Genomic DNA, 57,671 nt, shown 5'->3' with positions numbered 1-57,671 from the left:
CTCCAATGTTATTAAGTTAGGAGAGTGATGGGTTGCTCCAGAGGAGCAAAAGCTTTGTAGAAAAACATAAATAAATTGTCTTTTGCGTGCCAGAGGTACGCTACCTAAGGTTCCGTACCTCTGGCACGGAGCTTCATTTTTGCTTTTTTGCTACAAAGCTATTCCCCCCGCTGGGGAGAAACTCATTAACTTAATAGCATTGAGGCTCTCTCCAAAGGAGGACCCTGAGGCACCATGCAGATCAAATTTGCATAGTTTTGTACTTATCAAGCGCCCTCAGGCTCCCTTTACAAGGAGACCCTGAGGGGACGTTAAAGCATAGATTTAGTAGCTACGGTTTAGTATTTCCCCTATTTTTTCAACGATAATAAACCATCAATCAGTTCGCTGTTAAACTCGCCTATAGTGGTTGTATTTAGTAATTTGTGTATCCGGTCCCTGATATCTTTAAACTCGTTGTGCAAAGGGCAAGGGTTCACTTCAGAGCATTGTTTAAGGCCCAAACCACAGCCATAAAATAAACTGTCGCCATCAACCGCTTCTACAATATCACTTAAGGGCCTGCTTAACGATGGCGGCTCAATAAAAAACCCACCATGAGGACCTTTAACTGAACTAATGAGCCCCTTTCTGCTTAAATCCTGCAATATTTTAGCCAGGTATAACTCGGGCGAATCGATACCGGTGGCAATATCCTTAATGCCTACCCTGCCGCCGGCAACTGTTTTATGAGCTATATAAAATACAGCCCTTATCGCATACTCGCATGTTTTTGAAAAAATTGCCATCTGTAAAACAAAGATAACAAATTAATAAAAGATATTTTTGTCTTTTATTAATTAAACCGTAGATTTGTTCCGTTGAACAGCCGGATGTCTTAAACGTGTAATTCATATTAAGATAAAAGGATATTAATATATTATTATGACAAATGATCAAAAAGCACTCATTCTTGCCACAGTCCCAATTTTGAAAGAACATGGCGTATTGTTAACCACCCATTTTTATAGCAGGATGTTTAAACACAATCCCGAACTAAAAAACATGTTTAACATGGCAAACCAGCAAACAGGTAAGCAACAAACCGCCCTGGCCATGGCAGTACTTGCATATGCAGAAAACATTGCCGATCCATCTGTACTATTACCCGTGGTTGACAGGATTGGCCAAAAACATACCAGTTTAGATATTCGCCCCGAGCATTATGCCATAGTTGGTAACCACCTGCTGGCATCCATAGGCGAAGTTTTAGGCGATGCTGCTACACCTCAAATTTTAGACGCCTGGAAAACAGCTTATAACCAACTGGCCGCACTGATGAGTGGCCATGAAGCAACTCTATATATGGACCAGGTTTTAAAACCAAACGGGTGGACAGGCTGGCGCTTATTCAACGTGGGGCAGAAGACAATGGAATCGGCCGAAATATGTTCATTTTATTTATACCCCGCCGATGGTGGAAAAGTGCCTCATCACAAACCGGGGCAGTACATCAGTATCAAACTCTTTCTTCCGCAATTAAACATGGCCCAAATACGCCAATATAGCATCTCCAGCGCACCCAATGATGATTATTACCGCATCTCTGTTAAACGGGAAACAGGCGCAAGCGTTGATATTAACGGCATGATAAGTAACCAGCTGCATGACGCCATTACAGAAGGCAAACAGGTAGAGCTTACTTCGCCGGCAGGCAATTTTACACTGCCCGATAATTTAGATGTACCACTCATGTTTATTAGCGGCGGTGTTGGCATAACTCCTTTTATGAGCATGGTAGATCACTTAGCTCAAAAGGGTACCAAACAACCCATTACCTGGCTTCATGGTTGCCGCAATGAATCTGTACATGCCTTTAAACAAAATATTAATGAGCTGGCAACAAACCATGCCAACTTCAACCAGCATGTTTTTTACGATGTAACATCGCCACAAAACACCGCCGAAAACATATACGACGGGCATTTAAACATAAGCAAGATCGACGATTTGCAACACCATCCCAAAACCCGTTACTATATCTGCGGACCATCATTTTTTATTCAGAAACAATTTAATGACCTGAAAGAATCAGGGATAAATACCGATAATATCTTTTTTGAAGAATTTGGCCCGAATATTTTACAGCTAAATTAATCTTCATTTTATTGCTTGTAAAAACCGCCCCAAATTTAATTTGAGGCGGTTTTTATTTTTGTGGGTTATATGAAACTGTTTTAACTTTATTTATTGATGCCTAAGATAAGTTTGTCATCCTGAACGCAGTGAAGGATCTGTTATTCGCCATACTTCTTCGCCCTGTACAGTCTGCGATTAGATCCTTCACTGCGTCCAGAATGACAAAAAGTTTTTTAATACGTCATTGGGAGGTACCATCTAATATCTATTTTTAAACAATTCACAAGTTTACTATGCCACTAACCCCGTATATCTGTACCACCTGCGGCGTGCAATATGCCCCCACGACAACCCCACCATCGCAATGCAAAATTTGCGAAGATGACCGCCAGTATGTAAACCCTAAAGGCCAAAGCTGGACCACACTCGCCGATTTAAACCATCAGCATAAAAACATCATAGAGCAGGTGGCTCCAAATCTATACGCTATTTATACTGAACCTGCTTTTGGCATCAACCAACGAGCCCATTTGCTGATAACACCCGGCGGCAATATTTTATGGGATTGCATCAGCAATATTGATGAGGAAACCATAGCGGAGGTTAACAAACTGGGCGGCATCAAAGCTATCGCCCTATCGCACCCACATTATTTTTCGACCATAGCGGAGTGGAGCAAGTTTTTTGGCGATGCCGCGATATATGTGAACGCCCTGGATGAAGAATGGCTTGCCCGAAGGGACGCTCCTATCCACCTCTGGCAAGGGGACGAAATTACTTTATGGGATAACATCCAACTTATTTGCTGCGGCGGACATTTCCCCGGCGGAAGCGTTTTGTATAGTCCGCAAAATGATGGTTTATTATTAGTTGGGGATGTGATACAGGTAAGCCCTGATCTAAAAACAGTTTCGTTTATGTACAGCTATCCTAACCTTATTCCATTACCCAAAAAGGATATATTACAGATTCAAAAATCTATAAGCGGTAAAGAATACCAGGCCATGTATGGCGCTTTTGGGCGCTATATTTTAAAAGACGCGATGCGGGCTATGGCGTTTTCTGTAGAGCGGTATCTGAGGATATTTGAGTAGAATAACAGGCCATTAACTCCCGCGGGGTTAGCGCAGCGTAACCCGTGGGATGCATGTTGTAAGCTTTTAGCTTACCTGGTTCAGCTAAAAACTGAAACCATAGGAACCACGAGTTAAAACCTCGCGGTAGCAGAACAAACAACATTTTTACTTAACTCCCTCGCTTAACAACTCCTTCTTCATTTTTAAAATTAGCATTACTATAACTGATAGCGCGATAAGCACAAAGTAACTATAACCCAGATTGTGTTCATCTTTAGCAGGCAGCAGAGAAACAATGCCATAACTAAAAAACGATACAATAACATAATTAATGCCGCCCGAAAGTCCGCTTGCTATGCCTGCATTTTGAGGAAAACGACTTAAGCAATAGGTGAAAAAATTATTGAAGGTAAAGCCCGCGGCTATGTGGATAATAAACGCGAAAAATATCATGGAATATAAATTGGCGATATACCTCATGCTAATTATCATCACAATTACAAATATAACCTGCAGGCTAAGGTTAACTACCATACGGTTAAAAAACGGTTTGTTGATAGTCGCTTTACCAATAAGACCGCCTATTAGCCAGGCTATGCCCAGCACCAGTGAGCTGTAACCGGCAACTACAGGTGTTAAATGCAGGGTATGCTCAATAATAAAAGGCCCCGTCATGTTGTATATCATTACCATACAGTATGCAAGTCCCAACATAATAAGGCCCAGGGTAAAACTGGTGGTTTTTATCATGCTTACATAAATGCCGCCTATCTTTTTAATATGGAATGCCGAGAAATTTTTTAAAGTTTCTCCACTGAAAATCAACTCCAAAACCGCAAGCACAATAGCAAACAGGGCCAGGAAGTAGAAGTTTGATTTCCACCCGTAACCAGTTTGCAGGTATCCACCTAAAAAAGGCGCTACAATTGGCCCGGTAGACCATATGATAGAAAACAGGCTCAGGTAATGCTTCAGCTTTTCGCCCGAAAAAAGATCGATAAAATAAGCGCGTTTAGATACCACTATGCCCCCCACCGTAATGCCATGCAATATCCGCATGAGGTATATCACATAAATATTAGCTGAGTTGGCGATAACAATACTGGCCAAAGCAAAAACAGACAGGCATATCAGGCTGATATTGTACCGGCCAAAGCTATCAAGCACACTGCCGATGAATAGTTGGGTAACGCCATAGCTTATTAAAAATAACGATAGTGTGAGCTGTACCTGTATGCTGCTTACATGCATTTCGGCAGCCATGGTTGGTAACGATGGTATGTAAATATCCGTTGCGAAACCTGAAAGGGGTATTAGTGCAAAAGCCAATAAATTGGCAATGCCCTGGTGCCGCTCCTTAATGGGCTTTGGCACAGAAAGCGTTGAGAACATATCGGTTAAATTTGCTGACCGGACTAAAAACAGCTGTTTTATTGCTCTTTTTCCGGTCAATTATTAAACAAGTCGCAAAGATACCCGGTTTAGGGACGCGATTATAAACTTACCATTATTATGATCTTTTGAAGACAGTTGCAAATTCCCGTGTGAACTATATATATAACGTTGTCATTTCGAAACGAGGTACGAGTGAGAAATCTTATGCGATATGCAAAGTTTACTGTACAAGGTTTGATCTGGATGCTTGGAATAGCAAGTTGCCGAAGATTTCTTACTCGTACCTCGTTTCGAAATGACACCTGGTTTTTAGAATAAAAAAGATATGCGTCTCTAAAAAAATACCGCTATTCCAATTGCCTTATCAGCTCCCCCAAAACCTTAAAGCTCCGTTCCACCACGTCATTAAAAGTTAAACCAAAACTGATGCGGATAAAATTGGTAAACCTTGCATCGGTACTAAAAATTTGCCCTGGAGCAATGCTGATGTTTTGGGCTATGGCAAGCTGGTAAAGCTCAAAAGCATCAATATTTTTATCAAGCTCAACCCATAGGGCATAACCTCCCTGCGGACTGCTTATTTTGGTATTTGCCGGAAAATAGGTAACAATGGCTTGGGTATAACGCAAACTTTGGGTGTACAAAGCCTTACGCAGGTTGCGCATATGCAGGTCATACCTGCCGGTTTCAAAAAAATGGCCAATGGCTGCCTGCGTTGGCGTAGCCGAACTGATGGTATGCATCATTTTGATATTGATAACCTGGTCTTTAAACCTGCCCGGTATGCACCAACCTACCCGGTAACCCGGCGCAATTGATTTAGAAACTGATGAGCATAATAATACCCAACCTTCGGTATCGTAGCTTTTACAGGTGCGCGGCCTGCTTTTACCAAAATATATCTCGCCATAAATATCATCTTCTATCAACGGGATGCGCCTTTTTGTTATCAGTTTAACTAATTGCTGCTTACTGTCATCGGGCATGCAACTACCTACCGGGTTACTAAAATTGGGTACAAACAGGCAGGCTTTAATATCCACTTTATCCATGGCCTCGGCCAGGTAATCAATATCAATTCCGGTATCGGGGTTAACCGGAATCTCCAGCACCTTCAAATCAAGGCTGAGCATGATATTAAAGATCCCAAAAAAGGTCGGGCTTTCAATAGCAACGGTATCGCCCGGTTTGGTAAGAGCCCGTAGGCAAAATATAAGGGCTTCCAGGCAGCCCTGAGTAGTTACCACATCATTGCCGGTAATATTACCGCCCCAGTTAAAAGCGTTTTTAGCAACCTGGTTACGCAAGCCAATATTCCCCTGCAGGTTTTCATAATTGATATTACCCGTAGGACTTTTGCGGATAGATTCCATCATGGATTTATTGAGCTTCGCCATCGGAATGAGGCTAAACGGTGGCGATGAGCGCGATAAACGCACAACACTTTCTTCGCTCATGTTTTGGTAAACCATGGCTATCATCTGGGTAACACTGGCCTGCTCTATCTTTTTTAAGGGGGGCCTAACTTCTGGCGCGTTGGTTGATCTTGCCGGCGAAAACTTTACATAATAGCCGGATTTTGGCCTGGCCTCTATCATACCCATGTTTTCCAGTTCAACATAAGCTTTGTATGATGTGCTGATGCTGATGCCCTGCTCCAGGCTTAATGCCCTTACGGATGGCAGCTTGTCGCCGGTTTTTAGCAGGTTTTGTTTAATCTGTTTTTCAATACGTGCGGCTATCTGCACATATAAAAAATCATCATTAACGGCTGCAGGCAATTTCTCCATTTTAAAAATCTGTTATGGTCAAAATTAATAAAACTGAATCTGTTTTACTATAGCCAGATGCTTTTACTTTGTAATGATCAAAACATATTAAAAAATGGAACTTCAATTAATTGATTATCAGCCATCGTATCAGCCCTACTTTGAAAAATTCAACAAAGCCTGGCTCGAAGAATTTTTTGTAGTAGAACCGCTGGACAAATGGGTTTTAGAAAACCCGGATGAGGCCATGCTAAAACAAGGAGGCAAAATTTATTTTGCAGCGTCGGGCACTACCATTGTAGGTACAGTAGGTCTCCGTTTTATTGAGGATGGTGTTTATGAGCTTACCAAAATGGCTGTTGATAAAACTTATCACGGTGGCGGCGCTGGTCAGTTTTTATGCCAGGCTGGTATTGATAAAGCCCGGGAAATGGGAGTGCAAAAGCTGATACTGTTTTCAAACCGGGTGTTAAAAAACGCCATACACATTTATCACAAACTGGGCTTTACAGAAATACCGGTAACACCCGGCACCTATGGCCGAGCGGACATTATGATGGAGATTAATTTTCAACAATAACAAATCCACCAATAAACTAAAATTCCGTCCCATCAGGGTCTCTCCAACGGAGGACCCTGAGGCACCATGCAGGTCGAATGTACATAAATTATACATACCAAGCGGCCTCAGGGTCCCTTTTCAAGGAGACCCTGAGGGGATATTAAATATGTGTTGAAAAACAGAATATCACTCACCAATAAAATTAAAACACCATGGAAATTACCCCATTAAGCGAACAGGAAATACAGCAACTAAGAACCGAAACCAGGGGAACAGCCCAAAAAATCCATTTTAACAATGCGGGTGCGTCCTTACCTCCTGATGTGGTGGTTGAAACCGTTGTTAATTACCTGCATGAGGAAGCAATTAATGGCGGCTACGAAACCGAATATAAATACGATGACCTATTAAATAATACCTATGAGTTGGTAGCCCGGTTGATTAATGCCGGCAAGGACGAAATCGCCCTTGTTGAAAATGCCAGTACGGCATGGGGAATTGCTTTTAACGGGATAGACTTTAAACCCGGCGATGAGATCATTACCTGCGAAATGGAATATGTAACCAACCTGATCGGTTTTTTAAATGTTCAAAAAACGCGCGGTGTAACTCTTAAAATAATCCCGAATGATGATCGGGGTAATTTTTCTTTACCAGCGTTGGAAGCCGCTATATCGCCCAACACAAAATTGATTGCCATGACGCATATTTCTTCAACCGCGGGCGGAATGATCCCCATTGTGGAGATTGGTAAAGTTGCCCGCAAACACCACATTTTATACCTGGTTGATGCCTGCCAAAGTGCCGGGCAAATACCGGTAGATGTAAAAGAGATTGGCTGCGATATGTTATCGGTAACCGGGCGCAAATACCTGCGGGCGCCACGGGGAACGGGCTTTTTATTTGTGCGCAAAGAGGTGCAGGATAAACTGCAACTCCTGTTTATGGATGGTTTTAGCGCGCCTTCGGTAAGCCTTGATAATTTCAAGCCGAGAAATGATGCACGCCGGTTTGAACTGTATGAAAAAAATCGCGCTATTACCCTGGGCCTTGGTAAGGCCGTTGAATATGCCTTAAATATCGGGGTCGACAGGATCTGGCAGCGGGTACAATACCTGGCTAACTTAATGCGGCAGCAACTGGAAGCTATTGATGGGGTAACCGTTCATGATTTTGGCGAACAGCAATGTGGTATTGTAACCTTTTCTGTAAACGGCATGGATAGCGCCTCAGTAAAAAACAAACTGGCCCAAAACCACATCAACGTATCTGTAGGTAAAGCTATATCAACGCTTATTTATATGGATAAAAACCACCTCACCAGCAATGTACGCGCATCGGTACATTATTATAATACCGAAGCAGAGATAAAGGTGATGTGTAATACACTTAAGGCATTGCATGTCAGCATAGTTTAATATTTATATCACACTACATTAAAGGCATCTTAACATCAGGTTTAAATAACTATTTTTGAAGCCCGATGTTAAGAAGTCTTTTTAGTTTTTGCCGGTTCTTTTTCTTTTGGATGATATTATCCATACTAACCCGCGTAGTATTTGAAATATATTTCCATAACAAGCTAAGCGGCACCGGTTTTTACGAAATCTGGCAAACATTTTTATATGGCATCCGTATGGATGCTTCTGTTGCGGCTTATATCTGTGTAATCCCCCTGCTTGTTTTTAGCGCCAATTGGTTCACAAAATATAACATCAAAACTATATGGTTAAGGTTTTATGTTTACCTGTGTGTGTTTATCATCTCATTCATTACGGTTGTTAACCTCAATATATTCCGCGAGTGGGGTACAAAAGTAAACTTCAGGGCGTTTGACGTTTTTCTAAATGCCCCATCCGAGGCTTTTGCGGCAGCCAGCTCTTCGCCCATTTTCCTGAGTTTTATTGTCATGGTTGTGCTGTTTGTTACCGGCGTTTTGCTATCAAAATATATCATCGACTTTAAATTTACCAAGCCCAAAGCCCTATTCGCAATTAAACCCTTTATCGTAGTATTACTGCTGGGCTTAAACCTGCTGGTTATTCGCGGCGGCTTACAGCTGGCGCCAATAAGCCAGAGCAATGCCTATTTTTCTGCAAGGCCCATCCTTAACCAATGTGCCCTGAATACCGAATGGAACCTGATTCAAAATGTGGTGGAGAACGTGCAGTCGCCGGGTAATCCATACCTGTTTATGCCTGCACAAAAAGCCTCGGCTTTGGTTGATAGTATGTACTCTGTAAAAAAGGACAGCACTATACATATCCTTACCACCAACCGCCCTAACGTGGTGATCTTTCAGTTAGAAAGCTTTACAGCCGATTTGATAGCATCATTGGGCGGAGAAAAGGGGGATACGCCAAATTTTGAAGATTTTATAAAGCAGGGCGTTTTATTTGATAGTATTTATGCCGCCAGCGATAGAACCGATAAAGGGATCATCGCTATTTTAAGCGCATTTCCATCGCAGGCTACAAGAACCATCATTATTGATAACGAGAAACAGGAACGCCTGCCCACCCTAAGCAATATTTTTGCCGATCAGGGCTATAATACCTCCTACTTTTATGGCGGCGAAAGCGAGTTCATGAATTTTAAGGCCTATTTATTAAGCCATAAATTTGCCCACCTGGTTGAAAAGAAAAACTTTGAGGATAAAGAAATGAATTCCAAATGGGGCGCTCATGATGATATTTTATTCAAAAGAAATATCAATTACCTAAATCAACAGCAACAGCCATTTTTTAGCTATGTGCAAACATTAAGTAATCATGAGCCATTTGAGTTGCCGGTGCCGCCTCATTTTCCGGGCGATGACATGAGCAATAAATTCAGGAGCACGGCTTACTACACCGATGCCAGCCTGAAACAGTATATTGACGAAGCTAAAAAACACAGCTGGTACAAAAACACTGTTTTTATTTTGGTGGCAGATCATGGGCACAGGCTGCCCCTAAACATATCCGAACCTTATGAACCCAGGAAATATCATATCCCCCTATTGTTTTTCGGTGATGCCATAAAACCAGAATACAGGGGCATGAAAATTAATAAATTGGGTAACCAAACAGATATAGCCGCCACCCTGCTGGCGCAAATGAACCTGCCAAATCAACAATTTAAATGGTCAAAAAACTTATTGAATCCATATACCCAGGATTTCGCGTTTTTTGATTGGGATAATGGCATGGGCTTTATGCTGCCTAAGCAAGCGGTTACGTTTGATAATGCCGGCAACACGGTAAGCTTTGTTCAAAATAAAAACATGCCACAAAGCTATACAGATAAAACTTTGCTTTATGGAAAAGCTTTTATGCAGCAGGTGTTTACACAATACCTTGCATATTAAGCTAAAAGGCAGGGCTTATTAATAACCTTAATATAAAAGCTCCGGCTTAAATCTCGTTTTATTCACACACCAATCAAGGTCGGTATTTGAGAAATTATTTTTTCTATCCAATGCTGAAGACTATTCATTTTACGCCAAAATACCTTTACATACTTTTAATAAGATGCCTGGGCATTAGGTTGTATTTCCGTATGCCTTATCTGTCCGCCTAAATAACCAGTTCGGGCAATAAGTCCAAAACCTACTACTGAAATAAATAATGCAACCAGTGCAACCGGTCTTATCAGCGATGATTTTTTCAGGGTTATCAAAAGCCCAATCACAGAGATTGCGCCTAATATGATCAATGCGATCAAAGATATAACAGCAGAATCTTCATGCTGGTCAATCATACTTTTTGCTATACCCGGAATGTTTTCCACACCATCTTCTGCTCCTTCACCTGTAGCGTAAGCAATTACTGCACCTATTGCAGAAACAATTAAAACGTTGTATGCAGCGATCAAAACTTGATGGCTTTTAGTCCAAATTCCATGGATTAAAACCAACCCACCTAATATAGAGCCGATAATGGGCAGGTGAGTTATCAGTAAATGGATGTGAGTTTGATTCATGATTGCTCTTTCTTTAAATAAAGGTTGCCAGAAAAACCCTTAATAAAAATGAGCGGTATCATTCGTAAACGTGATCTATATCTGTAACCCCGTATATACGGGCAGTATAAACCTTTGAATTAATTGTTTGATAATTAGTAAATTTAATTAAATATCACACGTAATCATGACCATCGTCATTATTACACCCGTTTAAAAACGCCAATTTTACAACTCAACGCTTTACCATGAAAACAGTTTTGATGCTGACCGATTTTTCTGCAAACGCAAGCCATGCAGCCAAATCCTCTTTAATGCTTGTAGAAAAGCTTCATGCCGATATTTTCCTGTACAACGCCTATGATGATCTGCCGATGATACCTGCTTATACCGGCGGCCCCTGGGTGGTTGATGAGTTTTCTTTTCGTAAAAATGAAAGCATAGTCGGGCTAACTCAGCTATCGATACAAATAAAGCATCTCATTACTAGTTTTTGTACAGATGACTATAAACCCAAAATCGATTATCAATCAGAAGACGGATCGCTCGGCAATAATATACCTTCTATTATCCAGGAGAAAGATGTAGCCCTCATTATAATGGGTACCAGTACCAACAGCACTTTGAACCACTTTTTTTTCGGAAGCGATACCTTAAGCGTTATTGAACATTCATCCTGCCCGGTTTTGGTAATACCGCCAAAATCAGAGATGAAAAAAATCAAAAAAGTTACTTTGGCCACGGCATTTGAACTATCCGATATCAACGCTATTACCTACCTGGTTGGGCTTGGCAAAACCCTTTGTTTTGAATTGGAAATTGTACATGTATCGCTTTTAGAAGAAAGTGAAAATCCAGCTAAAGAAAAAGCAATTTACAGCCATGTTGATGCCATCAAACAAACAAATGTAACTTACCAGCAAATAAGAGGTAAAGATGTAATTAACAGGTTAAACAGATTATGTAAAGACAACGAATCAGATATGCTGGTGCTGGTTCATTACCGGCATGGCTTCTTTTCAAATATCTTCAATAAATCCACAACCGAAAAAGCGCTTGTAAATCATCATATCCCTTTAATGATCATTCCATCTGTTATGGCATGAGCCGGATGAGAAAGATTGTGTCTTAATAATAATCGCCAAATATCTTTCGGTTTGGCAAATCCTGCTTATTCCATATCCAACTAATACAAGTTCATTTCTATTAGCTATAAATTTTATATGTTAGCAAAAAAATTAACATTATACATCATATTTGGTATGATGAATTAATCTGACCACCTCAAAAGTTCATAAAATATTTATCTTTACTGTGTAACTTTTTATTATGGGCTTTAAGTTTCCAGTTGGTGTTTTATATTTTTTGGCTCCCCCGCTGTATATGAAAAAAATTAAGGCATCATGATCCCGGACGATTTATACATCGCAAATGATGCCGAACTTTTATTGCAGCTTAGCAATGGCAGTAAACCTGCTTTTGATATTTTGTATAACAAATACTGGAAACAGGTTTACAATACAGCTTACAAAAGGTTGAATGATGCCGAACGCGCCCAGGATATAGCCCAGGATGTTTTTGTACAACTATGGATACGAGGCACCAAAGCACCCATTGAAAATTTGCCTGCCTATTTATTGGTTGCTGCCCGCAACGGTGTTTTCAAGTTTCTGGAAAAGGAAGCAAAGTATACCGCGCTGCCTGATGGCGCCGAAGAACTAAGAGGATCACCTCATGGCGCCGATGCCAACATGCTTCATAATGAATTTTTAAAAGCCTTTAACGAATTAATAAACACATTGCCCCCGCAGCAGCGCATTATCTTCAATTTACGCTTTAATGAAGGCTTAACCAGCCAGCAAATTGCCGATCAGTTACAAATTTCTCCAAAAACGGTACGCAATCAGATGGGCAAGGTACTTGTAACACTAAGAAAATCGCTTTTCCTGATCCACCTACTGTTTTATTTCTATCAAAATGGCTAATCAGGCTTAATGTAGTCTAAAAGCACGCCACATAAATGCTTTATTTATAATAACAGCGTTTTTTTTATTGCTTAATTCACACCATTTACTTGCATTAAATGTATTTTTATTAAAAAAGATAAAATATTTTTAAATGATGTGGGCTATTTTAAATTTCCCGACTCATGTTTATATAAAGAATGCAGATGGACGAAGCAAATAAGCAATACTTTTTTGAAATTTTAACAAAATACCGCCTTGGTGAAGCAACCAGGGAAGAAATTAAGTTCCTGGAATCATATTATGATCTGTTTGAGGTTAGTGATGACCTTATTACTGATGAAAATGAGTTGGAGTATGTTTTTTTAAAAAGAGCTATTAAAAAAACAATCGATGACCGGATTAAGCAACACGAAAAAAAAACCTTTTCTATTGGGTTAAAGCCTATTTATATAAAATACGCTATAGCGGCTTCTGTTCTTTTCTTTCTCTCTATTACTACTTATATCTTTGTTTCTAACAACCATAAGCCCAACCTTATAAATAACGCCTATAAGGGTATAGTTCCCGGCGGTAATAAGGCCATGCTTACACTTGCCAACGGAACAAAAATTACGCTTGATGATGCCACCAAAGGCGAAATAGCCAAACAAGCCGGCGCAAGTATCACCAAAACAGCTGACGGGCAAATAGTTTACAAGGCCGAAGCCAGCACAAACGATGCCGGTCAAAACACTGTAGCTACTCCCAGGGGAGGCCAGTACAAAATAACCCTGCCCGATGGTACCAACGTATGGCTCAATGCTGCTTCATCATTAACTTATCCAACCACATTTAAAGGAACCGAGCGATTAGTTACCCTTAACGGCGAAGCCTATTTTGAGGTAACAAAAAACAAACAGATGCCTTTTAGGGTAAAGTCGGCCATCCAAACTATTGAGGTATTGGGCACGCACTTCAACATTAATGCTTATGCCGATGAAAATGCCATTAAAACAACCTTATTAGAAGGTTCTGTTAAAGTTAGTTCGGCGTCAAATTCCAGTTTAATTGTTCCCGGCGAACAAGCTATTGTGAGCTGGGCCGGCAACGGCTCCGTTGCCAGGCTCAAGGTTAACCTTGATAAGGAAACCGCGTGGAAAAACGGCATATTCTCTTTTGAAAACGACGATCTGAAAAGCGTAATGCGCCAAATTTGCCGCTGGTATAATATTGATGTTGTTTATGAAGGCAATTTACCCCCCGAAAAATACTTTGGAGAAATATCAAGGAATAGCAGCCTTACCGAAGTCTTCAGAATACTTGAGCTCAACAACTTAAAATTCAACGTTGAAGGCAAAACAGTAAAAGTATCCTACGATAAATAAAAACATTTCCCTAAACCTTACACAATCTTAACGATTAACTAACTGATTTTTAAACTGATAAAACGATTTACATGATTAGATAACTACAATAAGCTCCCCATCATTAAAGACAAAAAAGGCCGGAAGCCTCTCACCGCTTCCGACCAAAAAAAGGTCAGGCAGCATCGATGTTACTCCGCGCTGCATTTTATTAACCCATTCCTATTCAAAAGTATGAAATTAACTTTTCTTTACGATCCCTTATGCACTATAGGGCCGGTAAAGTACAAACTCTTTTTAGTGATGAAACTCACTACTATTTTATTATTGGTTGGCGCTATGCACTTATCTGCAGCAAGTTACTCGCAAAATGTAACTATATCCAGAAAAAATGCAACCCTCGAAACCCTTTTTAAGGATATTAAACAACAAACCGGTTATTTGTTTTTTTATAACGGGCAAGTAAATATCACCGGTAAAACTAAAGATGTTGACCTTAAAGATGTTTCACTTGCTGATGCATTAAACACTTGTTTAACAAACTACAACCTTACCTATACCATTGTTAATAAAACAATTGTAATAAGGAACAAGGTACCCGAGGAGGAGCCGGTAAAGCCTGTAGCAAAAAAAATAGAAGTAAGCGGCGTCGTTCTCGACTCGGCAAATAAAGCACCTTTACCGGGTGTAAGTATCGCTCTCAAAAAAAGCAGGGCGTTCTTGGGTCAAACAAACGGCAACGGCGAATTTAAGGTAACCGCTGATGAAGGCGACATTTTAATACTTAGCTATATTGGCTATAATGCAAAAGAAATTAAAGCGGCCGAAGGAAAACCAATTGTAATAAAACTGGGTCAAAAAGTTAGTTCTATCAATGATGTGGTGGTTACTGGCTATCAAATTATTAAAAAGGACAATTATACGGGTAGCGCGATAGTAGTTAAAGGAGAGGATCTGAAGCGGCTAAACCCTAATAATATTATGGAAAGTTTGGCATCGTTTGATCCTTCTTTCAGGATAGATCAAAATAACATTTTAGGTTCAGACCCTAATGCCCTGCCTAAAATAAACGTAAGGGGTTCTACCACACTTCCTTCATTAAGCAAAAATCTTATTGATCGTAATAATCTTTCCAGTACCTATAACCTGCCTGCGTTTATTTTAGATGGCTTTGAGGTTTCACTTCAAAAAGTTACCGATCTTGATATAAACCGGATAGCGAGTATTACTATTTTAAAGGATGCTGCGGCTACAGCAGTTTACGGTTCAAGAGCAGCAAATGGGGTAATTGTAATTACTACCAAGGCTCCCATCCCGGGCAAACTACAACTATCATACAATTATGAGTTGAATGTTACCGCGCCTGATCTTTCTGATTATCATGTTTTAAATGCAGCGCAGAAACTGCAATATGAAAGTTTGGCTGGTTTATATTCGGCGGCAAACAATACTGCTGAAAGCCAGGATGCCCTTGACCAGCAATATAGCGGCAAACTAAAAAACATAGTAGGTGGTGTAAATACCTATTGGTTATCGCAGCCATTAAGAAATACCTATGGCCAAAAGCATTCGCTTTACGCCGAGGGTGGTGACTCATCTTTCCGTTATGGAATTGATCTGCGTTACCAAACAAATCCCGGCGTAATGAAAGCGTCCGGTCGTAACCGGTACAGTGGCGGTATGAACTTTGTTTATAACCCCACCCGTAATCTGTTGTTTAAAAATGAAGTTACCATTACCCAGGTTGATGGCGAAAATTCAAAATATGGCAGCTTTACCGATTATGTAAAAATGGAGCCCTATTACCCGATAAAAGATGCATCGGGTAATTTAATAAGGGAAATTGCAAACTGGAGAATTGATACCCATATCAATGATCCGATATACGGGCAATACAGAAACGAACCGGTTTACAATCCATTATATGAAGCCAGTTTAGGCAATTTCGATCGTAACTCTTACCTGGAAATCATTGATGCTTTTTCAATGGATTGGAAAATCACATCGGGTTTACGCCTGATTGGTTTAATAAGTGTAAACGATAGTAAAAGCACTGCCGATAGATTTGTTTCCCCCTTCAGCAATTCATTTTTTAACGGCCCTGCAGACCAAATACAAAACAGGGGAAGTTATGCTTACAGTGTTAACAATTCGCTCACCTTTGATGGTAACGTAAGGTTTGTATACAACAAACAACTTGGCGAGCATTCCATCAACGCCGTATTGGGTACCAATATAACGTCATCAAAAAATGATTTTAAAGCATTTGAAGCAAGGGGCTTTTCAAATGATAAATTTACCAACATTGGCTTTGCACGTACCTATACACCCGATGCTGCACCCGGCGGTGAAGTAACACGAAACAGGTTGGTAGGTTCATTATTTAATGCGAGTTACGCCTATAAAAACAAATACCTCATGGATGCTTCCTTCCGTTTGGATGGCTCGTCGGCATTCGGTTCAAACAGCCGTTTCGCACCTTTTTGGGCCGGCGGTATAGGATGGAATATGCACAAAGAGAGCTTTATGGAAAACTTCTCTGCAATTTCAAGATTTAAGCTAACCGCTACAGCAGGTCTTACAGGTTCGGTAGATTTCCCACCCTCGTTGGCAAAAACAACTTATAATTATCAAACATCCAATTGGTATTCAACAGGAGTTGGCGCTATTGTTAATAACTACGGCAACGAAAATTTAAAATGGCAAAAAACCACCAATTATGATATGGGCCTTGAATTAGGCTTGTTTCATGATCGGGTTATGATTACGCCGCGGTATTACTATAAGTTAACCAAGGGTTTGGTTACCGATGTTAATATAGCGCCATCTACCGGTTTTGCTACCTATAAAGAAAACCTTGGCGATATGTCAAACAAAGGCTATGAACTTTACTTAACTGTTAATGCCTATAAATCAAAAGACTGGAACGTTAATTTAACAGGAAATTTTGCACACAATAAAAACACAATAGTTAAAATTTCAAACTCGTTAAAATCATACAACTACAATGTTGATACAGTACAGTCAAATGTAAAAAACAACCTGCAAGGCACACCACTGCTTCGTTTTAAAGAAGGGCAATCACTAAACGCAATCTATGCCGTAAAATCATTAGGTATCGATCCGCAAAGCGGCAAAGAGATCTATGTAAAAAAAGATGGCTCACTTACTTATGTATACGATGTAAATGACACCCAGCCGGTTGGCGATGCCACGCCTAAGGCCGAAGGTTATTTTGGAGGCAATGTTACCTATAAGCAATTTTTGGTAAGTTTTAGCTTTCATTACAAGTTTGGCGGCGATATGTATAACCAAACCCTGATTGACAGGGTTGAAAATGCTGACCCACGCTTTAATGTGGATAGCCGCGCTCTTACTCAACGTTGGCAAAAACCCGGCGATATTGCTTTATATAAGAATATAACCGATCTGGGTACTTCATATGCCACCTCGCGGTTTGTGGAAAAGGATAACCTGATTGAACTGAAATCAATTTACCTATCCTATGATTTGAAAAAGAGTTTTGCTAAAAAATTAGGCCTGCAATCTTTAAGAGCAGCAGTGACAGCTAATGACATATTCAGATCAGCCAGTGTTCAGGTTGAAAGAGGTATTGATTATCCTTATGCCCGTAGTTTAACATGCTCTTTACAAGCCACATTTTAATTAATACCGACATGAAGAAATATATATACATAATTGCAGCATTGATGGCATTTTCATCATGCAAAAAATTTCTGGATGTAAAGCCAGAGTCGCAGATAGATAGGGACCAGTTGTTTACTACCGAACAAGGATTTAAAGAAGCACTGAACGGAGTTTATACCTATTGCTCATCACAATCGCTGTATGGCGGTAACCTTACATTCAGCAACCTGGATATCCTTGCTCAAAACTACCAGTTTAATGATGTCATTAACCAGGATATAGCCAATTTTGATTATTCGCAGATCTGGGTAACCAACAAAAACAACGAAATATGGGCCTCGGGATACCGCGCCATAGCCAATTGTAATTATATACTTGATGCTATTGACGCTAAGAAAAGTCTTTTTACCGATGATAATTACGCCATTATAAAAGGTGAGGCCTTAACTTTAAGGGCATACCTGCATTTTGATATGCTGCGTATGTTTGCCCCCTCTTTTAAAACTGGAGCAGGTGCAAAAGGCATACCTTATGTAACCTCTGTTAGCACCAAAAGCACTGCTTTTTCTACAGTGAGCGTCGCATTGGATAAAATCATTACAGATCTTAACTTGGCTAAAACATTACTTAAAAAAGACCCAATTGTTAACGGGGCATATATAGTGGGTTACCCAAGTGATCTTGTTAGTAACGAAACAACCAATGCCGATCTGTTTTTTCAAAACAGGCGCCAAAGAATGAATTACTATGCAGTTTGCGGAGAACTGGCCCGCGCCTATTTGTATAAGAACGACGTGATAAACAGCCTGGCAAACGCACAGGAAGTAATTGAGTCGCAAAAATTCCCTTTTACAAATCCGGATAACTTTATTGAAAATGACAATACCAAAAAGGACCGTATATTTTATAAGGAGCTGATATTTTGCTGGTATATTGATACCAAGGATATCAATTTACAATTACAAAGGCAGTTCTCAAATACCCCTCCCCAATATAGTGGCACCATTGATCAAATCAATGATATTTATGAAAAAGCACAAGCTGGTTCAGAAGATCTGCGGTTAAAACAATGGTTTGTATCCACGGCATCAACAACAGGAGGAGGAGATCGTGCTGTGTTGCAAAAATACATCAACAATGCATTGCCTTTAAAAAACCTGCATCCACTGGTTGCACCCGCATTGCGCCTCAGCGAAATGTATTATATAGCTGCCGAATCAATTTTTGATACCAATCCAACAAAAGCGCTTGACTACTTCAATACCATCAGGGCTAACCGCGGGATAGGTTCATACATGGTGACCACCGTACCGGATAAAAAGACGTTTATTGATTTATTGGTAAAAGAGGCCCGGAAGGAGTTTTATGGAGAAAGCCAGATGTTTTATATGTACAAACGGTTAAACCATGATGTTACCATTTCCTCAACCTTATCCGAACCGGCATCAAATCAAATATTCGTATTTCCGCTACCGGTTGACGAATTAGCTTATAGAACCAATTAACTGTAACGAAAATGAAAAGAATTATATTTTCCGTTTTTATTGTTTGTACAGCAATATTAGGATGCAAAAAAGACGCCATACTTACCTACAACTCCACAGATAACATTTATCTGAATTATAGTAGGCCCGATAAACCAAACGGCGATGCCATCGTTTTTTCTTTTGCTTTTACGCAGGGTGTTGAAAAAGACACCATTTGGTTGCCTGTAGCAATTTCGGGCAAAAAAGTAAATCACGATAGAAAATTTGCCATGAATGTGGTAGACGGAGGCACAACCGCCGTACGTACACTGCATTTTGAACCGTTGAAACCCTTTTATATTATGCCGGCAGATTCCGGCACCACCAAAGTACCGGTTATTATTAAAAATATTGATACAGGTTTAATCAGCAAATCAGTTGTTTTAACTGTTCGTGTTTCTGGTGGTACAGATTTTGGCAGCGGCCTGCCAGAAAATATCCGCACAAAAAGCATTATCTATTCAAACAGGCTTGAAGAACCGGACTGGTGGAAGTACTGGGGACAATTAGGTCCATACAACAGAACAAAACATCAGCTTTTTCTGATCTCATCAGGGTCCACATCGCTGGTAATACCCAACTCATCACCTAATTGGTATATGGAGATACCGAGAACGCTTTACTACATATCTAATGTGCATGAGTTTGTTACCTATCCGTTTGATTGGGTTAAAAGTCATCCCGAAAAAGGATATGTTTTAGTAAAAAGGACTGATAATAGCGGCGACTATGATTTTTACAATGTAAATGCCCCAACTAAAAAGTTCCTGCTCAAATATTTCCCGGCGGCAGATAAGTATGTTTTTATTGATGAAAACAAAAATCAGATCAACATATAGTCATTCTTAAAAAATAAGATCATGAAATTTAAAATATTCATTTTTATACTTTTTATCCTTGCTTCTTATGGATGTAAGAAGGACCTGGGTAACTACAACTACAACCCGCCATCTGAGCCTGTAGTTGTAAACTTTAAAGATAACACCTTTAATGCGCTGGTTGGTGATTCATTGATTCTGAGACCATATATTCAGATCGCCGGTGCTAACCCACTTAAAGATCTTTCTTATCAGTGGGATATCAGTGTTGAAGAAGACGCCCGCACCGACACATACACCGGCTATCCGCTTAAATTTATTTATAACCTTAGCCCAAAACTGCGTATCGCAAAATTAACCATCACCGATAACAGGAACGGCATAAAGTACTTTTACCCTTTTAAAATACAGGGAGGAACGCAGTTTTCTACGGGAACAACAGTATTAAGTGTTGATAATGGGGTAACTAAACTATCATTTGTTAAACCTGATGATAAAACAGTGCTTAGCAACCTGTACTTTAATTTAATGGGCGAGAATTTACCTGCTAATGCGGTGCAACTATTTGCCAAGCCACTGGCTTACCAGGCCGGTTCGGTAGAAGATTACTGGATTGTTTCACAGGATCCCATTAAAAACAGCGTTATTATCGACGGAAATACCATGCTCAAGAAAAGAGATTTTAAAGACCAGTTCTTTAATGCTCCCGCTAAAATTGTGCCCCAGTATTTTGAAGCTTCACAGGGCATTCCTACAGGTGTAATTAATAACAAATTATACCTCAGCATTACTTCTACGGCTCCTTTCGCTCCCGATTTTGGAAAATTTTCAAATCCTCAATCCGGCAGTTATACCTTATCAAAGTTTATAACCCGTACTTATAGCTACTTTTTTGGGTTCGATCCGCAAAAAAAGGCATTTATAACATTTGATTCGGGCGGTAACTATATGGGTGCCGATTATACGGTTACAGGAAACGCGTTTGATCCAAAAAACATAGGCACAAGCAACCTGGTATTTATGCAAACCGTACCCGGAATTTCTTACGCGTTTTTTAAACCCGAAGGAGGAGGAGATGTATTCGAGCTTTCGTTCAATGTTGATATGATGAATTATAACGCCAGGTCAATAAAACCTATCTACAAGCGGGTATTTAAAGGAGCATCGTTAGTGCAAACAGATACCCAATGGCAGCAATCGGCGGTTGATATTATCTATTTCACATCAAATGATAAAATATATCGCTATAACCCGGTTAATGAGGATTTGAGAACGCTTGATGCCAACTTTGGTGGTAAAAAGGTGAGTATGATTCAATTAAGCGCAGATGGTAATACATTAACGGCAGGTATTGATAGAAGCCTGATTACGCTTGATGTAAGCGTTGGCAAAAATGGGGTGGTAACTAAAACAATCACGGGTATCCCTGGCGCACCAATAGGTGTTGTTATAAGGAAATAAATTACAACCAACAGAAAATCATGAAATTAAGCAAAATTGCAATAATATCCTTAGGGGTAATTGGAACCCTATTCTCTATATCCTGCAGCAAAACCAAAACCGCTGAAGGGCCCAAAGCAGAAGCGGCCGGGGCACCGCCCAAAACATGGCAGGAGCATTGGTTTACTCATGACCTTATAGTATCCCGTGTTTTTTATGATGATAACCTGTCTCTCTATTATGATGAGGATGTGGATAAGTCAGTTATCTGGCCTCAAAAAACAATGTCGGATGTGTGGAGCTATGTTAAAAAAACATACGGAGCCTTCGGTGACTCATCACGGCTGTATGTAATTTTTCACCAGGGCAAATTAGGGGGCGGGCATCCGGCATCTTATTTTGATGAAAGCCATGATTACCGCAATACCATCGACTGTGGATTAGATAACTGGACATACCCAACCGGAGAACAAATTGGCGTGCCGATACATGAAACCGGGCATATTGTATGTGGCGCAAGTCATGGTGTTCAAGGTTCGCCATCAGATGTACTTTGGGGCGATAGTAAGTTCATGGAAATTTATAATTATGATGTGATGATGCACATTGGCAGGGAAGACGAAGCAGCAAGGATTTATGATCAGCTGCAGTCACAAACTGACATTTTCCCGCGTCCTGGATCAAAATGGTTTAAAAACTGGTTTTATCCTATCTATTCCCAATACGGGCATGCTGCGGTATTGAATAAATATTTTGAATTACTGGCTCAAAACTTTCCTAAGGTAAAAAACGCCCATGGCTACCAATACACCAGGGATTTAAACTATGGCGAATTTGTACACTTCTGGAGTGGTGCAGCCGGCGTTAATCTTAAAGACCAGGCCACCCTTGCGTTTGGCTGGCCCGATGACTGGGATAAACAGTTTAAACAAGCACAGATTGATTTTCCGAATGTGAAATACAAATAATTAAATCAGGTTTAGCAATTCATACTCAAACAATTGCTAAACCTACCTTATAAACTAAAATAAAATGAAATCAATAAAAAGCATAATTATAGTATCATGTTTATTCTGCATTGCCTTGTTGAGCGCATGCCATAAAATTACCGATACTACCCCCACAATTAAAGGTGGCGGCGCCCCCCCCTAAAACATGGCAGGAGCATTGGTTTGAGCATAACTCCTTACTAACAAGAGTTTTTTATAATGATGACCTTGCCCTTTACTATGATGATAAGGTAGATACAAAAGTTACCTGGCCCAATAAAGAGTTCACTAATGTTTGGCAATACGTAAAGAAAACCTATGGCGCTTTTGGCGATTCATCAAGATTATATGTGGTTTTGCACCAGGGCCTATATCCGGGCGAAGGGCACCCCGCATCTTATTTTGACGTGAGCCACGACTACCGGAACACACTTGATGTAGGAGCCGCAGACTGGACAAACATTAACGACAACCTGGGCGTACCCATCCATGAAATTGGCCACATTGTATGTGGTGCAAACAATGGAGTACAAGGCTCTCCGTCTGATGCCATTTGGGGCGATAGCAAGTTTATGGAGATCTTTATCTACGATGTACTGATGCATACCGGCCATACAGATGTGGCAGCAAATGTTTACCAGGAAATGAAAAATCAGGACCCTAACCTTCCTTTTCCGGGCAAAATATATCCAAATGTACGTTGGTTTGAAAACTGGTTTTATCCTATCTACAGCAAATACGGGCAGGCCGAAGTGTTAAGCAGGTATTTTGCTTTATTATCAAAAAACTTCCCCCAAACAAAAAACGCACTCGGCCATCAATACACCAGGGATTTAAAATTTGGTGAATTCATCCACTTTTGGAGCGGTGCTGCCGGCGTTAACCTAAAGGCCCAGGCTACCATTGCCTTTGGCTGGTCGATGGAGCGTGAGCAAGAGTTGAAAAATGCCCAGGAAGACTTCCCGAACGTAAAATACAACTACTAAATTTTAACCTTAACAATCAGGAAACCCTCGCCTTTTGATGGCCTGCATAGTTTAAGCAGGCCCCAAAATATTTTCTAAAATTAAAATACAATTAAACCGGGCTAAATCAACAGTCCCCTACTCATTATATTAAACCGACTATCAGATATGAAACTTAAATTATTAGCATTAGCCATACTTGCCCCGGCAATTGCCTTGGCACAAACGCCAAACTTTAGCCTTACGGGCAAAATAGGCACCCTTAATAAACCGGCCAAGGTTTATTTTGATTATATGGATAATGGCGTAAGTCATGAAGATTCGGCAGTGGTTGTTAACGGCACGTTTAAGTTCTCAGGAACCATTTCTGGTAACGTTACTACCCGCATAGCGCTTGATCATACCGGCGAAGGTAAACCGCACGCTATTTATGCACCTAACAGTGATGCCATCTATATTTATTTTGGTAAAGAAAAAGTTCAGATCACTTCCAACGATTCGTTAAACAACGCCAAAATTACCGGCTCCAAAGTATATGATGAGTTCCAGGCCTATAACAAACAAATTGGTGGCACTATCATGGACCTTACGAAAGCCGTGAATTCCGATTTTGCAAAAGGAACCCCAGAACAGCAAAAAGATACCGCTTATATAAAAGCAGTTGATACCCGCTACCGTAAAAACATAGCCGACAGGAGCGAAAAGCAATTCCTGTTTGCAAAAAACAATCCTAACTCTTATTTCGGCCTGATAGCCTTATCAGAAGCCGCCGGTACAAGAGTTGATGCCGCTAAAATTGAACCTGTATTTAACGCCCTTAATGCCCGCCTGCGCAATAGCGATATGGGTAAAGAACTGGCCGAACGCATTGCATCCGGAAGCCTGACAGCAATTGGAACAGCGGCGCCGGCATTTACCCAGAACGATGTAAACGGAAAACCCGTTTCACTGGCCGATTTAAAAGGCAAAATTGTATTGGTTGAGTTTTGGGCAAGCTGGTGCGCGCCTTGCCGCGCCGGTAACCCTAACCTGGTAAAACAATATCAGCTTTACAAAGACAAAGGCTTTGAAATACTTTCTGTATCGCTTGATAATGTTAAAGATAAATGGGTAGCGGCTATAGAAAAAGATGGTTTGCCATGGCTTCATGTATCTGACTTAAAAGGTTGGAATAACGCTGTAGGCAGGCTATACGGCGTAAGGGCTGTACCTCAAAGCTTTTTGATTGGCCGTGATGGAAAGATCATCGGTAATACTTTAAGGGATGAAACCCTTAACAAAAAGCTGGAAGAATTGATGAAAAACTAAAATCGTCTGTAATGAAAAAAATAACCGCACTTTTATTACTGTTCGTTGCCACCCACACGTTCGCCTTTAGTAAGGCGAGCGTGGTTGCTGCGAATAAAATTCCGCTGAAGGTATTGTATGTTGGGTACAACCCAGAAAAACCAATGCCTGCCAATGTGGTGTACTACAGCACAACTTTACCCGCCATTGAAAGGGCCTATAAAACCCGTATGGCTGATTTTAAAGCCTTTTTGGAAGCCCGGTTTACAAAGGTTGATCTGATTGATGTAAGGGATTACAACCCGGCCATGTCTGACAAGGTGGACGTAACCATCATGGATGCGGGACCAGTAAAGTTGCCTGCAGATTTTAGTCGCCCGATGATTTTGATGCATGCTATGGCGCCAAATGTTGGCCTGCCTATCGGATTAAAATTCGATTGGTATTGCCAGTGCCTGGAAGATGACGCCTTGAATATCAATGTGAAGCATGAAATATTTAACTCGCCAAAAAAAGTGAATCTAACCCTGGTTAACAGACCAACGCCGGGTTCATTTTTTAATGGTTTCCAGGGGGCTAAAACACCCAGGCAAATGCCCATGTGGAAGGTGATCAAAGCTGAACCCTCAACAAAAGAACAATACATTATAGGGATGGTAGCGCACGGCGAAGGTTTTAATGACTCGCCAGACGCCGAAGCTATTTCTGGTGGGGTATGCCTTAAAAATGCCGAGGCTGTGGCTTTAGGCAGGCAGGGTAACTACTTCATGTGGGGCTTTTCGGCTTCGCCGGATCATATGACGGATGAAGCGAAGGATGTATTTGTAAACACTGTTTGCTACATCAAAAAATACGACCACATGCTGCCCATCATGAAAAAGGTACAGATATCCACCCGCGATTGGATTGATGAAACCATTTATCGTACAGATAAAGCACTTTACGAAAAAGCCATCGTTTCCAGGCGCGAAGGGAATGCCCGCCTGCTAAAAATGCAACAGGATTTAAAAGACCGCAAAGCCAAAGGTGAAGATATTGGCCACGGCAATGAGATGTTTTTGAAAATGCCTGTTACCAATGAGGTGGAAAGCTTTGAGAGTTATCTGCAATTTTGGGGAGGGAAGGATATGTTTGCCAAATTTGGTACCGACACCAAAGCTCATCACAAGTATTACAGGGATAATTATGAGTATTACTACCCGGTAGATGGGTACTCGCTGCAGGTTGATACCGATGCGCAAAAGCTGGGCATATCAAACCGCAAAGTAGCAATACTGGAAAAATGCATCCAACTGTTGGAGAAAAATGAGAATACCGAAGTGGCGCAAAGGCTATTGGAACGCTACACTACAGAAAAATTTACCACAGCTGCCGAATGGCGCAACTGGCTTATCAAAAATAAGGCTAACTTGTTTTATACAGAGGCAGGCGGCTTTAAGTTTATGGTAAATACCTATCAAAATAAAACAGCGGCCATTAAGCCAGCAGTAGCCAAATCCAATAATGTGGCCAATGCAGAAGTACCAACACTTGCCGATCCTGTTATTGTAACAGCCAAACTGACTAATGAAAACCAGGCCGGTAAAATGAAGGTTGAAATTGATGCGAGTATTTTAAAAGGATGGCATATTTATGCTTACGTACCGGAAGGAAGTCCTTTTATATTAACAGAACCTATATTGGAATTGCCGGGTGATGTAAAAAACACCGCGGAGTGGCAAAGTTCTGCAGGGATCCCTTTTACCGGTGGCGAAGGCATGTTTGTATGGGAAGATAAAGCCAGCTTTAAAACCGAAATAAATACATCAGCCTTTAAAACCGGCGAAGTAATAAAATGCGGGTTGTATTACCAGGTTTGCGATAACAACAAATGTTTTCCGCCCAAAAGAAAAATTGTTGAACTGCCTGTTTTATGATCAATCCCGTTAAATATTCAACCGGCGTAAAAACTAAGCTTCGGGCCTGGTTTTTACTTTTAGGCTTCTTTGCTATTACAGTAAAACCGACAGCAGGGTTTACCGTAATAAAAGATACGATCATGCAAAATTCCAATTTGGTAAAGGGTAAACCACTGCCAGATTTTATTATGCAAACACCCGATGGTACAAGTATCAAACTATCATCATTGAAGGGGCATGTGGTATTGATTGATTTTTGGGCTTCATGGTGTATGCCATGCCGGGCAGCTATCCCCCACCTTAAAGAGCTTTACAAAAAGTATCATGAAAAAGGATTCGAGATTTTGAGTGTTTCTATTGATCAAAACAGTAAAGCCTGGAATAACGCCATGCAAAAGGAAGCCATGCCATGGCCACAGGCAATTGATCAATATGATGCCGGAAAAGATGCGTCGGCAGTAATGACAGCCTTCGGCATAACATCAGTTCCGTTTGCTATTATGGTAGATAAAGAGGGTAAGGTAATGCAGGTTAACCCAGCTGCGGCCGAAATAGATCAGCAGCTTTTGGAGGCATTTAAGCCATAACAAAAAACAATATTGCTGCCGTTTTAGGCAGTTAAAGGCAAGCGGCATTCCCGCTTGCTATAAAGAAGCTTTCATAAGCATTTAGTCAGTTTTAGTTTAGTTAATTGCAAGGCCGGCACGGTGTGCCGGCTTTTGTTTAAGAAAATGAATATTGCAGGGCAACCATGCAATTTTAAGTTATAGATGAATCATAATATGAAAACAATAAAAGTTAGGGTTTTATTAACATGCGCAGGCTTTGCCATAGCCTGTTCAATATCCGGTCAACAGGTACTGGCGCAGGCCATTAAAGCAAAGCCCGCCAAGGGAGCTATAGAAAAGCCCCTTCCACTTGATGCCGAAGTAAGAACCGGGAAACTGCCAAACGGCTTTACCTACTACATCCGCCACAACCAGGAGCCCAGGAACCGGGTGACATTTTACCTGGCCAATAAGATAGGTTCTGTACTGGAAAATGAAGACCAGCGCGGTCTTGCTCACTTTATGGAGCATATGAGCTTTAATGGTACAAAGCATTTTCCAAAAAGCGAACTGGTAAATTATCTGCAAAAATCAGGCGTTCGTTTCGGTGCCGATCTTAACGCTTATACTTCTTTTGATGAAACTGTTTACCAGTTGCCATTACCGTCAGATAATCCCGAAATTTTAAAGAACGGCATCCAGATCATGCGCGACTGGGCACATGAAGCTACCCTGGATACTACAGAGATCAATAAAGAGCGTGGAGTTATTTTAGAAGAGAAACGCCTGGGTAAAGGCTCGCAGGAACGTATGCAACGCCAATACCTGCCGATGATGCTTAACCATTCGCGCTATTCTGTCAGGCTTCCAATCGGTACTGATGATGTGCTGAACAACTTTAAGCCGGAGGCAATTAACAGCTTTTACCATGACTGGTACCGCCCCAACCTGCAGGCTTTAATCGTTGTAGGAGATATCAATGTTGAACAGATGGAAAAAACCATTAAAGCAACATTTGGTGATCTTAAAAACCCTGCCCACGAAAAACCACGCACCCAATACACCGTTCCGCTTACCGGGCAAAACCAGTTCATGTCTATCACAGATAAGGAGATGACCGTGACCGTTGCGCAGGTAATGATGAAACAGCCCGGCTTAGTTTTAAAAACAGCCGGTGATTATCGCCAGAACATAATCCGCGGATTGTTTAACAGAATGATAGGCGCACGCTATGGCGAATTACAGCGCAAGGCCAATCCTCCATTTTTACAGGGAGGTAGCGATTTGAGTGAGTTTTTAGGAGGCCTTGATAATTACAGCATGTTTGTAGTTGCCAAACCGGGCGAACTGGAAAATGGATTTAAAGCCGTATGGCGTGAAACCGAAAGGATAAAGCGCTTTGGCTTTACACAAACCGAGCTTGACCGTGCCAAAACAAGCTATATGAGCGATATGGAATCGGCATTGAAAGAAAAGAACAAAACAAACTCTGATAGCTATGTGAGGGAATACCTTCAGTATTTTTTAAAAGGATCAGCCTCACCGGGAATAAGCTATGAATATCAATTGGTGAAAAATGACCTGCCGGGCATCAGCATTACCGAAGTTAACCTATTGGGCAAAACAGCTATTAAAAGCACCAACAGAGATATTATGCTTTTAGCTCCAGAAAAGGATAAAAGCACTTTACCTGCCCAGGCAACCGTAAACCAATGGATTAAAGCAGTTGAAACCGAAAACCTGGCACCTTATAATGATGAAGTAAGCAAGCAAGCACTTTTAGCAACAGCACCCGCTGGTGGCAAAATTGTAGCCGAAACAAAAGACGCGGCATTAAATACAACCACGCTTACATTAAGCAACGGTGTTAAAGTTTTACTTAAACCAACCGACTTTAAAGATAACGAGATCCTGTTCACCGGATTTACACCGGGGGGCTCTTCTCTTTATACCGATGCCGATTTTCAGTCTGCAGCAAATGCTTCTGGTATTATTTCGTCATTTGGTGTAGGAAACTATAACCCTACCCAGCTTGAAAAATACCTATCAGGCAAACAGATCAGTGTAAGTCCTTTTATAGGCGAGCGCACCCAGGGTGTTAGTGGCAGCGCCACACCAAAGGATTTTGAAACAGCGCTGGAACTTTTATATGCTTATTATACTGAGCCAAGAAAAGATGCCGATCTGTTTAGCAGTATCATCACCCGTTCAAAAGCGGGCTTAGCTAACCGTGCAAATGACCCGAATGCCGTTTTCCAGGATACGGTTAGTGATGTATTGGGTAACCACAGCATTCGCCGCACCGGACCAACCATTGCCAAGATAAACCAGATTAATCTTGATCGCATGTATGCCATATACAAGGAGCGCTTTGCAGATGCATCGGCACTAACGCTTACCTTTGTGGGCAATTTTGATACGGATAAGATAAAACCGTTGCTTGAAAAATATATAGGCTCGCTGCCTGCCAAACACCTTGGCGAAGAAGCTAAAGACCTGGGCATTCATGCTCCCGAAGGGCTGATCACCAAAACAGTTTATAAAGGATCTGAGCCTAAAGCTACTGTTGATTTAGTGTGGACAGGCACCTTTGATTACAATCAGTCGGGAAAAGTAACGATGGATGCTTTAAAGGAAGCTTTGGAGATAAGATTGCTGGAAAGATTAAGAGAAGACGAAAGTGGTGTTTATGCACCTGGTGTTTACATGAACATGGGTAAATATCCTACTTCCCGTTTTTCCATGATCGTGAATTTTGGTTGTGCCCCAAAAAATGTTGACAAACTAATCGCTTCTACATTAGATGAGATCAGCAAACTGAAATCATCGGGCCCACCCCAGGTTAATATTGATAAATGGCGTGCCGAAAGCTTGCGTACGCAGGAAATAGCTGTCAGAACCAACAACTGGTGGCTAAACTATATCAACGGCCAAACATTGGATAAGGAAGATGTTCACCAACACGATAACTTTAACAAAGAGGTAAATAAGGTCAGCATCCAGGATATTAAAGACGCTGCATTGAAATACCTGAACGGTAAAAATTATATCCGCCTGGTTTTACTGCCAGAAGAAACTCCGGCGCCTTAAAACCATCAGCTGCCAAAGCCTTAAAGCCCTTTAAATATTTGCAATAAATATTTAAAGGGCTTTTTTGTTATAAAGGATTACCAAAACGCCCTGCATTAATACAGCAAATCCCCGTGCTATCAACAAAATGTTGCTATAGATAACTATTACTTAACCAATCTTTTATAAATTGGTGTAATATAAACAGCTGCGTATGCTAAACAACTTTCCCTTCTATCTCATTTTAATCATCATTATATTATTACTCATCATGCTGGGCAACAAAATAAAAGTTGCCTATCCTGTTATGCTGGTTTTGGCTGGCTTAGTTATCAGCTTTATTCCAGGCTTGCCAACTTTGCATATCGAGTCTGAACTTATATTTATTATATTTCTTCCGCCCTTATTGTATGATGCAGCATGGCATATTTCATGGAAAGAACTGTGGCGGTGGCGACGGGTTATCGGCAGCTTCGCTTTCCTCGTAGTATTTTTCACAGCACTCGCGGTGGCATTAACGGTTAACTATTTTATTCCCGGTTTTTCCCTGCCATTAGGTTTTTTGCTTGGGGGTATCGTTTCTCCGCCTGATGCGGTGAGCGCGGGGGCTATTTTAAAATTTGTAAAAGTACCCAGGCGTGTATCGTCAATCTTAGAAGGAGAAAGCTTGTTAAATGATGCATCATCTCTTATCATTTTCCGTTTTGCACTCATAGCTGTAGGCACCGGTAGTTTTGTGTGGCATGAAGCTGCAATAACCCTGGTGTGGATGCTAATTGGTGGCATAGGGATAGGCCTTATCATTGGCTATATTTTTATGAAATGCCATAAATATTTGCCAACCGATGCCAATATTGATATTGTGCTAACCCTTGTAACGCCGTACATTATGTATATAGCTGCCGAGGAGGCTCACAGTTCGGGAGTGTTGGCAGTAGTGAGCGGCGGTCTGTTTTTATCCAACCGCCGGCTGCTTTTCCTCAGCAGTACTTCGCGGCTGCATGGGCTCAACGTTTGGGAAAGCATCTGTTTTGTACTCAATGGTTTGGTTTTTATGTTTATCGGGCTCGATCTGCCCCAAATTACGGCCGGGCTTGATGGGGTGAGCATCACTACTGCCATTGGCTATGGCATTTTAGTTACTGTAGTTTTAATAGTGGCAAGGATATTATCTTCCATCGCGGCAGTTTTTATCACCCTGATTGCCCGAAACTTTATTACGGTTGCTGATGCCAATCCTGGCTTTAAACTCCCGTTTCTGATGGGCTGGTCGGGAATGCGCGGGGTGGTTTCCCTGGCCGCCGCTTTATCCATACCGGTATACCTGGCCGATGGATCAGCTTTCCCACAGCGCAACCTCATCCTCTTCATTACTTTTATAGTGATACTGGCAACTTTACTGCTGCAGGGATTAACATTGCCCTATATCATCAGAAAACTGAATTTAGCCGACCCTGATCATGTTGCACCTCACGAAGAAGTCTACAACGATTTAAAAAAGCAACTGGCCCGGCATGCCCTGCAACATTTAACAACCAACTATAGCCAGCAGCTAACCAGCCAACCTGTGCTTCAGCAAATCGCCAGCAAATGGCAGGTAAGTGACCACTCCACTGATGGTGTACTGATGACTGAAGAATCAAGGGCGATATATCTCGACTTGCTGAACCTGCAAAGAAAATGGCTTATCAGTAAAAATAAAGCCGATGGTGATATTGATGAGGAAATTATAAGAAAACACTTGCTATTCCTTGATCTGGAAGAAGAAAAGCTACAATTTATTTAGCCCAACTGCTGCTTTAATGAAAACTTTGAGTTATGCGTCAATGAAAAAACCGTGATAAATGTCAACGTCAAATTGTGTCATATAGCTTCGTTTTAGGTACCCATTAGTACCCACTTTTGTTCAGGCACTTTGATAGATAAGTGCTGAGATTTTGAACAAAAAAAAACAAAGTATATGAAAACTCCATTGAACAGTAAAACAGACCCCATCTATTACCAGGAGGCCGGCACATTGGCCAAATTGATCCGCACAAAACAAATATCTTCGGTAGAAGTTGTGCAGGCCCACCTTGACCGTGTTGCAGAAATTAATCCCAGGATAAACGGTGTTGTTACCCTAATGGGCGAACAAGCACTCAAAGCAGCCGCTATTGCAGACAAAGCAGTAAGCAACGGCGACGAATTAGGCCCGCTTCACGGGGTGCCGTTTTCAATTAAAGACGCTATTGATACAGCCGGTGTACCTACCAGCCGTGGCTCAAAGATCTTTGAAGGTTTTATTCCCGAAAAAGATGCCACGGTGGTTACCCGTATGAAACACGCCGGGGCGATCCCATTAATGAAAACCAATCTCCCTGAATTTTCGGCCCACTGGGAGTCTGATAACCTGGTTACCGGCCGCTCTCTTAACCCATGGAACCCCGATCGTACCCCCGGCGGATCAAGCGGTGGTGAATCTGCCGTAATCGCAGCAGGCCTTTCCCCTATTGGATTGGGCAGCGATGTGGCTATATCTGTTCGCGGCCCGGCAGCTTTTACAGGTATTGCCGCATTAAAAGCAACCCACGGTCGGGTACCTTATACCGGTCACTTCCCAACGGCATTAAGCAGGTTTTGGCATATTGGTGCCATGGCACGTACCGTTAAAGATGTTGCCCTGGGTTATTCAATCATTAACGGAGCGGATGGAATTGACGGGTATAGTATTTTTGCAAAAGATGCCGCACCAGCCAGTTTCAGGATCCCTGGTCAAAAGATCCGTGTGGGATGGGTATCAGATACCGCTTTCGGACCGGTTGATCCCGAGATTACGGCGGCCATTAAAGCAACCGCAAAGCTGCTTAAAGATGCCGGTTGCGATGTAGAGGAAGTACGCCTGCCTTTTATGGAAAACACAGACTGGTTGACGCCCTACTTTAATTTAATTTATGGCGAGCTGGTTCCGTACATGGAACAGTTCACCAAAGGACGTGAATCTGAACTCCATTTTATTGGTAAGGCTACCATGGATTACCCGCTGCTGTCAGCAACCGGGTATGTTAAAGCCGAAGCGAAGATAGAAGAGCTAAAAAGTCATTTTGCAAATTACTTTGTGCAGTATGATGTGTTACTATGTCCTGTTAACCCGATGACTGCTACCCCGCATGGCTTGCAGGAGTATGTTGTAGATGGAAAAACTGTTTCTGCATATCATGTGATGGCCGCAACAGCTCCTTTCAATGCCACCGGGCTGCCTGCACTTTCGGTACCAGTAACCTTAAGTTCAGAAAAATTGCCAATCAACATTCAGCTTGTTGCCAGGTGGTTTGATGAAGCAACAATTCTTGACCTTGGCGAGAAGATACAGACAGGTAGCGATGCCTATGGCACACACCCCATTGCTTAATATAAAAGATTGATTTGTATCAAAGAACTTTTTGGATCTCTCCAAAAAGTTCTTTTTACTTATGTCTGGTAAACTCTTTCCTTATCCTGCTTAACGTTTCCCTGGAAATACCCAGGTATGAGGCTACCATATGCAAAGGCACGCGGTTAAATACACTGGGATAGGTTTTTTGAAATTCGGTATATTTTTCTTCGGCAGAATAGCTGATCAATGAAAATATCCTCCGTTGACTTGCCTCATATCCTCTTGCTAAAAGCTGTTCGGTAAATAGTTTCAATGCCGGAATAGCCGACATTAAGGCTTCCCATTTTTCTTTATCCCATATAATAACGGTACTGCCTGCTAATGCTTCAATATTATACTCAGATGGCTTTTCGTTATTATAGCTTTCCTGGTCGCTGATCCACCAGTTATCTACGCCGAACCTCAAGGTATGATCTATTCCATCTTCTCCGAACCGATAAAGCCTGAAGCACCCGCTCGCTATAAAACAGTTGATACGCCATACCTCTCCTTCATGCAAAATTGACTGCCATTTGCGCAGTTTTCTCTCGATACTGGCAGCACGGATCAATTCCAGATCCTCATCTGAAATTTGAATTTTCTGACGTAGGTATTCTTCAAAAACCTTGAACATATTATAACAAATCTAACAAATTGCGCCAATTTATTCCTGCTGGCAGGGATATGATTCATTTTGCCCGCCAGAGTGCTGATTAAATTTTAATAGGTTAATGTTCACAAATAATTGCATAGTTGAGTTTCCCCAAAAATTAAATATCTATTTCCTTAGGTAAGCTATTTTTTAATATTTTTGCCGCCCTTCAAATTTCTATTGTTTTATCCCCTTGGTATGAAGAAGTTTTTATACGGAATTGATTTTGGAACAACCAACTCGGCGTTGGCTATTTACGATGAAGAAACGAAAGAAATACATAGCACCATTATTATTCCTTCGCTCATTTATTTCTATCATCAGTTCAGTGCAGCAAATGCTAAAAACTATGTTGTAGGCGAAGAGGCCATCACGGCCTACCTTAATGATGGCATGAAAGGGCGTTTTATCAAGTCTATTAAACAAATATTATCAAGGAGCAGTTTCACAGAAACCCGTATTCACAATAAGAGGTATAGTGCTTCAGATCTTGTGGCTATCATATTAAAGGAGCTGAAAGAACGTGCAGATCAATTGACCGGCCAAGACTGCCGAAAAGCAGTAATTGGCAGGCCTGTTTTTTTTGACGACCACGACGTGCAAAAAGATACGTTAGCGCAGAAGCGACTAAATAAAGCAGCAGAAATCGCGGGTTTTGAGGAAGTCCGTTTTCAATTTGAGCCTATCGGAGCGGCCTTCGCTTATGAAAAAAGTCTCGTAAAAAAGGAAAATGTATTAGTGGCCGATTTGGGCGGAGGCACCACAGATTTTACTTATTTAGTGCTTGACCCTGAAAAAGTTGGAAGCAAAGACAGGAAGAAAGACATGATGGCCAATGGCGGAATTTATATAGGTGGAGATAGCTTTGATTCTGCTTTTATGTGGGAAAAAGGGACGCCATACTTCGGCAAAAACACCCAATATGAAGCTACTCCTGGCAAGGTATTAACTGTGCCAAAATCACTTTTTGCCAACATTTGCTCCTGGGAACAAATGAATTTCTTTAATGGTCTGCGGATTAAAAAAGACATGGAAGATTACTATTATTTTTCTGGCAACGACCCACAGTTTAAAAATCTAATCACGCTTATTGAAAACAATTTGGGCTATTCGGTATTTCAATCCATCGAAAAAACAAAGATCACGCTTACAAATGCAAATACTGCGATGTTTAGCTATCACAAGATGGACATCGAAATTAATGAGGAAATACCCTTGCCGGATTATGAAGAGATTATAGCAAAAGATGTGGATAGAATTGCAAACTACCTGGACGAGTTTATGCTGCAAAATGGCATCGAGCCCCAAAATATAGATAGCCTTTTTTTAACTGGCGGCACTTCCATGGTGGGGAGTATTCAAAAACTCTTTAAAAACAGATTCCCTCATGTTAACCTAAATTCAGGAGATAACTTTAAAAGTGTGGCCAAAGGTTTAGCTTACAGTGGCTACCTTTTTGAAGATTGATTTATTGGTTAAATGCGAGCGCTAACATTATTCGTAATATATCTTATTCAGCCTTTTTATTTTCAATACGCTTCCTGATCCTACTCAGTGAAGGGTTTGTGATGCCGAGGTAAGACGAGATGTGATAAGCCGGGATACGCTCAACAATATCCGGATGTTCTTCCAACAACCTGATATAGCGTTGTTCATGAGAGAAAAAAATGAATTCTTCTGTGCGCGTCTGCGCAATATTAAAAAATAATTCGGCCAGCAACCTGCCGAATTTCCCCCAGTTAGGGTGCGTTTCATAAAGGCTGTTAAGGTCCTTATAGGAAATGAAAAAAATTTCCGAATCTTCCATCGCTTCAATAAAATACCAACAGGGGTTGCGTGATACGAAGCTCCTGAAAGAAACGACAAATTGATTTTCCGAGAAAAAGAATATGTTCTTATCTTCCTTTGTATTAGGGTCACGGTAGTAAATCCGGAATATGCCTTTAACTATCAATCCAAGGTCATTGCAAACCATACTTTGCATGTTGAAAAAGTCCCCTTTATTTATTTTCCGCGCTTTCCAAAATGGCTGGCTATCGCTAATGTCTTTATCGTTCAACGAGGCAAAATCCCTCAGATGCTGAAAGACGATATCGTTTCTATCGGTCATTTGATCATACATAAATAGTTAGCGGCGCTAAACAATCCCTCAAATATAATCTGAATATAACATAAGCATTTTCACTTAAGTGAAAATTTACCACCACAGTAAAACTGTAATTGTACGGTAATGTTTATCAGCATTTTAACTTAAGTGAAAAATGTGTCAGGTAATACTAGAGAACTTTGAAATAACAAAACATTTAAAAATTTAATTATGACATCAAATTCTCAATCTAATGCAGTAGTTGGCGAACAGACCGTTGAAACTGCCAGATCTTTACGCAAGCTTTATTTCACCCGTGCTGCCTTTTCGGTGGCCTGGGTGGTTCTTATCGCCCTTTTTGCAAAAACATCTATGGGGATTGCCAGCGTTTTACTCATTATTTATCCGGCCTGGGACGTAGTGGGCACATTCCTCGATATCCGCGCTAATCACAGCAGCCCGTCTAAAACACCACAATATGTAAATGCTGTAATCAGTGGCATCACTACTGTAACTGTAGGTATCGCTTTGCAGAAAGGCGTTCCTGAAGCATTGATTGTTTTCGGTGCCTGGGCAATTGGAACGGGACTGATCCAACTGATCTTAGGATTGCGCCGCAGAAAATTTTTAGGCGGGCAATGGCCAATGATCATCAGCGGTGGCCAGTCCATAATCGGCGGCACTTCTTTTATCCTACTGGCACACGACCCTACAAAGGGAATTACCAGTCTGGGTGGGTATGCCGCATTTGGCGCCTTTTATTACTTGCTTGCTGCATTTCGTTTGTCTAAGACAGTTAATCGCAGTACCGCAACAGCCTAAGTAAATATCAAGAAACTGAAAATTATTGCTATAGCTCTGTATTAGTCAAAAAAGTGAAGTCTCCATATTAAAACGGGAATCATATCGCATCGAGAGGTTTTTGCATTTTATTCTGTGTCGTCACATAATATGTGAAGAACTTCGTTCTGTCGAAATGATTCAAGCCATCTTGGAAATGTGCTAATCCTTCCTTGTTTTGTATAAATCATAGTAGGATGATGCCAATACCTTTGTTATCAACAATTAACAAAGAAAAGATGTCAAAAATAATTTTAATAACCGGCGCCTCACGTGGCTTTGGTAAAATCTGGGCTAAAGCCCTTTTAGAACGCGGCGATAAGGTTGCTGCAACTGCCAGGAATACTGAAGATTTAAATGACCTGGTGCAGGCTTATGGCGACGCAGTGCTTCCTATTCAACTGGATGTAAATAATCGCGACGCTTGTTTTGCAGTGGTAAACAAAGTAAAGCAACACTTCGGCCGTATTGATGTATTGATAAATAATGCAGGTTTTGGCTTATTTGGTGCTATTGAGGAAACAAGTGAAGAACAAGCCCGCGCCCAAATGGAAACCAACTTTTTTGGGTTGCTTTGGGTAACCCAGGCTATTGTTCCAATCATGCGGGAACAAAAAAGCGGGCACATTATACAGGTATCCAGCTTTTTGGGACTGGTAAGTTTACCGGTATTAGGTTTATATAACGCATCGAAATATGCGGTTAACGGTTTAAGCGAAACGCTTGCTACCGAAGTAAAAAGTTTCGGCATAAACGTGAGTTTAATTGAACCTAATGGTTTCTCAACAGATTGGGCAGGTGCTTCCGCTTTCCAGACAGAGGCTAACGAAGAGTATGCTCCGGTTAAAAAAGCATTTTTTGATGCCGCCACTCCAGATAGCTGGGGTAAACCAGAAACAACCGCTAAGGCTGTGCTGGCATTAATTGACAGTGCAAACCCACCACTGCATTTTCTATTAGGTAAAGTTGCCTATCCCGTTGTTAAGCAGGTTTATGCAGCGCGCCTGGCAGAATTTGAAGAATGGAAAGACGTATCTGCTGAGGCTCACGGTCATTAATAAATCATTTAAAATCTTAAACCACAATCTGCCCAGCGTTATTGCGTAGATTGTGGTTTATTAGCATTACCGAAGATGAAGCACTATAAAAGTTTAATTGAACTGCATAAAGATAACGGCTTTCCGCCACCGGAGCATCCGCTATTCAGTATATACCAATGTAACCATGCTTGCTCCATTGGCGACCGGGAGTTTACCAGCGACTTTTATATGATTGGCTTTAAAAAGATCATCTCGGGCGTTATCCTGTATGGCCGCACCAAATACGACCACCAATGTGGATCAATGATGTTTTTTAAACCACGGCAGGTCATCGAAATGAAAAACCTTGAAATGGATGAAGACGGATTTCTGATGTTTATTCACGAGGATTTTTTAAACGGGCATACGTTACACAACGATATTAAAAAGTATCACTATTTCGATTACGAAACTAACGAAGCCTTGCACTTATCGCCCAGTGAAGAAATAACAACCTGGGATCTTTATCGTAAAATTGAAACAGAATATCAAAACAATCAGGATGAATACAGCCGCGAATTGATCTTGGCTAATGTGGATACAATGCTGAAATACAGCCAGCGCTTTTACAAAAGACAGTTCATCAACCGCGCGGAGATTTCCGGTAAAACGGTAACTAAATTTAACGAGGAGATAGACAGGTATGTGGCAAGTGGCCTATTAGAAACCAAAGGCTTGCCATCTGTACAGGATATGGCTGAACGGCTTAATATATCCGCCGGCTATTTAACCGATGTTTTAAAACAGGAAAGCGGCAAAACCGCGCTGGAGCATATCCACATCTACTTAATATCTGAAGCTAAAAATAAGCTTAAGGGTGAGGATAAGTCTGTTTCAGAGATAGCCTATGGCTTGGGTTTTGAAAACCTTTCCTATTTTTCACGCTTGTTTAAAAAGGAAGTAGGCATCAGCCCCAATCTGTTTAAAAAGCAATTACTTAATTAAGCGGCCCAAGCCCTCCGTTAGCCTTAGCGTCACGGAGCTGAACGATGTTTGCCATTTCCTTAATATTTATCGATAGTAGGGAGATATGAGTAAATAAATTATAACGCCGGTTAAGCTCACATACAACCAAATGGGCATGGCCCAGCGGGTGATTTTTTTATGCAAAGCTACCTCCATATTTAAACCCCGCCCTATTGATATCAGCGCCAAAGGAACCGTAATTATAGCCAGTATAGTATGGGTGATCAGTATCAGGTAGTAAATGTATTTTACAATACCAGCTCCGCCGAATTTGGTGGATGGTGTGGTAAAATGATAGAGCAGATAAGACAATAAAAATATTGAAGTACATAAAAACGCCGCGAAGATAAAATTGCGGTGTCTTTGGATATTCCTTTGCCGGATAGCGAAAAGCGCCAACAAAAGAAAGATGAACGTAGCCCCGTTCATTATCGCGTTTAATAAGGGTAAAAATGAAAAATCATGCCCTTTAAAGTTTTCTTTATTGGGAAGAAAAAAGGCGAATATGATCAACCCGTTTATGCCTAAAGTTAAAGCCCATATCAGGGGTTTATAATTTTTGGCCCTGGATGTTGTGTGTTTATTTAAAATAGATTCCATTTTCCGTCGAAATTTAAAAAGGTCTGAAATTTGGCCGGCTGATCAGTGGTGAAAACGACCAGGGCACCGAGCTCAAAATAACCAGCAGGGCTACAGTAAACCATATAGCCATTGTTTTGAACTTTTCATGGTCAGTTGTTTTTCGTTTGGCTTTGGCAGAGCCAATAGTGACGATGGTTATTCCTATGAGCATCATGGTGATATGTTCCATACCAAAAAAACGGATTGCCCGTTCATGCATGGCTGTGCTAAAGTGACTTAAGAAATAAGCCACTATAGGACTGATGAAGTAAAGCCAAAGGCCCAAAACAAGCTGGATATGGGCAATGGTGGCCGTCCAATGCCTTATAGCATTATCCACACGGGTAAAACGCTTTTTCGAAAGCCAGCCGTAGTAAGCAAAAAAAATTGCCGATAGTAAACTGGTTAACACCAGCCAGCGAACCAAAGAATGCAGTGCTAATAAAGTTGGGTACATTTCTATTATTGATTATGATTCATCCACGCAGCGAAGGTAAAATAAAACATACCATTTAGTATGTTTTTTAGATAAAAAATTATTTCAGGGTATTCAGATAATTTTTTAACTCCTTTAAATAAGGTAAATAAACCGTTTTGTCATTCTCCAATTTCCCAAAATTGCGGATGCCCCAGTACCCGGATACAACAAACAGCGTGACTTGTTTGGCGTTCACGTCTTTGCGTACAATGCCGTTTTGCTGTCCTTTTTCAATAGCAGCTGTCATCGCTTTCGTCCATTCCTGGGTGAGCTCAGCCAGCGCTTTGCTAAAGTCAATATTCCAGGGCGTCATTTCCTGCGTAAAATTGGCCACAGGGCAACCGTATTCCACTTTCAAAAATTCATTTTTCAGGAGCAGATCATACATGAGATTATAAATAACTACTATTGGATCCTGCTCTTTTTGCAATGGTTCAAGAAAACTGGTGGCGAGTGCAGGCTTCAAAATTTCGTTGATAATGGCCAGCCCCATCTCCTCTTTGTTTTTGAAATGGTAAAAGAAGGCTCCTTTGGTTACCTGTGTAGTGGCAATAATGTGGTCAATACTGGTAGTCTGATAACCGTTGACGTAAATGAGTTCAAAAGCCTTTTGTAGAATATTTAACCGGGTTGCCGCTGCTTTTTTCATAAAAGATACTGGTTAGTATTTTTACAAAGGACGTAAAATTTTAGGTATGCAAAGCAACGTGAACCGTATTGGTCAAAAAGAGGCGTTACAGATGTCTTAGGTACTGTGCATTGGCATCTGACTGGAAACTACATTCCGCATTGAAACCAGGGTGTGGCAGTGTGTAGTTAATTAGCTATTAATCGATTTAATTACTCTTGCCGGGATTCCGCCAACAACAGTATTGTCAGGAACGTCTTTAGATACCACTGCACCTGCGGCTACGATGGAATTTTCACCTACAGTAACTCCGGGCAGTATAGTACAATTTGCTCCCAGCCAGGCATTTCTTTTAATAAGGATTGGCTTGGTAATTAATGCCCGCCTGTCAGTTGGGTCAGTAGGATGATTTTCGGTAACCAGGTTAACCCTTGGCCCGATGAGCACATGGTCTTCAATAGTTATCCCTCCCATATCGAGGAATGAGCAGGCGTGGTTGATAAAAACATTTTTGCCTATGCTAATGAACTTGCCGAAATTGGTATAGAAAGGTGCAAATACAGTTGTAGTCTCGTCTATATAGTTACCCGTAATCTCGGTAAGTAACTGGCGTATTTGCTGGGTATCCGCTGCCGAATTAAGTTGAGCAGAAAGGCGTATAGTACGGTTTACAATTTCATCGATCTTCGGAAATTCAGGATCGTTTAACCGAATCAGCTCTCCTGATCTTAGCCTTGTAAAAATTGTTGGTTGTTCCATTGATAATTTATTTAGCAAATAAGAAATTGGTGGTAAAATTCTAAGATACAAAGTTCGCGACAGATGGCCGTAACCACCTTATACAGGTTACTGTTTTATTTACCAGTTTTACCGGTACTCTCGCGTTGGTGTAAAGCAAATGGCTCTCTGCGTACTGTCTGCTTAACTTAGGGGTTCAATTCCCTTAATACTACCCTTCAATGACACATGGAGTCGTTTTTTGAAGTAGTCATAGGTTATAGCATAATAATCTGAATCTTCCGCTGTTCAGCAGCAAAAAAATAAAAAAAAATATGCGCAGTTGATTAACTGCATTTATATTTGCAGTCAATCAACTGCAAGTTAATATGAGACGAGATGTTTTCCAAGCCATTGCCGACCCTACGCGCAGGGCTATTTTAGGTTTGCTGGCAATGGGGGCTATGACGCCCAATGCTGTCGCAGAGCACTTTGACAGTGCCAGGCAGACAATATCAAAGCATATCCAGATTCTAACCGAATGTGAAGTGCTGATACAGAAAAAGACCGGCAGAGAAATATATTATCACTTTAACCCCGAAAAAATGAAAGAGATTGATATTTGGCTGGAACGCCTCCGCAAGATGTGGGAAGACAGCTTTGATCAGTTAGATAACCTTTTAAAAGACTTATAAAAACTAAACAATCATGACAAACAATTTTGTGTTCGAAAAAGACATTGCCGCTAAAAAGATTCACGTAGTACGCGAATTTAACGCGCCGATTGAAAAAGTATGGAAAGCCTGGACAGACCCAGACCTGCTTCAAAAATGGTGGGGGCCGAAACCCTGGGTAGCCATAACCAAATCAATGGATTTTACGGTAGGCGGCGTTTGGCTGTATTCCATGGTAGGTCCGGATGGACAGAAGCACTGGAGCCATGTACAGTTTACCGCTATTGAAAATGGCAGCCGTTTCGCTGCGGATACCACCTTCTGTGATGAAAATGGTACCATAGCGCCCGGCGCACCGATTGGGCACTGGGACAACAAATTTGTAGCAGCAGGCGATAAAACAAAAGTGGTAATTGATATTAACTTCGATGATGAATCAGCCATAAAAATGATGGTAGAAATGGGCTTTCAAGGTGGCTTTACCATGGGTCTTAACCAATTGGAAGAATTGTTGGCTATTTAAAAACTATCGCCATGAGAAAATTAAAATTACAGGTACACATGTCAATTGATGGTTTTGTAGGCGGACCCAATGGCGAAAATGACTGGGTATTTCTGGCCGGGCCGGACGAAGCAGGTTTTCAGAAAATAATTGACCTGGCCGACAGTAGCGATACCCTTCTGCTGGGGCGCAAGCTGGCCCCGGAATTTGTCCCTTACTGGGAAAATATGGCTGATAACATGCCCGACCACCCGGCATATCCTTTGGCAAAACTGATCGTAAATATGCGCAAGATCGTTTTCAGCAAAACAGAAACAGCCATCGCAGGTAAAAATGTGGAGGTGGAAAACGGCGACCTTACCACTGCAGTACAGGCACTGAAAGAACAACCGGGCAAGGATATCCTGGTTTATGGCGGCGCCAATTTTGTAAGCTCACTTATCAGCATTAACCTTATTGATGAATATTATATCATCATTAGCCCCGTGGCCATTGGTGCTGGCCTGTCTATTTTTAAGGAGAGAAAAATACTGAAATTAGAAAGTTCAACCACTTACAAAAATGGAAAAATAGTGAATAAATACCTGCCGGCATAGGCCGAAAAGCCCGACTATATTCTAAGAATTTCGTTAGGAAATAATTAAAACGGCCGCTAAAAGGAAAAGCCCTCTACAACTTTGTAAAGGGCTTTATTAAATTTCCATAAAAAAACTTAAGGCGGCTTTTAATTTAACCAGACTGGGTTTTTCGAACAAATTATTTTCTAAAAGTCAAATTCTATATCTCAATATATAATTGAAATATAGGCGCGAATTTTAACAAAAAAACGAAATAGCAAACATTGTTTTAAGGCTACCTGACTTATAGTCGACTTTCCTTCGCAGCTGAACTAAAATCCAGCAATTTTTATTTTACAGCATAGTCATGTTGTTGTTTGGTTAAATAAATGATCGCATTGTCATATTTCAGCTGATAGAAATTACCTGATAAATTATTTTCTCGGCCTAAGTCTTTCATGAATGCCGAAAATTTAACATCCAACCACCCGTATGCTGTAGGGAATGTATATGAATGAATTTTACTTTTGGATAAATATTGTAGTTTTAAGCCGTGATTTACTTTGGTTTGGACAATTTTCGTAGGATTAAATGCTCCATGCGTGATTTTGGCAAGATGAATTAACAGGTTACTATACGGATGAGGTGGACCCGTTAGGGCATCATGTAAATTGTAAATGACGCCAGGAAAATTAGACAATAGATTACTGGTCGAAAATGGATCAGCCGTTTGAGCGTCATCAATTTCTTTAGTGACTTCCGTGTTTGAAAGGTGGGCAAAAAGGCCCATCTTACTCCATCCGGCTATGGTGCTGTCTATCTTTGACGATGTTAAAGTGCTATCATAACCGTCCATGCTTACAAGCATATAAGACATGACTGGCTCCTTCATGAATACATCACCCTGATCATTTTTTAAAGCGATAATGGCAAACCGCCTGGTATCTTCGTTAGCAGCAGTATGGCTAAACATAATACTGTGTAAGCGATATAGTGATTGCTGATCCGTCAAAACTTTGTTGAAGATGCGATAAAAATCTTCGACAAAAATATCCTTAGGGGTAATTTTGCCCTGCGGGTTTCTGTAATTATTAATTGGAAGGCTGATATGTTTATAGATACGCCCGTTACAAGTTAAACTCACTTTAAATCGGACTCCAGATGTCGAAAATGAAATATCCGGCACTTCGGTATAGTTAAAATTAGTAAAATCAAGATCCGGTAATATTGAGGCAATGTCGCGATGCATCTGCTCCAGCCAAACATTTGGATCATCAGGATACTTTGCCATATCAAAAACCCGATCATACTTGCAATAATCATTTAACTGAGAAGCCGATTCTATTTTGCCATTGTTGATATCATCCTTTAATCGCAAAAAAGATGAATCGTTAACGATACCGTTTTTGTGCAGTTCTTCTGCAATCGGTAGCAACCTTGTTGGTGCCAGCCACTCCAGGCGTGAACTCATTTCTGTCAAACTGCCTATCATTTGCAGTTCAACTACATAATGGCCACTGTCTATACTTTTTAATGCGTAAGTATAAACCCTATCGGTAAGTAAGCCCGCCTTTTTAATCTTTTCCAACAACATGCGAAGTGACATATTGATGCTATCCTGGCTTTTTTTATTGAAGTGTTGATTACTATAAGAATAAAAAATGCCGGTTCTATGTGGGTTTATATGAAATGTTTTTTGAAGAATTATATTTTCCAGTCCTCCGAGGATCGCAACACGATAATTAGCACGGCCTTTATCTTTGAGATATCTGAGCTCCTTCTCCATTATACGACGCCCTTTGGTCGTTATAATTCCGTATTTGATAAGGCTGTCAATCGCACCGGGTGGCGACTGCCCATAGACCTTGTTAAACAAAGTACAGAAAATGATTAGGATGATAAGGCAGCGTTTCATAGCACAATAAAGATAAAACATCATTATTGAACTTTATCAAAATTTCGCTTTAGTTCCGCATTAAAAAAACAAAGCGTAAAAGCTCATTATTTGTACTGGCCATACGGCTCGAATCAAAAAAAATAAAAAAATGTGTGTGTGTGTGTGAAATGTGTGAGAAACAAAAAACCCAACTCGCCAGAGTTGGGTTAAATCATTCATTTATGGCTCCTGAGCCTGGACTCGAACCAGGGACCCTCTGATTAACAGTCTATGGGAGGCACTTTTCGATGTTTTGTTTTTTATTTAAATACTTATATATCAGCGATTTATAAAAATAGCATTTTGTGATATTTTGCTGTTTTTTGCCATTTTTTGCCCATTTGTGTGAGAAATGTGTGAGAGTAAAATTGGCGATTTTGTGGGAAATTTGCTTAATTTCGCATATTCTAAAAAATTTGTGTGAGAGAAATAGGCATTTTACCTAATTTTAATGAAAATGGCAGTAAAAGTTAACTTATATTTAGATGAACGGAAGGTTGAAACCGGTAAAAAAGCACCTGTAAAAATCAGGTTATATATCTCTCGTACCGATATCAGGCACTATCCTACAGACATCCACCTGACGGCTCAACAATTCCAACAATCATACTTAACAGAAAAACCTAAAAAGGCTTTTCAGGAAGTGAAAATATCGTTAGGTGCGATAGAGGCTCGGGCGAATAAGATCATTACCAAAATGGACGGCGTATTTATTCTTGATAAATTTGAGCGCGAAATGTTTCGCTCTCAAGCCAACACTACAGATGTTTGCGCGTACTATCAGGATTACATAGATGAATTGACTAGATATGGCCGTGCAGGCACAGCTTCCAATTACCGTTTAAGCTTAAAATCATTGCTTGAATTTGCCGGCAAGGATAATCACCCCGCGTCAAGCCTTTCCTTCTCCCGTGTTACGGTTGATTTTTTAAATAGGTATGAAAATTGGATGGTAGCTGCCGACAAATCCAAAACTACTGTAGGTATATACTTACGTCCATTACGGGCTATCTTCAATAAAGCTATGGAAGAAGGCAGTATACCTACTGAACTGTATCCTTTCAAAAAATACAAAATACCTACAGGCCAAAACATAAAGAAGGCATTAAGTAAAGAGGAATTAAAAAAATTATATAACGCCCCAGTCGAGCCAGGCAGTCCGAAAGAAAAAGCAAGGGACTTTTGGTTTTTTAGTTACCAGTGTAATGGTATGAATTTCCGTGACATTGCAGAATTGAAGTATAAAAACATTAACAAAAAGTCTATTTCATTTTTGCGACATAAAACGCTTCATACCACTAAAGACAAGCCCAAGCCCATTATTATTCCTTTAACAGAAACGATTAAAGCAGTAATAGAACGCTACGGTACCCGTCCTTTTCTGCCTGACAATTATGTATTTCCGATATTAACTAAAAAGATGGATGAGGCGGAGAAGTTAAGGGTAAACCAAAACTTTATTCGGTTTGTCAACCAGCATATTCAAAAACTGGCGAAGGATCTGGAATTGGATGCGGATATATCTACCTATTACGCACGGCATTCTTTTACAACGGCTGCTATCCGTAATGGTGCTAAAATGGAGTTGATACAGGAGAGTTTAGGCCACCGTAGTTTGAACACCACCCAAAATTACTGGGCAGGTTTTGAGGATAACGTAAAGCAGGAAATAGCTGATAAACTAATGGATTTTGGATAGGATCTTCGTCATTTGGAAAAGCACCCAGCTCTGCACTTAGCAATTGAATTTCTATTCAGTGACCGATAAAGATTAACTATGGCGCTAAAAAGAGCTATAAAATGCACTTTGGACCCGTGGTCAATTACAAACTATAAAATTTCAGTATAAAGTGCATTTAAATACACTTTATACTGAAAAAATAGAAATTTATAGTATTTTTGTTGCAAATAGAGCATTATAATGCACTTTGAGGAAATAATAAGAACAATTAAATTGCGCAGGGAATCTCTACAGGTTACCCAGGAAACGCTCGCGCAACTATCAGGAGTAGGCCTTAGAACGTTAAAACAGTTTGAAAGTGGTAAAGGCAATCCCACTTTAATGACGCTGCAAAAACTCGGCGATACATTAGGTCTGGAACTCAGTATGACTATAAAGAATAAACCAGATATTCGATGAGAAAAGCCAAAGTATTATTTAAGGAGCAAGAAGCCGGCATATTGGAGCAGCTTGATAATGGTTTTTTTACGTTTCAGTATCATCCTTCTTGGATTGGCGATGGTAGCAAGCCAGGCATTAGCCTCACTTTACCAAAAACGGAAAAGGTTTACGAGTCTGAATTTCTCTTTCCGTTTTTTTATAACATGCTTCCGGAAGGATCGAATAAACAGGTGGTCTGCAAGCTCAATAGAATTGATCAGACTGATTATTTCGGACTTTTATTAACAACCGCAAAAAACGATACCATAGGTGCAGTAACTGTACTTAAAGCAGAAGATAATGAGTAACCTGCCAGAAATAAAATATTGCCCGGGCACATTGGCACCCGGCTATGATACTTATAGCCGGACTTGTCTTAACCGGGTTTTTAATGGAAAAAAAGTAAATCATATTTTACTTTATGATTCTCCTGCTTCAAACCCGGAGACGGATGAGCTATTTGAGGAAAACCAGAGGCGGATGTCTATCTCTGGTGTACAGGAAAAGTTTTCCGTGTTGTTAGAAAAAAACAGACTAAGGCTTATCAATGAGGGTGAACGAGGAACCTATATATTAAAGCCGATTCCAAACGCTGGCAGAAAATCTGACCAAATGCCCGCTAATGAACATTTAACCATGCAAATTGCCCGCCAGGTGTATGGCATAGAAACTGCTGAAAATGCATTGATATTTTTTAAGAACGGGCAGCCTGCTTATATTACTAAACGTTTTGATGTAACGAAAGAAGGAGAAAAACTGGCACAGGACGATTTTGCGTCGCTTGCAGGAAGAACGCCCCAGACTCACGGAGAACACTATAAGTACCTCGGAAACTACTTAGATCTTTTTAAGATTATGGAGCAATACGTCCCTGCATATAAACTGGAAGCACCAAAATTATTGAAATTATTAATGTTCAATTATTTGTTTTCAAACGGAGACGCCCACTTCAAAAACTTTTCGCTGTTGGAAACCCCGATGGGAGATTACCGCCTAAGTCCGGCTTATGACCTGCTTAACAGCCGCATACATATTAAAGACAATGACTTTGCACTTGATGACGGCTTATTACCAAAGAACCTCGCACAAGGTAAGATTAGGCACCAGTTTGCAGGACTGGCTGAGCAATCAGGCATAAGCGAAAAAGTATTTGAAGGAATAGCCCAATCAATGATTTCAGAATCAACAACTGTCGAAAAACTTACATTAGCTTCTTTCCTTGACGAAACAACCCAAAGGAATTATTTACAATCGTACCAAGCCAGGCTCAAACAGCTGATGAAGGATTAGTCTTGAATATCTTGAATTGAAGATAGTTAGATTACGACAATTCTTTTGAATACACCACCCCATATTTACCGCTTAAGCAACCAACAGCGCGAGCCGGGTAAATAGTCAAGGCCGGGCCACCGCTGAAAAGAAAAACACAATGGCCCGCTCCGCATGGCCTTTACTTTTTATCACGGCGGTGGGCTATCTTCGCGAGTGTGGTGAATATGGAAACCTTGCAGGTCTACCGAAAAACATGGTATTATAAATAGCCTTATCTACTGCAATTGTTTTATAATTGATCTGAAATTTTCTAGCCCTGCTTCCAAATTTTCCAGAATATCATTGGCCAATACATCAGGATCAGGCAAGTTATCCAGATCAGCTAATGATTTGTCTTTTAGCCATGTTATATCTAAGCTTGTTTTATCACGGCTAACAATTTCTTCGTAGCTGAATTTTCTCCAACGTCCTTCGGGATTGGTTTCGGCATTGAATGTTTCTTTCCGAGTATGTCGATTCCCCGGTTGATAACAATTTATAAAACCCTGTAGATCATCAATTTTTAGCGGGTTCTTTTTAAGCGTATGGTGTACATTAGTACGATAGTCATAATACCATATCTCTTTTGTCCAAGGATCTTTTGCAGAGGGTTTGGCATCGAAGAAAACCACATTTGCCTTAACACCATTTGCATAAAATATTCCCGTAGGCAAACGTAGGATAGTATGTAAATCTGTAGTTTCCAATATCTTTTTACGTACTAATTCTCCTGCTCCACCTTCGAACAAAACGTTATCAGGTAATACAACTGCTGCCATGCCGGTTGTTTTAAGCATGGTGCGTATATGTTGCACAAAATTAAGTTGCTTGTTACTCGTGGTGGCAAAGAAATCTTGACGGTTATAAGTTAAGTCTTCTTTTTCCTGCTCCCCTTCTTCATTGGTAAACGTTTGACTGCTTTTTTTACCAAAAGGCGGGTTAGCCAACACATAATCGTAGGTAATACTGCTCTGGGCTATCAAGGCATCCGCTGGCGAAATATTGTTATCGCTGTCAATATCTCCAATGTTGTGTAAAAACAAGTTCATAAGAGCCATACGCCGTGTGCCTGCTACAATCTCATTACCGTAAAAGGTGCTATATTTTAGGAACTGCTTTTGTTCCTTATCAAGCTTGTAGTTTTTGTCGTTTGCAATAAAGTCGTAGGCTGATAAAAAGAAACCGCCGGTTCCACATGCTGGATCAGCAATAGTTTTACCCGGCTCTGGGCGAATACACGCCACCATCGCGCTGATTAGTGCGCGGGGAGTAAAGTACTGCCCCGCACCGCTTTTAGTGTCCTCAGCGTTTTTTTCCAGCAATCCTTCATATATATCCCCTTTAACATCTGTATCCATCATCACCCAATTTTCACGATGGATCATGTCGATAAGCTTATAAAGCTTAGCTGGGTCTTGAATTTTATTTTGGCTCTTAGTAAATATTTGCCCTAATACCCCTTTTTGTTGCCCTAATTCACGTAAAAGGATAGCGTAATGTAGTTCAAGTTCTGCACCTCGTTTTGACGTTAAGCTATCCCACTGATATTCTTTAGGTATAGGTAGTGGTCGGTTATAAGGCGGCTTACTATACTCATCAGCCATTTTTAAAAATAGTAAAAAAGTTAGCTGTTCTAAATAATCCTGATAACTCATCCCGTCATCACGTAATGTGTTGCAGAAAGACCAGACTTTGGATATGATTGCTGATGAGGTCATTAGTTCCAAACTATTTTTATAATTTCAAATAAAAGCTTATGTCTCTCTTCTAATTCGTCTGGCCCAAATTCAGTCATAGGTCTAAAATTTAAATTGTATGAATTTATCATTCGTTTAAAATCCAATTTAGATTTATATGTGTCTTCCCTCAACGTTTCATTCCAGTAAAGTGTATTTGCATATGATTTTAACTTCTTTTTATAACTTTCATTATTACTGGAAATATTATCAGAGCCTTTTAACAGCAATAGTCCTCCAAGTCGGTTACGTTCTCGTTCAAAAAGCTCTTCGTCATTATTAAACAATTCATAATTTTCATCATTATAGGATAAAACATGCTCAATATGAAAACCATTTTTCCATCCTGTATTTTGAATTAAATCGTACAATGAATGCTTCATGTTCATATTAGTATTGTCCGCAATAAATTTTTCGATTCTTGCAAAGAAATATCTTTTAAAGCGCTTTTCAAGTTCAATACCAGTGTCTTTAAAATAACCATAACTTAATACATTTTCAACACTTACTCCACGAACTTCAGATAATTGTTGAAGCAAACTCTTATTAAATGAAAGCTCAATTTCAGATAGTGGTTTATTTCGGATTTCCGCGCTTATTTTGTAAACTTCCGTTGAAAATGAGTTGCTACTGTAACTCCTTTGAAGCTGGAGCAAGCAGAACGTTTTATCTAATAGTTTACTAATTAGATGGATTTTTTGATCTTCTTCGGGATCGTTTAACGAGCAAGCAGATAGGATGAGTAGAAACTCAGTATTCATATCTGTTAAATTATTGTAAAATACGTAAGGCTGGCTCTCGTCAAAGTATTTATAATAATGTGATATTTTGTAATATAGCTCGGTATAATAAACAAAATCATTTAGCAAAAATTTCTTAACTCCTTTTGGGTTGTGTTTAAGTTGCAGAGTTTTATCGTACTCATCTTCAAACATTACTCGGTGGTAATCCTTGTCAAATTTTTGAGCTGTTCCCCGTGTGTCTGCTAACTTTGCTTTCAAAAAATAAATAAAAAAATCATCTATTTCATCTTCGGCAAATTCGTTTAGCTTTTTGACCTGATTTTCCCATATATCATTGAATTTCAAGGCTATTAGTTCATCTTTTTCGATTTGTCCTAATAATTTACCCTTTAAAATTTCATAAGGTTTCAACTTTACGCCGCGATCATTAATGACCTCGAAAACCATTGGAACCTCGGTCTGCTCAACGCTTAGATTTATTAGCACAATTCTTGATAGAAAGAAAAAAATAAATGATTCAAGTTTATGTGTGTCATTTGAAAACTCTCCATCCATCCATTTAGATATAATTTGAAAGTTTTCCACCATATTTTGAGCAGTTAGACCGCTTGAAACGTCGATTTTATCCGATTCGACATTGTCAAACAAACCTTGCATAGCAACTTTATGAGCCTCATGATTCATCCAAAATTCCTTTTTAAAACCAGAATGACCTACTATTTTATTTTTGACCCAATCAGCCAATGGCGATTTATAATCCTCGGCTAAATGCTTTATCTTAATCAAAATAAGAGTTATTGTAGTTAGTCTTTGTTGACCATCCACAATATAAATCTTGCCGTCAACCAAGTTCGTTACGTATGTATTTAGATAATACCAGGAATATTTGGCTATCAGTTGATCCAGCGAAATGTCAGAATCTTTAAATTTTTTATATTCCTCATTAAATTTATAAAAAACATCTTCCAACAACCTTTTCACAGGTTCATCATTCCATTTGTATTGACGTTGATAGAAATCTATATAATACGTGGTATTTGAAAAGACTCTGTCAATATTTTGCTTATCAGGAGCTATATCCATAGTTAAGAGTTGGTTGTTTTTAAATTTATTATCGATGTAAATCCCAGCTTTTTCAAATATGCTTGGGCGGCGGTGGTATTAAAGATTTTTGGATCTGGATCTAATTCAAAATGATTAACATAAACATTGGCCCATGAAATTAGTAATTTACAGGGATATGGTTTTTCTTCATAAATCATTACATATTTTTCTGCATCACGATGAATAGGCACACCTTCATTAATTATTCTAATAATTGCTTGAAAAATGTGTTCCCGGCGAATATTATCTGGAATTGCCATATCAGTTCTTGGGTTTAGTGCTTTTTATAAATCCATAATATGAATCATCAAAAAGTAATTGATTATCAAAGAACTCTCTAATTACATGAAAAGTTAAATAGTAATTTATTCCTGCTGACCATGATTGCCACACCAATGTTGGTATCCGCCCTTTCTTAAACCAATAATATTCTTCTACACAAAGGTTTAAATAATCCTGAATTATCTGTTCTGAAGTTTTATTACCCGACACAGTGTTGCCCAATGTTACGTTATTTAAATTTTCGTTTATTTCATCAAAACGCTTATTAAATTCGGTAAATAGTGATTTAAATATCAAATCAGAATCAATCCAGTATTTAATTAAACCAAAGTACAGTGTTGAAATTGCAGCAGCGGCTGGGATCAAGGAAACGTAAGTAATGCTAACTACTAACGTCGGTAAGGAAAGTAACACGCAAAATAAAAATGAAATAATTATGGTTGCTATTTTAAACCGATCCATCTTGTTTCATCAAATTTAATTCCCAGCCTTTTCCTATTATTAATTTTATACAATCAAGTGTTTCTTTCTCACTAAACTTTTCTGCCTTATTTTTAAAGTGAGTAGTAACCAAATCAATCTTCCATTCAGCCATTGATTCTCTTACAGCCTTTAAATCAGTAGATTGAATATCTTCTATTACCTTACATACTGTTGCTAATAATTCAATTTGGTGTGATCTTTCTTTGCCTGAATAAACTAAAAAAATCTCCGACAAATCATTGACAGCATTGTTTAATTTATGAGTATAGGGATTGATATATTTGGTTAGACTATCTATGTCGTTAACTGCAATGGCGTTATCCTTTTTGGTGAAAAATTTAGAATTGTTAATCGCTTTTTTGATCTCAGGTGGGTATGGCCCTAAATGCCATCGTTTGTACTCATAGTAAGTAGGTATCTGGTAGACCTTATCTAATAGATAGGCATACTTTGCGATGGTCATTTCGCCATGATTAATACCTTTATCTTTTGACGCTGCCGCAACTATACCTAAAAGTTGCATTTGATAGAAGTAAGTATTTTTAGGTTTGTATAGTGGTTGAACTTTCGCGTTTACCAATTTACCTTCAAAAGCCTTTTTCAAAATACTTTGTCTTAATGCTTCCCCTTGTTGCAAACTATTGGTTATCGTTTCTTCAATTTTATCGCATACACTTAGACGACTTTCTATTTCTTGTACTACCTTGTTTTGATCTTCAATAGAACAAACAGTAATAATTAATTCTTTTAGCTCGTTAGCATTAATGTTATTTACACCGCTCGTTGATTTGGCTTTGTCTTCTATTTGATTTCTCAAATTGCTGGAAGAAAGTATATATGATAGGTATTTCGGATTAACTAACTTTTTTATTGGTCGTAGTCTAATTAGATAACCTGCATAGAGGTAATTCTCTTCTTTCTTGGTTATTAAAGCGCATTTACCAACAATACTTACACTGCCATTTGATCGTATTATTAGTAAATCGCCATCCTTTAGATTATAAGCATTAATTTCCGACTTATCAAATTCTGCAAATTTTAAATCCGACGCATTTACAATGCCATTAATAATGTTCGGTATCCTTAAAACTCCTCTTCCGATAGGTGGATAATCGCATTTTTTTGACGTTCCGTAAGTCGGTTTTTCAATTACCGTACCCATAGGCAATTCTGCCCATCCCTCCGGTAACTCTCCGTCCTTAATATTATAATTCGTCAACTTACCCTCAAACGCCCTTTTTAAGACACTCTGCCTGTAAACTTTAAGTTGTTGCTGTGCCGTTTTTAAATTTTCAATTCCTTTGTCCAGTTCGCTAAATAACTCTTCTATTTTTTCAACGATAAGTAGTTGTTCTTTAATTATAGGAAATGGAATAGTTATTTTTAAAAACTCAGGAAATTTTAAGTTTCTAAGATTATTACTGCCATTTTGGAAATTCACAATTTCACCGGATGAATAAAATAATTGAAGATAAAGGTTAAGGTACTTGGAATTAATTGTTTTTAGAGGTCTGATAAGCCTCAAAAAATTCGTGCAAATTTTGGGAGTTTCTGGTTCAAAGCTTAAGGCTGCTTTATCAATTAAAATCGTTCGCCCGACAGGCTGCTCTGGTCCACCGCCTGATATTTCAACTAAAATATCACCTTCTATGAGTTTACGTTTAGTTATATTGTTTTTTTTTATTTTCCGTAGTGAAGCAGTTTTTCCTTTATCTTCAGCCCAATTCCTTATCTCCGAGCCTCTAATACAATACGCCAAGTCCATTCCTTCGTCCTGATGTTCGGGATTTTTACCCCAATCACCACCAATGTAGTATTCTAATAGGCTTTCTAACGAACCTTTATCCCAACCAATTGCTTTCTCAAGTTTCATTATGCTGCCAGTACTTCGTTCAATTCGTCAATTATCTTGCTTGTATTATCTCCAAATAATTGCCACATCTTACCTAAACCACCTTGTTTATTAAAAGGGTCAAGCTCAAAATCATCCTGCTCTACATGGAAGCTCGAAGCAATGTAATCTTTAATCATACGTAACCACTGCATTTGTTCTTCGTTAAACTTCAATGTGCCAGCTTGTTTAGTAAATACCCATTGCTGAAAATTTAAATCAACCGTTTTATCATAAACGGTTAAGCTTTCATCAATACCGCTAATCTTGCGGATCAGCGAAACTAAGGCTATTAATTCGTTTTTGGGTTGATCGTTTACCTTTTCTAATTGGGCATAGGCACGCCATATATTTAACGGTGCCAACAGCGGTTTGCTAACTTTAATAGTTTCCACCAGGTCTTTAATCATCTTGTAGGTCAACTCACGCCGTTGGTACGGTTGCCCGTAAAATAATTGCAGGGCTGTTATTTCTGACTTGTTATCTTCAATCCACGTTTTAAAATCTTGTACCAGTCCTTCGGCTATAACTACGTTATCCTTAACCCAACCAATGTTTAACAATTCATCGGGATTAACATGGTCAATTACCTGATCATATTGCTTACGTATATCAATCACATAGTTACGCAGTTCAAAACTGTTGAATACCTGTGTGGCTTGTTCAATTAATTTATCGTGCTGTTCTTTAAATAAAATTTCCCTTTCAGATGGTGCAGCGCCCGGCATTTGCTTATCAATGCTCAAACGGATGCTTTCCAAAGTATCGGGATCGTAAGCATTTAACAATTGCTTAACCACATAGTTGATAGTTTGCCCTTCTGCCTTTTCGGCAAACATCATCTTTTCCTTTTCGTTAATCAACTTGTCCAGGCGGATTAACCTATTGGCAAGCGTTGTTAGCATATCCTCGTCGGTATTACCCATGTGTACACTTTCAATCACTTCTTTTAAAGATAGTCCCGGTTTTTTCTCTAATGGGCGGCTATCTGTTTTCTGGCTCTTCTCTACACCAATAGCATCTATAATTACAAAATGATCTTTCGTGAATTTTGCGCCCGGTGTACCTGTAGCTTTTAACTCTTCCAGGCTGCAAGTACGTGTACCTCGGCCTTTCATCTGTTCATAATAGCTACGACTCTTTACATCCCGCATAAACAACAATACTTCAAGGGGTCGTATGTCGGTGCCGGTGGCAATCATATCAACTGTAACGGCCACACGAGGGCAATAGCTATTACGGAACTGTTGCAATATGCTTTTGGGGTCTTCCTCGCTGCGATAAGTTATTTTTTTACAAAATTTGTTCTCTTCGGCAAATTCCTCGCGTACAATATTTATTATATCATCTGCGTGGCTATCGCTTTTGGCGAATATTAGCATCTTAGGTACTTCAAAGCTTTCGGATGCTGATTCGGTAGCGGGAATAAGGCGATCAGGAAACATAACAGGCAATTGGTCTTTAACCGCCTTTATAATCATACGCAATTGGTTCGGGTTTACAACCTTATCATCCAAATGTCTGCCGGTGTATTCAACTTCCTCATCTAATGTATTCCAGAATTGCTTGCGAGTGAGTTTTTCCCGCCTGCCTATATATTCACCAAGTTCAATTTTTGAGCCTTGTTGAGTTACTTTAGTTACTATCTCAAAAACATTGTATGGTACCAATACGCCATCTTCTACCGCCTTCTGGTAACCATAATCACACACCAAATTTTGATTGAAATATCCGAAGGTGCGGTTATCAGGCGTAGCGGTTAATCCGACTTGAAACGCATCGAAATAATCTAACACTTGTTTCCAAAGATTGTATATACTGCGGTGGCATTCGTCAATTACAATAAAGTCAAAAAACTCCATTGGAGTTCTCTGATTGTATATGACGGGTAATGGTTCCTTGACTATTGTTTTTTTCTCGTTTGGATTTTCTTCTTCGTCCCGCTCGTCTAATTCAGTCCCTTTTAGAATAGAGTATAGTCGTTGTATTGTGCTGATATATACCTGACTATCTCCAGGAATAAATGAACTGCTCAAACGTGTTACAGCGTATAGTTCTGGAAACAAACGGTTATCATCCTGCGGTTGGTAACGTTTAAATTCCTGTTCGGCTTGTTCTCCTAAGTTCTTGGTATCAACTAAAAATAATATGCGTTTTGCTTTGGCAAACGTTAATAGTCTATAGATAAACGAAATAGCTGTAAAAGTCTTACCCGATCCTGTAGCCATCTGTATAAGTGCTTTTGGTCGGTTATCACGAAAAGATTTTTCAATGTTGGTAATTGCCGTTACCTGGCAATCTCTTAAACCATCGGTTTCTAAAACTGGCGTGTTATGCAATCTTGCCCTAAGTGTTTTATCCTCCTTCAACCATTGTTGAAATGTCTCTGGCCGATGGAAAGTGAATACAGGTCGGGAACGGGGTTTTGGATCGCGATAATCTGTAAACCGTGTTAGCTCCCCGGTACTTT

The 57,671-nt window shown here is 40.1% G+C and carries 48 protein-coding genes (1 of these 48 only partly in view); 31 read left to right on the top strand and 17 right to left on the bottom strand.

What is annotated here, in order from left to right; all coding sequences use genetic code 11:
* Window positions 1-350: 350 nt before the first annotated feature.
* The gene (locus AC1D0K_RS19870; protein WP_477393253.1) at window positions 351-788 is read right to left on the bottom strand and encodes an RrF2 family transcriptional regulator; all 438 of its coding nucleotides are present in this window, start codon (window positions 786-788) and stop codon (window positions 351-353) included.
* Between the two features lie 136 nt (window positions 789-924).
* Between AC1D0K_RS19870 and hmpA the strand changes: the two genes are divergently transcribed.
* Together hmpA and AC1D0K_RS19860 are read left to right on the top strand one after the other, a co-directional pair.
* A complete protein-coding gene (gene hmpA / locus AC1D0K_RS19865; RefSeq protein ID WP_477393251.1) occupies window positions 925-2,136 on the top strand; it encodes an NO-inducible flavohemoprotein in 1,212 nt (403 codons plus the stop codon).
* A gap of 275 nt (window positions 2,137-2,411) precedes the next feature.
* Window positions 2,412-3,212, top strand: coding sequence for an MBL fold metallo-hydrolase (locus AC1D0K_RS19860; RefSeq protein ID WP_477393249.1), 801 nt, complete (start codon window positions 2,412-2,414; stop codon window positions 3,210-3,212).
* Between the two features lie 147 nt (window positions 3,213-3,359).
* Here the strand turns inward: AC1D0K_RS19860 and AC1D0K_RS19855 are convergent, their stop codons facing one another.
* Window positions 3,360-4,586 carry an MFS transporter gene (locus AC1D0K_RS19855; RefSeq protein WP_477393247.1) on the bottom strand — a complete coding sequence of 409 codons (1,227 nt, stop codon included), beginning with the start codon at window positions 4,584-4,586 and terminating at the stop codon, window positions 3,360-3,362.
* A gap of 350 nt (window positions 4,587-4,936) precedes the next feature.
* On the bottom strand, window positions 4,937-6,379 hold the full coding sequence (locus AC1D0K_RS19850) for an aminotransferase-like domain-containing protein (protein WP_477394546.1): 1,443 nt from the start codon (window positions 6,377-6,379) through the stop codon (window positions 4,937-4,939).
* A gap of 94 nt (window positions 6,380-6,473) precedes the next feature.
* Here AC1D0K_RS19850 and AC1D0K_RS19845 point away from each other — a divergent pair, with 94 nt between their 5' ends.
* The 3 genes from AC1D0K_RS19845 to AC1D0K_RS19835 all read left to right on the top strand — a co-directional run bounded on the left by AC1D0K_RS19845 (window position 6,474) and on the right by AC1D0K_RS19835 (window position 10,269).
* A complete protein-coding gene (locus tag AC1D0K_RS19845) occupies window positions 6,474-6,938 on the top strand; it encodes a GNAT family N-acetyltransferase (protein WP_477394544.1) in 465 nt (154 codons plus the stop codon).
* A gap of 194 nt (window positions 6,939-7,132) precedes the next feature.
* A complete protein-coding gene (locus AC1D0K_RS19840) occupies window positions 7,133-8,338 on the top strand; it encodes an aminotransferase class V-fold PLP-dependent enzyme (protein ID WP_477394542.1) in 1,206 nt (401 codons plus the stop codon).
* Between the two features lie 65 nt (window positions 8,339-8,403).
* Entirely contained in the window at window positions 8,404-10,269 is a 1,866-nt protein-coding gene (locus AC1D0K_RS19835; protein WP_477394540.1) for an LTA synthase family protein, read from the top strand.
* Window positions 10,270-10,424: 155 nt separating this feature from the next.
* Here AC1D0K_RS19835 and AC1D0K_RS19830 read toward each other — a convergent pair whose 3' ends face one another.
* The gene (locus AC1D0K_RS19830) at window positions 10,425-10,883 is read right to left on the bottom strand and encodes a DUF2231 domain-containing protein (RefSeq protein ID WP_477394538.1); all 459 of its coding nucleotides are present in this window, start codon (window positions 10,881-10,883) and stop codon (window positions 10,425-10,427) included.
* 227 nt (window positions 10,884-11,110) lie between these two features.
* Here AC1D0K_RS19830 and AC1D0K_RS19825 point away from each other — a divergent pair, with 227 nt between their 5' ends.
* From AC1D0K_RS19825 to AC1D0K_RS19755, 15 genes are all read left to right on the top strand, one after another.
* Entirely contained in the window at window positions 11,111-11,968 is an 858-nt protein-coding gene (locus AC1D0K_RS19825) for a universal stress protein (RefSeq protein ID WP_477394536.1), read from the top strand.
* 297 nt (window positions 11,969-12,265) lie between these two features.
* Window positions 12,266-12,847: an RNA polymerase sigma factor gene (locus AC1D0K_RS19820; protein WP_477394534.1), complete on the top strand. Its 582-nt coding sequence runs from the start codon at window positions 12,266-12,268 to the stop codon at window positions 12,845-12,847.
* A 185-nt stretch (window positions 12,848-13,032) separates the two neighbouring features.
* Window positions 13,033-14,193, top strand: coding sequence for a FecR family protein (locus tag AC1D0K_RS19815; protein ID WP_477394532.1), 1,161 nt, complete (start codon window positions 13,033-13,035; stop codon window positions 14,191-14,193).
* A gap of 213 nt (window positions 14,194-14,406) precedes the next feature.
* Complete coding sequence (locus AC1D0K_RS19810; protein ID WP_477394530.1) at window positions 14,407-17,838, top strand: SusC/RagA family TonB-linked outer membrane protein; 3,432 nt, start codon at window positions 14,407-14,409, stop codon at window positions 17,836-17,838.
* Between the two features lie 11 nt (window positions 17,839-17,849).
* Window positions 17,850-19,325 (top strand): RagB/SusD family nutrient uptake outer membrane protein, encoded by a 1,476-nt coding sequence (locus AC1D0K_RS19805; protein ID WP_477442366.1) that lies wholly within the window; start codon window positions 17,850-17,852, stop codon window positions 19,323-19,325.
* Between the two features lie 11 nt (window positions 19,326-19,336).
* Window positions 19,337-20,185: a DUF4843 domain-containing protein gene (locus tag AC1D0K_RS19800; RefSeq protein WP_477394526.1), complete on the top strand. Its 849-nt coding sequence runs from the start codon at window positions 19,337-19,339 to the stop codon at window positions 20,183-20,185.
* 21 nt (window positions 20,186-20,206) lie between these two features.
* Window positions 20,207-21,625 carry a PKD-like family lipoprotein gene (locus AC1D0K_RS19795; protein ID WP_477394524.1) on the top strand — a complete coding sequence of 473 codons (1,419 nt, stop codon included), beginning with the start codon at window positions 20,207-20,209 and terminating at the stop codon, window positions 21,623-21,625.
* Between the two features lie 20 nt (window positions 21,626-21,645).
* Window positions 21,646-22,572 carry a hypothetical protein gene (locus AC1D0K_RS19790; protein ID WP_477394522.1) on the top strand — a complete coding sequence of 309 codons (927 nt, stop codon included), beginning with the start codon at window positions 21,646-21,648 and terminating at the stop codon, window positions 22,570-22,572.
* Between the two features lie 164 nt (window positions 22,573-22,736).
* Complete coding sequence (locus tag AC1D0K_RS19785) at window positions 22,737-23,579, top strand: hypothetical protein (protein ID WP_477394520.1); 843 nt, start codon at window positions 22,737-22,739, stop codon at window positions 23,577-23,579.
* 147 nt (window positions 23,580-23,726) lie between these two features.
* A complete protein-coding gene (locus AC1D0K_RS19780) occupies window positions 23,727-24,866 on the top strand; it encodes a redoxin domain-containing protein (RefSeq protein ID WP_477394518.1) in 1,140 nt (379 codons plus the stop codon).
* An 11-nt stretch (window positions 24,867-24,877) separates the two neighbouring features.
* The gene (locus AC1D0K_RS19775; RefSeq protein ID WP_477394516.1) at window positions 24,878-26,761 is read left to right on the top strand and encodes a protein-disulfide reductase DsbD domain-containing protein; all 1,884 of its coding nucleotides are present in this window, start codon (window positions 24,878-24,880) and stop codon (window positions 26,759-26,761) included.
* Window positions 26,758-27,330 carry a TlpA family protein disulfide reductase gene (locus tag AC1D0K_RS19770; protein WP_477394513.1) on the top strand — a complete coding sequence of 191 codons (573 nt, stop codon included), beginning with the start codon at window positions 26,758-26,760 and terminating at the stop codon, window positions 27,328-27,330. Before AC1D0K_RS19775 ends, AC1D0K_RS19770 begins: the two co-directional genes overlap by 4 nt.
* 195 nt (window positions 27,331-27,525) lie before the next feature.
* Window positions 27,526-30,381: a M16 family metallopeptidase gene (locus AC1D0K_RS19765; RefSeq protein WP_477394511.1), complete on the top strand. Its 2,856-nt coding sequence runs from the start codon at window positions 27,526-27,528 to the stop codon at window positions 30,379-30,381.
* 193 nt (window positions 30,382-30,574) lie between these two features.
* On the top strand, window positions 30,575-32,146 hold the full coding sequence (locus AC1D0K_RS19760) for a Na+/H+ antiporter (protein WP_477394509.1): 1,572 nt from the start codon (window positions 30,575-30,577) through the stop codon (window positions 32,144-32,146).
* 174 nt (window positions 32,147-32,320) lie between these two features.
* Entirely contained in the window at window positions 32,321-33,751 is a 1,431-nt protein-coding gene (locus tag AC1D0K_RS19755) for an amidase (protein ID WP_477394507.1), read from the top strand.
* A gap of 55 nt (window positions 33,752-33,806) precedes the next feature.
* Here AC1D0K_RS19755 and AC1D0K_RS19750 read toward each other — a convergent pair whose 3' ends face one another.
* On the bottom strand, window positions 33,807-34,388 hold the full coding sequence (locus tag AC1D0K_RS19750; RefSeq protein ID WP_477394505.1) for a Crp/Fnr family transcriptional regulator: 582 nt from the start codon (window positions 34,386-34,388) through the stop codon (window positions 33,807-33,809).
* A 216-nt stretch (window positions 34,389-34,604) separates the two neighbouring features.
* Here AC1D0K_RS19750 and AC1D0K_RS19745 point away from each other — a divergent pair, with 216 nt between their 5' ends.
* On the top strand, window positions 34,605-35,873 hold the full coding sequence (locus AC1D0K_RS19745) for an Hsp70 family protein (protein WP_477394503.1): 1,269 nt from the start codon (window positions 34,605-34,607) through the stop codon (window positions 35,871-35,873).
* Window positions 35,874-35,916: 43 nt separating this feature from the next.
* On the opposite strand, the gene AC1D0K_RS19740 is transcribed toward AC1D0K_RS19745, so the two are convergent.
* The gene (locus AC1D0K_RS19740) at window positions 35,917-36,516 is read right to left on the bottom strand and encodes a Crp/Fnr family transcriptional regulator (RefSeq protein WP_477394501.1); all 600 of its coding nucleotides are present in this window, start codon (window positions 36,514-36,516) and stop codon (window positions 35,917-35,919) included.
* A 207-nt stretch (window positions 36,517-36,723) separates the two neighbouring features.
* On the opposite strand from AC1D0K_RS19740, the gene AC1D0K_RS19735 reads away from it, so the two are divergent.
* The 3 genes from AC1D0K_RS19735 to AC1D0K_RS19725 all read left to right on the top strand — a co-directional run bounded on the left by AC1D0K_RS19735 (window position 36,724) and on the right by AC1D0K_RS19725 (window position 39,356).
* Window positions 36,724-37,314: a hypothetical protein gene (locus tag AC1D0K_RS19735; protein ID WP_477394499.1), complete on the top strand. Its 591-nt coding sequence runs from the start codon at window positions 36,724-36,726 to the stop codon at window positions 37,312-37,314.
* 257 nt (window positions 37,315-37,571) lie between these two features.
* Window positions 37,572-38,390 (top strand): SDR family NAD(P)-dependent oxidoreductase, encoded by an 819-nt coding sequence (locus AC1D0K_RS19730; protein WP_477394497.1) that lies wholly within the window; start codon window positions 37,572-37,574, stop codon window positions 38,388-38,390.
* A 75-nt stretch (window positions 38,391-38,465) separates the two neighbouring features.
* Window positions 38,466-39,356 carry a helix-turn-helix domain-containing protein gene (locus AC1D0K_RS19725; protein ID WP_477394496.1) on the top strand — a complete coding sequence of 297 codons (891 nt, stop codon included), beginning with the start codon at window positions 38,466-38,468 and terminating at the stop codon, window positions 39,354-39,356.
* A 66-nt stretch (window positions 39,357-39,422) separates the two neighbouring features.
* On the opposite strand, the gene AC1D0K_RS19720 is transcribed toward AC1D0K_RS19725, so the two are convergent.
* The 4 genes from AC1D0K_RS19720 to AC1D0K_RS19705 form a co-directional block, all read right to left on the bottom strand.
* On the bottom strand, window positions 39,423-39,977 hold the full coding sequence (locus tag AC1D0K_RS19720; protein ID WP_477394494.1) for a DUF420 domain-containing protein: 555 nt from the start codon (window positions 39,975-39,977) through the stop codon (window positions 39,423-39,425).
* A 13-nt stretch (window positions 39,978-39,990) separates the two neighbouring features.
* Complete coding sequence (locus AC1D0K_RS19715; RefSeq protein ID WP_295716096.1) at window positions 39,991-40,455, bottom strand: hypothetical protein; 465 nt, start codon at window positions 40,453-40,455, stop codon at window positions 39,991-39,993.
* A 79-nt stretch (window positions 40,456-40,534) separates the two neighbouring features.
* Entirely contained in the window at window positions 40,535-41,125 is a 591-nt protein-coding gene (locus AC1D0K_RS19710; protein WP_477394491.1) for a TetR/AcrR family transcriptional regulator, read from the bottom strand.
* 171 nt (window positions 41,126-41,296) lie between these two features.
* A complete protein-coding gene (locus AC1D0K_RS19705) occupies window positions 41,297-41,863 on the bottom strand; it encodes a sugar O-acetyltransferase (RefSeq protein ID WP_477442362.1) in 567 nt (188 codons plus the stop codon).
* Window positions 41,864-42,210: 347 nt separating this feature from the next.
* Here AC1D0K_RS19705 and AC1D0K_RS19700 point away from each other — a divergent pair, with 347 nt between their 5' ends.
* The 3 genes from AC1D0K_RS19700 to AC1D0K_RS19690 are packed head-to-tail and all read left to right on the top strand — an operon-like array spanning window position 42,211 to window position 43,593.
* Complete coding sequence (locus tag AC1D0K_RS19700) at window positions 42,211-42,516, top strand: ArsR/SmtB family transcription factor (protein WP_295716086.1); 306 nt, start codon at window positions 42,211-42,213, stop codon at window positions 42,514-42,516.
* Between the two features lie 13 nt (window positions 42,517-42,529).
* A complete protein-coding gene (locus AC1D0K_RS19695; protein WP_295716085.1) occupies window positions 42,530-43,018 on the top strand; it encodes an SRPBCC family protein in 489 nt (162 codons plus the stop codon).
* An 11-nt stretch (window positions 43,019-43,029) separates the two neighbouring features.
* Complete coding sequence (locus AC1D0K_RS19690) at window positions 43,030-43,593, top strand: dihydrofolate reductase family protein (RefSeq protein WP_477398723.1); 564 nt, start codon at window positions 43,030-43,032, stop codon at window positions 43,591-43,593.
* A gap of 310 nt (window positions 43,594-43,903) precedes the next feature.
* Here AC1D0K_RS19690 and AC1D0K_RS19685 read toward each other — a convergent pair whose 3' ends face one another.
* A complete protein-coding gene (locus AC1D0K_RS19685) occupies window positions 43,904-45,493 on the bottom strand; it encodes a hypothetical protein (RefSeq protein WP_477398721.1) in 1,590 nt (529 codons plus the stop codon).
* A gap of 448 nt (window positions 45,494-45,941) precedes the next feature.
* Between AC1D0K_RS19685 and AC1D0K_RS19680 the strand changes: the two genes are divergently transcribed.
* The 4 genes from AC1D0K_RS19680 to AC1D0K_RS19665 all read left to right on the top strand — a co-directional run bounded on the left by AC1D0K_RS19680 (window position 45,942) and on the right by AC1D0K_RS19665 (window position 48,941).
* On the top strand, window positions 45,942-47,189 hold the full coding sequence (locus tag AC1D0K_RS19680; RefSeq protein ID WP_477398719.1) for a tyrosine-type recombinase/integrase: 1,248 nt from the start codon (window positions 45,942-45,944) through the stop codon (window positions 47,187-47,189).
* 222 nt (window positions 47,190-47,411) lie between these two features.
* Window positions 47,412-47,630, top strand: coding sequence for a helix-turn-helix domain-containing protein (locus tag AC1D0K_RS19675; protein ID WP_121196151.1), 219 nt, complete (start codon window positions 47,412-47,414; stop codon window positions 47,628-47,630).
* Entirely contained in the window at window positions 47,627-47,959 is a 333-nt protein-coding gene (locus AC1D0K_RS19670; RefSeq protein ID WP_477398717.1) for a HipA N-terminal domain-containing protein, read from the top strand. Before AC1D0K_RS19675 ends, AC1D0K_RS19670 begins: the two co-directional genes overlap by 4 nt.
* Window positions 47,952-48,941 (top strand): type II toxin-antitoxin system HipA family toxin, encoded by a 990-nt coding sequence (locus tag AC1D0K_RS19665; RefSeq protein WP_477398715.1) that lies wholly within the window; start codon window positions 47,952-47,954, stop codon window positions 48,939-48,941. The genes AC1D0K_RS19670 and AC1D0K_RS19665 overlap by 8 nt, the downstream gene beginning before the upstream one ends.
* Window positions 48,942-49,198: 257 nt before the next feature.
* Here AC1D0K_RS19665 and AC1D0K_RS19660 read toward each other — a convergent pair whose 3' ends face one another.
* The 6 genes in view from AC1D0K_RS19660 to AC1D0K_RS19635 are tightly spaced (at most 2 nt apart) and all read right to left on the bottom strand, a layout consistent with a single transcriptional unit that may run on beyond the window.
* Window positions 49,199-50,680 (bottom strand): class I SAM-dependent DNA methyltransferase, encoded by a 1,482-nt coding sequence (locus AC1D0K_RS19660; RefSeq protein ID WP_477398713.1) that lies wholly within the window; start codon window positions 50,678-50,680, stop codon window positions 49,199-49,201.
* Window positions 50,680-52,524: a DUF262 domain-containing protein gene (locus AC1D0K_RS19655; protein WP_477398711.1), complete on the bottom strand. Its 1,845-nt coding sequence runs from the start codon at window positions 52,522-52,524 to the stop codon at window positions 50,680-50,682. The genes AC1D0K_RS19660 and AC1D0K_RS19655 overlap by 1 nt, the downstream gene beginning before the upstream one ends.
* 2 nt (window positions 52,525-52,526) lie before the next feature.
* Window positions 52,527-52,805, bottom strand: coding sequence for a hypothetical protein (locus tag AC1D0K_RS19650; RefSeq protein ID WP_477398709.1), 279 nt, complete (start codon window positions 52,803-52,805; stop codon window positions 52,527-52,529).
* Window position 52,806: 1 nt separating this feature from the next.
* A complete protein-coding gene (locus AC1D0K_RS19645; protein ID WP_477398707.1) occupies window positions 52,807-53,289 on the bottom strand; it encodes a hypothetical protein in 483 nt (160 codons plus the stop codon).
* Window positions 53,276-55,183 carry a restriction endonuclease subunit S gene (locus AC1D0K_RS19640; RefSeq protein ID WP_477442504.1) on the bottom strand — a complete coding sequence of 636 codons (1,908 nt, stop codon included), beginning with the start codon at window positions 55,181-55,183 and terminating at the stop codon, window positions 53,276-53,278. The genes AC1D0K_RS19645 and AC1D0K_RS19640 overlap by 14 nt, the downstream gene beginning before the upstream one ends.
* Window positions 55,183-57,671, bottom strand: the 3' portion of a protein-coding gene (locus AC1D0K_RS19635) for a type I restriction endonuclease subunit R (RefSeq protein ID WP_477398313.1). 307 nt of this gene lie beyond the right edge of the window; the window shows 2,489 of its 2,796 coding nt (coding positions 308-2,796); its start codon lies off the right edge, out of view; the stop codon is at window positions 55,183-55,185. Before AC1D0K_RS19635 ends, AC1D0K_RS19640 begins: the two co-directional genes overlap by 1 nt.

The sequence above is a fragment of the Mucilaginibacter sp. P1_A3 genome, assembly GCF_056406855.1.
Note: the sequence above shows the minus strand (reverse complement) of the source record. Positions and strands in the feature narration are given on the sequence as shown.

Bases quoted from the DNA above. Each gene is read 5' to 3' on its own strand.
- AC1D0K_RS19780 (WP_477394518.1), top strand. From the start codon at position 23,727: ATGAAACTTAAATTATTAGCATTAGCCATACTTGCCCCGGCAATTGCC.
- AC1D0K_RS19725 (WP_477394496.1), top strand. From the start codon at position 38,466: ATGAAGCACTATAAAAGTTTAATTGAACTGCATAAAGATAACGGCTTT.
- AC1D0K_RS19840 (WP_477394542.1), top strand. From the start codon at position 7,133: ATGGAAATTACCCCATTAAGCGAACAGGAAATACAGCAACTAAGAACC.
- AC1D0K_RS19810 (WP_477394530.1), top strand. From the start codon at position 14,407: ATGAAATTAACTTTTCTTTACGATCCCTTATGCACTATAGGGCCGGTA.
- AC1D0K_RS19760 (WP_477394509.1), top strand. From the start codon at position 30,575: ATGCTAAACAACTTTCCCTTCTATCTCATTTTAATCATCATTATATTA.
- AC1D0K_RS19815 (WP_477394532.1), top strand. From the start codon at position 13,033: ATGGACGAAGCAAATAAGCAATACTTTTTTGAAATTTTAACAAAATAC.
- AC1D0K_RS19735 (WP_477394499.1), top strand. From the start codon at position 36,724: ATGACATCAAATTCTCAATCTAATGCAGTAGTTGGCGAACAGACCGTT.
- AC1D0K_RS19670 (WP_477398717.1), top strand. From the start codon at position 47,627: ATGAGAAAAGCCAAAGTATTATTTAAGGAGCAAGAAGCCGGCATATTG.
- AC1D0K_RS19800 (WP_477394526.1), top strand. From the start codon at position 19,337: ATGAAAAGAATTATATTTTCCGTTTTTATTGTTTGTACAGCAATATTA.
- AC1D0K_RS19650 (WP_477398709.1), bottom strand. From the start codon at position 52,805: ATGGCAATTCCAGATAATATTCGCCGGGAACACATTTTTCAAGCAATT.
- AC1D0K_RS19705 (WP_477442362.1), bottom strand. From the start codon at position 41,863: ATGGAACAACCAACAATTTTTACAAGGCTAAGATCAGGAGAGCTGATT.
- AC1D0K_RS19645 (WP_477398707.1), bottom strand. From the start codon at position 53,289: ATGGATCGGTTTAAAATAGCAACCATAATTATTTCATTTTTATTTTGC.
- AC1D0K_RS19755 (WP_477394507.1), top strand. From the start codon at position 32,321: ATGAAAACTCCATTGAACAGTAAAACAGACCCCATCTATTACCAGGAG.
- AC1D0K_RS19870 (WP_477393253.1), bottom strand. From the start codon at position 788: ATGGCAATTTTTTCAAAAACATGCGAGTATGCGATAAGGGCTGTATTT.
- AC1D0K_RS19835 (WP_477394540.1), top strand. From the start codon at position 8,404: ATGTTAAGAAGTCTTTTTAGTTTTTGCCGGTTCTTTTTCTTTTGGATG.
- AC1D0K_RS19795 (WP_477394524.1), top strand. From the start codon at position 20,207: ATGAAATTTAAAATATTCATTTTTATACTTTTTATCCTTGCTTCTTAT.
- AC1D0K_RS19745 (WP_477394503.1), top strand. From the start codon at position 34,605: ATGAAGAAGTTTTTATACGGAATTGATTTTGGAACAACCAACTCGGCG.
- AC1D0K_RS19830 (WP_477394538.1), bottom strand. From the start codon at position 10,883: ATGAATCAAACTCACATCCATTTACTGATAACTCACCTGCCCATTATC.
- AC1D0K_RS19730 (WP_477394497.1), top strand. From the start codon at position 37,572: ATGTCAAAAATAATTTTAATAACCGGCGCCTCACGTGGCTTTGGTAAA.
- AC1D0K_RS19805 (WP_477442366.1), top strand. From the start codon at position 17,850: ATGAAGAAATATATATACATAATTGCAGCATTGATGGCATTTTCATCA.
- AC1D0K_RS19790 (WP_477394522.1), top strand. From the start codon at position 21,646: ATGAAATTAAGCAAAATTGCAATAATATCCTTAGGGGTAATTGGAACC.
- AC1D0K_RS19855 (WP_477393247.1), bottom strand. From the start codon at position 4,586: ATGTTCTCAACGCTTTCTGTGCCAAAGCCCATTAAGGAGCGGCACCAG.
- AC1D0K_RS19690 (WP_477398723.1), top strand. From the start codon at position 43,030: ATGAGAAAATTAAAATTACAGGTACACATGTCAATTGATGGTTTTGTA.
- AC1D0K_RS19695 (WP_295716085.1), top strand. From the start codon at position 42,530: ATGACAAACAATTTTGTGTTCGAAAAAGACATTGCCGCTAAAAAGATT.
- AC1D0K_RS19820 (WP_477394534.1), top strand. From the start codon at position 12,266: ATGATCCCGGACGATTTATACATCGCAAATGATGCCGAACTTTTATTG.
- AC1D0K_RS19720 (WP_477394494.1), bottom strand. From the start codon at position 39,977: ATGGAATCTATTTTAAATAAACACACAACATCCAGGGCCAAAAATTAT.
- AC1D0K_RS19750 (WP_477394505.1), bottom strand. From the start codon at position 34,388: ATGTTCAAGGTTTTTGAAGAATACCTACGTCAGAAAATTCAAATTTCA.
- AC1D0K_RS19655 (WP_477398711.1), bottom strand. From the start codon at position 52,524: ATGGATATAGCTCCTGATAAGCAAAATATTGACAGAGTCTTTTCAAAT.
- AC1D0K_RS19825 (WP_477394536.1), top strand. From the start codon at position 11,111: ATGAAAACAGTTTTGATGCTGACCGATTTTTCTGCAAACGCAAGCCAT.
- AC1D0K_RS19660 (WP_477398713.1), bottom strand. From the start codon at position 50,680: ATGACCTCATCAGCAATCATATCCAAAGTCTGGTCTTTCTGCAACACA.
- hmpA (WP_477393251.1), top strand. From the start codon at position 925: ATGACAAATGATCAAAAAGCACTCATTCTTGCCACAGTCCCAATTTTG.
- AC1D0K_RS19740 (WP_477394501.1), bottom strand. From the start codon at position 36,516: ATGACCGATAGAAACGATATCGTCTTTCAGCATCTGAGGGATTTTGCC.
- AC1D0K_RS19675 (WP_121196151.1), top strand. From the start codon at position 47,412: ATGCACTTTGAGGAAATAATAAGAACAATTAAATTGCGCAGGGAATCT.
- AC1D0K_RS19665 (WP_477398715.1), top strand. From the start codon at position 47,952: ATGAGTAACCTGCCAGAAATAAAATATTGCCCGGGCACATTGGCACCC.
- AC1D0K_RS19765 (WP_477394511.1), top strand. From the start codon at position 27,526: ATGAAAACAATAAAAGTTAGGGTTTTATTAACATGCGCAGGCTTTGCC.
- AC1D0K_RS19845 (WP_477394544.1), top strand. From the start codon at position 6,474: ATGGAACTTCAATTAATTGATTATCAGCCATCGTATCAGCCCTACTTT.
- AC1D0K_RS19700 (WP_295716086.1), top strand. From the start codon at position 42,211: ATGAGACGAGATGTTTTCCAAGCCATTGCCGACCCTACGCGCAGGGCT.
- AC1D0K_RS19770 (WP_477394513.1), top strand. From the start codon at position 26,758: ATGATCAATCCCGTTAAATATTCAACCGGCGTAAAAACTAAGCTTCGG.
- AC1D0K_RS19680 (WP_477398719.1), top strand. From the start codon at position 45,942: ATGAAAATGGCAGTAAAAGTTAACTTATATTTAGATGAACGGAAGGTT.
- AC1D0K_RS19715 (WP_295716096.1), bottom strand. From the start codon at position 40,455: ATGTACCCAACTTTATTAGCACTGCATTCTTTGGTTCGCTGGCTGGTG.
- AC1D0K_RS19860 (WP_477393249.1), top strand. From the start codon at position 2,412: ATGCCACTAACCCCGTATATCTGTACCACCTGCGGCGTGCAATATGCC.
- AC1D0K_RS19850 (WP_477394546.1), bottom strand. From the start codon at position 6,379: ATGGAGAAATTGCCTGCAGCCGTTAATGATGATTTTTTATATGTGCAG.
- AC1D0K_RS19685 (WP_477398721.1), bottom strand. From the start codon at position 45,493: ATGATGTTTTATCTTTATTGTGCTATGAAACGCTGCCTTATCATCCTA.
- AC1D0K_RS19640 (WP_477442504.1), bottom strand. From the start codon at position 55,183: ATGAAACTTGAGAAAGCAATTGGTTGGGATAAAGGTTCGTTAGAAAGC.
- AC1D0K_RS19775 (WP_477394516.1), top strand. From the start codon at position 24,878: ATGAAAAAAATAACCGCACTTTTATTACTGTTCGTTGCCACCCACACG.
- AC1D0K_RS19710 (WP_477394491.1), bottom strand. From the start codon at position 41,125: ATGAAAAAAGCAGCGGCAACCCGGTTAAATATTCTACAAAAGGCTTTT.